At 33.6% G+C, this 54,254-nt stretch carries 46 protein-coding genes, 3 tRNA genes and 2 pseudogenes; 35 read left to right on the plus strand and 16 right to left on the minus strand.

The features are described 5' to 3' along the window. Nucleotides 1–368 precede the first annotated feature (368 nt). The 4 genes from dapA (at nucleotide 369) to BW926_RS10580 (ending at nucleotide 3,194) form a co-directional block, all read left to right on the plus strand. A complete protein-coding gene (dapA, locus tag BW926_RS10565; protein ID WP_076446936.1) occupies nucleotides 369–1,241 on the plus strand; it encodes a 4-hydroxy-tetrahydrodipicolinate synthase in 873 nt (290 codons plus the stop codon). A 140-nt stretch (nucleotides 1,242–1,381) separates the two neighbouring features. Continuing rightward, nucleotides 1,382–1,885, plus strand: a complete 504-nt coding sequence (locus BW926_RS10570; protein ID WP_076446937.1) for a GNAT family N-acetyltransferase — start codon at nucleotides 1,382–1,384, stop codon at nucleotides 1,883–1,885. Nucleotides 1,886–2,173: 288 nt separating this feature from the next. Continuing rightward, nucleotides 2,174–2,755, plus strand: a complete 582-nt coding sequence (locus BW926_RS10575) for a helix-turn-helix domain-containing protein (protein WP_076446939.1) — start codon at nucleotides 2,174–2,176, stop codon at nucleotides 2,753–2,755. Then, the gene (locus tag BW926_RS10580) at nucleotides 2,748–3,194 is read left to right on the plus strand and encodes a response regulator (RefSeq protein WP_076446940.1); all 447 of its coding nucleotides are present in this window, start codon (nucleotides 2,748–2,750) and stop codon (nucleotides 3,192–3,194) included. The genes BW926_RS10575 and BW926_RS10580 overlap by 8 nt, the downstream gene beginning before the upstream one ends. Nucleotides 3,195–3,775: 581 nt before the next feature. Here BW926_RS10580 and recG read toward each other — a convergent pair. The 5 genes from recG to BW926_RS10605 form a co-directional block, all read right to left on the minus strand. Then, nucleotides 3,776–5,860, minus strand: a complete 2,085-nt coding sequence (gene recG, locus BW926_RS10585; protein ID WP_076446942.1) for an ATP-dependent DNA helicase RecG — start codon at nucleotides 5,858–5,860, stop codon at nucleotides 3,776–3,778. Nucleotides 5,861–6,018: 158 nt separating this feature from the next. After that, on the minus strand, nucleotides 6,019–6,552 hold the full coding sequence (locus tag BW926_RS10590) for a thioredoxin family protein (protein WP_076446944.1): 534 nt from the start codon (nucleotides 6,550–6,552) through the stop codon (nucleotides 6,019–6,021). Nucleotides 6,553–6,594: 42 nt separating this feature from the next. Further along, the gene (locus BW926_RS10595) at nucleotides 6,595–8,106 is read right to left on the minus strand and encodes a peptide MFS transporter (RefSeq protein WP_076446946.1); all 1,512 of its coding nucleotides are present in this window, start codon (nucleotides 8,104–8,106) and stop codon (nucleotides 6,595–6,597) included. Nucleotides 8,107–8,251: 145 nt separating this feature from the next. Beyond that, a complete protein-coding gene (locus tag BW926_RS10600) occupies nucleotides 8,252–9,964 on the minus strand; it encodes a peptide MFS transporter (RefSeq protein ID WP_076446948.1) in 1,713 nt (570 codons plus the stop codon). A 133-nt stretch (nucleotides 9,965–10,097) separates the two neighbouring features. Next, nucleotides 10,098–11,753: a peptide MFS transporter gene (locus BW926_RS10605; RefSeq protein WP_076446950.1), complete on the minus strand. Its 1,656-nt coding sequence runs from the start codon at nucleotides 11,751–11,753 to the stop codon at nucleotides 10,098–10,100. An 87-nt stretch (nucleotides 11,754–11,840) separates the two neighbouring features. On the opposite strand from BW926_RS10605, the gene BW926_RS10610 reads away from it, so the two are divergent. After that, a complete protein-coding gene (locus BW926_RS10610; protein ID WP_179078008.1) occupies nucleotides 11,841–12,071 on the plus strand; it encodes a DUF2281 domain-containing protein in 231 nt (76 codons plus the stop codon). A gap of 102 nt (nucleotides 12,072–12,173) precedes the next feature. On the opposite strand, the gene BW926_RS10615 is transcribed toward BW926_RS10610, so the two are convergent. After that, nucleotides 12,174–14,303 (minus strand): S9 family peptidase, encoded by a 2,130-nt coding sequence (locus BW926_RS10615; RefSeq protein WP_076446954.1) that lies wholly within the window; start codon nucleotides 14,301–14,303, stop codon nucleotides 12,174–12,176. Between the two features lie 117 nt (nucleotides 14,304–14,420). On the opposite strand from BW926_RS10615, the gene BW926_RS10620 reads away from it, so the two are divergent. Both BW926_RS10620 and BW926_RS10625 read left to right on the plus strand, forming a co-directional pair. Next, nucleotides 14,421–14,894: a hypothetical protein gene (locus BW926_RS10620; protein ID WP_076446956.1), complete on the plus strand. Its 474-nt coding sequence runs from the start codon at nucleotides 14,421–14,423 to the stop codon at nucleotides 14,892–14,894. Between the two features lie 8 nt (nucleotides 14,895–14,902). After that, nucleotides 14,903–15,097 carry a DUF6496 domain-containing protein gene (locus BW926_RS10625; protein ID WP_228403437.1) on the plus strand — a complete coding sequence of 65 codons (195 nt, stop codon included), beginning with the start codon at nucleotides 14,903–14,905 and terminating at the stop codon, nucleotides 15,095–15,097. A 42-nt stretch (nucleotides 15,098–15,139) separates the two neighbouring features. On the opposite strand, the gene BW926_RS10630 is transcribed toward BW926_RS10625, so the two are convergent. Next, a complete protein-coding gene (locus BW926_RS10630) occupies nucleotides 15,140–15,904 on the minus strand; it encodes a hypothetical protein (protein ID WP_076446960.1) in 765 nt (254 codons plus the stop codon). Between the two features lie 58 nt (nucleotides 15,905–15,962). Between BW926_RS10630 and BW926_RS10635 the strand changes: the two genes are divergently transcribed. Beyond that, the gene (locus BW926_RS10635) at nucleotides 15,963–16,403 is read left to right on the plus strand and encodes an RNA-binding S4 domain-containing protein (protein ID WP_076446962.1); all 441 of its coding nucleotides are present in this window, start codon (nucleotides 15,963–15,965) and stop codon (nucleotides 16,401–16,403) included. Between the two features lie 76 nt (nucleotides 16,404–16,479). On the opposite strand, the gene BW926_RS10640 is transcribed toward BW926_RS10635, so the two are convergent. Further along, complete coding sequence (locus BW926_RS10640) at nucleotides 16,480–16,995, minus strand: shikimate kinase (protein ID WP_076446964.1); 516 nt, start codon at nucleotides 16,993–16,995, stop codon at nucleotides 16,480–16,482. A 114-nt stretch (nucleotides 16,996–17,109) separates the two neighbouring features. Here BW926_RS10640 and BW926_RS10645 point away from each other — a divergent pair. From BW926_RS10645 to BW926_RS10655, 3 genes are all read left to right on the plus strand, one after another. After that, nucleotides 17,110–17,182: transfer RNA gene (locus tag BW926_RS10645), tRNA-Lys, on the plus strand. A gap of 35 nt (nucleotides 17,183–17,217) precedes the next feature. After that, nucleotides 17,218–17,300 (plus strand) — tRNA-Leu (locus tag BW926_RS10650). A gap of 73 nt (nucleotides 17,301–17,373) precedes the next feature. Continuing rightward, nucleotides 17,374–17,446: transfer RNA gene (locus BW926_RS10655), tRNA-Lys, on the plus strand. A gap of 405 nt (nucleotides 17,447–17,851) precedes the next feature. Here the strand turns inward: BW926_RS10655 and panC are convergent. Further along, nucleotides 17,852–18,700 carry a pantoate--beta-alanine ligase gene (gene panC, locus BW926_RS10660; protein ID WP_076446966.1) on the minus strand — a complete coding sequence of 283 codons (849 nt, stop codon included), beginning with the start codon at nucleotides 18,698–18,700 and terminating at the stop codon, nucleotides 17,852–17,854. 180 nt (nucleotides 18,701–18,880) lie between these two features. On the opposite strand from panC, the gene BW926_RS10665 reads away from it, so the two are divergent. From BW926_RS10665 to BW926_RS10700, 8 genes are all read left to right on the plus strand, one after another. After that, nucleotides 18,881–19,651, plus strand: a complete 771-nt coding sequence (locus BW926_RS10665) for a glycogen/starch synthase (RefSeq protein ID WP_076446968.1) — start codon at nucleotides 18,881–18,883, stop codon at nucleotides 19,649–19,651. A 13-nt stretch (nucleotides 19,652–19,664) separates the two neighbouring features. After that, nucleotides 19,665–21,251 carry a DUF4270 family protein gene (locus tag BW926_RS10670; RefSeq protein ID WP_076446969.1) on the plus strand — a complete coding sequence of 529 codons (1,587 nt, stop codon included), beginning with the start codon at nucleotides 19,665–19,667 and terminating at the stop codon, nucleotides 21,249–21,251. Between the two features lie 19 nt (nucleotides 21,252–21,270). Continuing rightward, on the plus strand, nucleotides 21,271–23,124 hold the full coding sequence (gene glmS / locus BW926_RS10675) for a glutamine--fructose-6-phosphate transaminase (isomerizing) (protein ID WP_076446971.1): 1,854 nt from the start codon (nucleotides 21,271–21,273) through the stop codon (nucleotides 23,122–23,124). Between the two features lie 108 nt (nucleotides 23,125–23,232). Continuing rightward, on the plus strand, nucleotides 23,233–24,651 hold the full coding sequence (gene gldK / locus BW926_RS10680; protein ID WP_076446972.1) for a T9SS ring complex lipoprotein PorK/GldK: 1,419 nt from the start codon (nucleotides 23,233–23,235) through the stop codon (nucleotides 24,649–24,651). 61 nt (nucleotides 24,652–24,712) lie between these two features. After that, nucleotides 24,713–25,402 carry a type IX secretion system motor protein PorL/GldL gene (gene gldL, locus BW926_RS10685; RefSeq protein ID WP_076446974.1) on the plus strand — a complete coding sequence of 230 codons (690 nt, stop codon included), beginning with the start codon at nucleotides 24,713–24,715 and terminating at the stop codon, nucleotides 25,400–25,402. A gap of 52 nt (nucleotides 25,403–25,454) precedes the next feature. After that, nucleotides 25,455–27,047 carry a type IX secretion system motor protein PorM/GldM gene (locus BW926_RS10690; protein ID WP_076446975.1) on the plus strand — a complete coding sequence of 531 codons (1,593 nt, stop codon included), beginning with the start codon at nucleotides 25,455–25,457 and terminating at the stop codon, nucleotides 27,045–27,047. A gap of 16 nt (nucleotides 27,048–27,063) precedes the next feature. Next, nucleotides 27,064–28,002, plus strand: a complete 939-nt coding sequence (gldN, locus tag BW926_RS10695; protein ID WP_076446977.1) for a type IX secretion system ring subunit PorN/GldN — start codon at nucleotides 27,064–27,066, stop codon at nucleotides 28,000–28,002. A gap of 54 nt (nucleotides 28,003–28,056) precedes the next feature. Continuing rightward, nucleotides 28,057–29,091, plus strand: a complete 1,035-nt coding sequence (locus tag BW926_RS10700; protein ID WP_076446978.1) for an NAD(P)/FAD-dependent oxidoreductase — start codon at nucleotides 28,057–28,059, stop codon at nucleotides 29,089–29,091. Between the two features lie 1,119 nt (nucleotides 29,092–30,210). Here BW926_RS10700 and BW926_RS10705 read toward each other — a convergent pair. Beyond that, the gene (locus BW926_RS10705) at nucleotides 30,211–30,555 is read right to left on the minus strand and encodes a transposase (RefSeq protein WP_076446980.1); all 345 of its coding nucleotides are present in this window, start codon (nucleotides 30,553–30,555) and stop codon (nucleotides 30,211–30,213) included. A gap of 16 nt (nucleotides 30,556–30,571) precedes the next feature. Then, nucleotides 30,572–31,039, minus strand: coding sequence for a transposase (locus tag BW926_RS10710; RefSeq protein ID WP_076446982.1), 468 nt, complete (start codon nucleotides 31,037–31,039; stop codon nucleotides 30,572–30,574). A gap of 553 nt (nucleotides 31,040–31,592) precedes the next feature. Here BW926_RS10710 and BW926_RS10715 point away from each other — a divergent pair. Genes BW926_RS10715 through BW926_RS10725 form a run of 3 tightly spaced genes read left to right on the plus strand, consistent with a single transcriptional unit; the run spans nucleotide 31,593 to nucleotide 35,426 of the window. Then, nucleotides 31,593–33,299 carry a hypothetical protein gene (locus tag BW926_RS10715; RefSeq protein WP_076446984.1) on the plus strand — a complete coding sequence of 569 codons (1,707 nt, stop codon included), beginning with the start codon at nucleotides 31,593–31,595 and terminating at the stop codon, nucleotides 33,297–33,299. Between the two features lies 1 nt (nucleotide 33,300). Further along, entirely contained in the window at nucleotides 33,301–35,109 is a 1,809-nt protein-coding gene (locus BW926_RS10720) for a helix-turn-helix domain-containing protein (protein WP_083672306.1), read from the plus strand. 59 nt (nucleotides 35,110–35,168) lie between these two features. Continuing rightward, the gene (locus BW926_RS10725; protein WP_076446985.1) at nucleotides 35,169–35,426 is read left to right on the plus strand and encodes a SemiSWEET transporter; all 258 of its coding nucleotides are present in this window, start codon (nucleotides 35,169–35,171) and stop codon (nucleotides 35,424–35,426) included. A 205-nt stretch (nucleotides 35,427–35,631) separates the two neighbouring features. Here the strand turns inward: BW926_RS10725 and BW926_RS10730 are convergent, their stop codons facing one another. Continuing rightward, nucleotides 35,632–36,027: a hypothetical protein gene (locus BW926_RS10730; protein WP_076446987.1), complete on the minus strand. Its 396-nt coding sequence runs from the start codon at nucleotides 36,025–36,027 to the stop codon at nucleotides 35,632–35,634. 947 nt (nucleotides 36,028–36,974) lie between these two features. Here BW926_RS10730 and BW926_RS10740 point away from each other — a divergent pair. The 4 genes from BW926_RS10740 (at nucleotide 36,975) to BW926_RS10755 (ending at nucleotide 43,241) form a co-directional block, all read left to right on the plus strand. Beyond that, nucleotides 36,975–37,367 (plus strand): hypothetical protein, encoded by a 393-nt coding sequence (locus BW926_RS10740; protein ID WP_076446990.1) that lies wholly within the window; start codon nucleotides 36,975–36,977, stop codon nucleotides 37,365–37,367. A gap of 147 nt (nucleotides 37,368–37,514) precedes the next feature. After that, entirely contained in the window at nucleotides 37,515–38,594 is a 1,080-nt protein-coding gene (locus BW926_RS10745; RefSeq protein WP_076446991.1) for an efflux RND transporter periplasmic adaptor subunit, read from the plus strand. Nucleotides 38,595–38,617: 23 nt separating this feature from the next. Continuing rightward, entirely contained in the window at nucleotides 38,618–41,812 is a 3,195-nt protein-coding gene (locus BW926_RS10750; protein WP_076446993.1) for an efflux RND transporter permease subunit, read from the plus strand. Next, nucleotides 41,799–43,241, plus strand: coding sequence for a TolC family protein (locus tag BW926_RS10755; RefSeq protein WP_076447015.1), 1,443 nt, complete (start codon nucleotides 41,799–41,801; stop codon nucleotides 43,239–43,241). Before BW926_RS10750 ends, BW926_RS10755 begins: the two co-directional genes overlap by 14 nt. Before the next feature lie 186 nt (nucleotides 43,242–43,427). Here the strand turns inward: BW926_RS10755 and BW926_RS10760 are convergent, their stop codons facing one another. Continuing rightward, the gene (locus BW926_RS10760; protein ID WP_076446994.1) at nucleotides 43,428–45,284 is read right to left on the minus strand and encodes a hypothetical protein; all 1,857 of its coding nucleotides are present in this window, start codon (nucleotides 45,282–45,284) and stop codon (nucleotides 43,428–43,430) included. Nucleotides 45,285–46,132: 848 nt separating this feature from the next. Here BW926_RS10760 and BW926_RS10765 point away from each other — a divergent pair. The 4 genes from BW926_RS10765 to BW926_RS10785 all read left to right on the plus strand — a co-directional run bounded on the left by BW926_RS10765 (nucleotide 46,133) and on the right by BW926_RS10785 (nucleotide 48,357). Then, on the plus strand, nucleotides 46,133–46,591 hold the full coding sequence (locus BW926_RS10765; RefSeq protein WP_076446996.1) for a Panacea domain-containing protein: 459 nt from the start codon (nucleotides 46,133–46,135) through the stop codon (nucleotides 46,589–46,591). Continuing rightward, nucleotides 46,578–47,162 (plus strand): hypothetical protein, encoded by a 585-nt coding sequence (locus tag BW926_RS10770; protein ID WP_076446998.1) that lies wholly within the window; start codon nucleotides 46,578–46,580, stop codon nucleotides 47,160–47,162. The genes BW926_RS10765 and BW926_RS10770 overlap by 14 nt, the downstream gene beginning before the upstream one ends. Before the next feature lie 241 nt (nucleotides 47,163–47,403). After that, complete coding sequence (locus BW926_RS10775) at nucleotides 47,404–47,739, plus strand: hypothetical protein (protein ID WP_076446999.1); 336 nt, start codon at nucleotides 47,404–47,406, stop codon at nucleotides 47,737–47,739. 225 nt (nucleotides 47,740–47,964) lie between these two features. Further along, nucleotides 47,965–48,357 carry a hypothetical protein gene (locus BW926_RS10785; RefSeq protein ID WP_076447003.1) on the plus strand — a complete coding sequence of 131 codons (393 nt, stop codon included), beginning with the start codon at nucleotides 47,965–47,967 and terminating at the stop codon, nucleotides 48,355–48,357. 58 nt (nucleotides 48,358–48,415) lie between these two features. On the opposite strand, the gene BW926_RS10790 is transcribed toward BW926_RS10785, so the two are convergent. After that, a complete protein-coding gene (locus tag BW926_RS10790; protein WP_083672308.1) occupies nucleotides 48,416–48,835 on the minus strand; it encodes a S24 family peptidase in 420 nt (139 codons plus the stop codon). Between the two features lie 277 nt (nucleotides 48,836–49,112). Here BW926_RS10790 and BW926_RS10795 point away from each other — a divergent pair, with 277 nt between their 5' ends. From BW926_RS10795 to BW926_RS10810, 4 genes are read left to right on the plus strand one after another with little or no spacing between them, the layout of a single operon-like run. Beyond that, entirely contained in the window at nucleotides 49,113–50,321 is a 1,209-nt protein-coding gene (locus BW926_RS10795; RefSeq protein ID WP_076447006.1) for a hypothetical protein, read from the plus strand. A 3-nt stretch (nucleotides 50,322–50,324) separates the two neighbouring features. Beyond that, nucleotides 50,325–50,885 (plus strand): terminase small subunit, encoded by a 561-nt coding sequence (locus BW926_RS10800; RefSeq protein ID WP_076447007.1) that lies wholly within the window; start codon nucleotides 50,325–50,327, stop codon nucleotides 50,883–50,885. A 34-nt stretch (nucleotides 50,886–50,919) separates the two neighbouring features. Beyond that, nucleotides 50,920–51,252 (plus strand): hypothetical protein, encoded by a 333-nt coding sequence (locus BW926_RS10805; RefSeq protein ID WP_143756538.1) that lies wholly within the window; start codon nucleotides 50,920–50,922, stop codon nucleotides 51,250–51,252. Nucleotides 51,253–51,283: 31 nt separating this feature from the next. Continuing rightward, nucleotides 51,284–52,072, plus strand: coding sequence for a T9SS type A sorting domain-containing protein (locus BW926_RS10810; protein ID WP_076447010.1), 789 nt, complete (start codon nucleotides 51,284–51,286; stop codon nucleotides 52,070–52,072). A 71-nt stretch (nucleotides 52,073–52,143) separates the two neighbouring features. Here the strand turns inward: BW926_RS10810 and BW926_RS14750 are convergent. Beyond that, a pseudogene (locus tag BW926_RS14750) lies at nucleotides 52,144–52,389 on the minus strand (IS481 family transposase); the annotation flags it as partial. Between the two features lie 418 nt (nucleotides 52,390–52,807). Then, nucleotides 52,808–53,032, minus strand: coding sequence for a hypothetical protein (locus BW926_RS10820; protein WP_076447012.1), 225 nt, complete (start codon nucleotides 53,030–53,032; stop codon nucleotides 52,808–52,810). 648 nt (nucleotides 53,033–53,680) lie between these two features. Between BW926_RS10820 and BW926_RS10825 the strand changes: the two are divergent. Next, nucleotides 53,681–54,254: pseudogene (locus tag BW926_RS10825) on the plus strand (hypothetical protein); the annotation flags it as partial.

The raw sequence follows: 54,254 nt of genomic DNA on the forward strand, positions 1-54,254 counted from the left end.
TTAAAAGCTGGATCATAGATTTTTCGCCCTTGTTTCATACGTTAAAATTAAGGTTTTATGCTTAACTCTAACTGGAAGCTAAATTAGTATATCCAGAAGATTTATCTAATCTTTTAGACATAGATACAAAAAATGTATTTAATAATCAATCCAACGAAGGCAATGGCTATGTAGAAACTATAAATAATGATTATAGAGATTTAATCAAAGATATTAAGGAAACTTACGACAAGCTTATCCAATCTAAAGACGAACAAATTGCAATGCTGAAAGAGCAAATCACTTTTTTTAAAGAGAAAAACATATAATTTAATAAATTACTAATTCTCATCGTAAATTATTAAATTTGGCAAAAATAATTCTAACAGATGAGCATTTTAAAAGGAGTAGGTGTTGCATTGGTGACACCCTTTAATGAAGATTTATCCGTAGATTTCGACAGTTTAACAAAATTAGTTAATTACAACATCGAAAACGGAACCAATTATTTAGTTGTTTTGGGAACTACAGCGGAAGCTGCAACTCTTTCTGCCGAAGAGAAGAAACAGGTAATTGAGCATATCATTAAGGTTAACAATAAACGCGTTCCTTTGGTATTGGGAATTGGCGGAAATAATACTCTTGAAGTAAAGAAACAGATTGAAGAAGCGGATCTTTCTGAGTTTGAAGCGGTACTTTCTGTTTCTCCATATTATAATAAACCGAACCAGGAGGGGCTTTACCAGCATTATAAAGTGTTGGCTTCCACGGGGAAAAATATTATTATTTATAATGTTCCGTCTAGAACAGGACAGAATATTGAAGCGGAAACCACTTTACGCTTAGCAAAAGAATTTCCAAATTTATTCTTAATTAAAGAAGCTGCACCAAATATTTTACAGTATTTCGATATTTTAAGGAAAAAACCGGGCGGTTTCAATTTGGTTTCCGGTGATGATGAATATACACTTCCGGTAACGCTAGCCGGCGGAAACGGAGTGATTTCTGTAATTGCACAGGCTTATCCGAAACAGTTTTCAACGATGGTGCAGTTGGCTTTCGACAGAAAAGTGGATGAAGCATACGAAATTCACAATAAGTTAGTTGAAATCACAAGATTGATCTTTACAGAAGGTAATCCTTGCGGAATTAAAGTAATCCTTGCAGAGATGGGAATTATTAAAAATTATTTAAGACTTCCTTTAGTTCCGGCTTCAGAAGGGCTTCATGCTAAAATTAAAGCTGAAATGGCGAATATTTAAATGAAATGGCAATAGTCAGTTGTAAATTTTGCTATTAGAGGTAAAATGAGCACTTCAGATATGAAACAAAATTGGCCATCTACAAAATACAAGGGTGAAAGGCTTTCTGCTTTTCACTTTTTTTATCATAATTTTAAAGAATGGAATTAATAAAAGCAACAGAAAAGGAAATCCCATTGATCCAGGATTTGGCAAGAAGATCTTGGGAAAGTGCATATCTAGGGATAATTTCAAATGAGCAAATTGAATATATGCTGGGCGAAATGTATTCTACTAAAGAAATTTCCACCCATCTTCAAAATCCGAATTATCATTATTATCTGATTTTTGATGAATACAATGATTCTTTTGAGGGTTTTATAGGGTACGAGCATGGATATGAAAAGGGTACGACAAAGCTACACAGGATTTATCTTGTTCCGAAAAGTAAAGGAAAGGGCTTCGGAAAAGGAGCGCTAGATTTCTTGAAGAAAAAGCTTTCTGAAAGCAATGACAGAAGGATTATCTTGAATGTAAATAAAGAAAACAAAGCAAAAAAATTCTACGAATCTCAAGGTTTTAAAGTATATAATGAATTGGTTTTGGATATTGGAAATGGTTTCGTCATGGATGATTACCAAATGGAGTATATAATTCACTTGTGATTGACTTAAAATTGTATAATATTTTCTTGTAATTCTATAACAAGTGATATTTATTTTTGCTCATCTTTGTACCAGTCAAATCGCTATTAAATAATAACAATACATTTATATGCTTGATGTTAAGCTTGTTTTGCTTTTTATCAGGATATTTTTTTTCATCCTTAGTGTTTAATTCCTGTATTTCATAATGCAGGATTTTTTGTTTTCTAAATTTGAAATAAATGCACCTATTTCACTTTGTATTGAAATAAATTATTATATTTACATCCAATTTGACACACTACAAGGATGAGAATATACGTAAAATTTGATTTCAATGCTCTTTGCAAAAAGGTTTTGGACGAAAAACTTAAAGAACAAGGTCTGAAATACCGACTGCTGAATTTCGGTGAAGTAGAATTTTATGAAAATTTTACCCGGGAACAACATAAAAATTTTAAAAAACATTTGGAAGATTACGGAATAGAAATCATCGAAAGCCAGAAAACAACATTAGTACAGAAAATTAAGGATACAATTATAGAGATGGTATTTACTGATGAAAATATTCCTGTTAAAGCCTCTATTTATATTGCAGAAAAGTTGGACCATAGCTATGGCTATCTTTCGAATCTGTTTTCGGAAGCTACTTGCTGCTCAATTGAAAATTTCATTATTCTTCAGAAAATTGAGTATGCAAAAGAACTGATAATAAGTAAAAATCAAAGCCTTACGGATATTGCCCAAATGCTTAATTATTCCAGTGTGGCACATCTGAGTACTCAGTTTAAAAAGACTACCGGCATTACCCCATCACAATTTCAGAAAATCGTAGACAGGAGAAGAACGTATCAAAGTGTAATTAATAGAGCCATAATGCAATATGAATAAAGAATATCTTAATGTTATTCTGGTTGATAGCAACGAAGGAAACAGGTTTTTTTTTAAGAAAATATTTAAAGATCTAAAGATTGGGATAAAAATCCTGACCTTTGAAAATGGGGAAGAACTGATGAATTATCTGAATTGTCAACAGGTTTTGATTCCAGAAATTCTATTCATGGAAAAAGATATTCCGAAGAAGAGTAGTCTCGATTGTCTTGAAGAAATCAAAAGCGTCATTAGGTTTGATCAAATGGTAATTACTATTTATTCCAAATATTTATCTGCTGATGAGGAAGAAAATATTTTTGTAAAAGGTGCTAATATTATTATGGAAAAACCAGATAATTATGTAGATCTGAAAAAAGTGCTTTCAGAAATTATTACTATCAATTGGCAGTATCATACCTCAGGTTTAAACAAAAATAATTTTATCATGAAAGTGTGAAAAAAAAATGTAATTAATTGTTTTTATATTAAAATTTAATTTTTATCTTTGTCGGGCAATATTCACATAATAGTGATAATTGATTATTCAAGAATAAAATAAATAAAAGCTTAAAGTATAGAAAATTTATATTAAAAAATTGAAACACAAATTATTATATGGAAAGCGTCAATGATCATGAAAATAATTGTTTCATAATAAAAACTAAATTATATAAATCACAATGTTATTTAACAAAATGAATTATATCATTTCCAATTATAAAGCACAGAAGATCTTTAAACAAAACGGTACAATCATGAAAACTCAAGGAAGTAGTTAAAGGAATTCTTATTCGTTTCATTTTAAATCCTTTAACGAAAACAACAGTTAGTTTTTATAATAAACAAGTTGGAAACATAATTCATTTTGTTTTTTTTATTCAATGAACTGGATTATAAATATCTTTCATACCAAATACCAAATCACAAAATATTAATTATCAAAAATGAAAGTATTTATTATTGAAGTAAAGTAATTTCTTCAAAAAATAACAGTTTTATAAGAGGCCGCGTAGAGATTTTTTTCTTTCCGCGGTTTTTTTATGATATCTTACTCCACTTATTTTTTCCTTTATAATTTCTCAGATAATAATTTTTAATAATTTGATTATCAGGTCTTAAAAGAAGAGGGTCGGCTTGTAGTATTTTTTCGACCGTATTTTTTGTTATTTTAATAATTGTTGAATCATTTACAAGATCAAGCTTTTTGAAATCAACAACTCCGCTCTGCTGGGTGCCTAGAATATCTCCCGGCCCGCGAAGCTGCATATCCACTTCAGAAATTTTAAAGCCATCGTTCGTTTCAGTCATTGTCTTGATGCGGGTTCTGCTTTCACGGGATAGCTTGTCTGAAGTCATTAGGATACAATAGCTCTGTTCTGCACCTCGGCCGACACGTCCACGAAGTTGGTGGAGCTGTGATAATCCAAATCTTTCTGCGCTTTCAATCACCATTACAGAAGCATTAGGTACATTAACGCCTACTTCAATCACCGTGGTTGCCACCATAATTTCAGCTTTTCCAGAGGCAAAATAATTCATGGCTGCATCTTTTTCATCAGGCTTCATTTTCCCGTGAAGCATGGTTACATTGTATTTTGAAAAATTATCCATTACATTTTTCAAACCCTCCATTAGATTTTTATAATCCAATGTTTCAGACTCTTCAATTAAAGGATATACAAAATATATCTGTCTTCCTTTCTGGATTTCTTCACGACAGAAGTTGTAGACATAAGCCTTGTCTTTTTCCCGTCTGTGAGCTGTAATGATGGGCTTTCTTCCAACTGGCATTTCATCAATTACAGAAACATCAAGATCAGAATAAAAGCTCATGGCCAGCGTCCTTGGGATGGGAGTGGCGGTCATAACAAGAATATGCGGCGGGATTTTATTTTTTGCCCAAAGTTTGGCTCTCTGTGCCACCCCAAACCTATGCTGCTCATCAATTATGGCTAATCCCAGATTTTTAAATTTTACTTTATCTTCCAAAACGGCATGTGTTCCTACCAGGATAGAAAGTTCGCCATTTTCCAATTCCTGATGAATAATTTTCCGTTCGGACGCTTTGGTAGAGCCGGTCAGGAGGCGTACATTGACCGGGGTTTCTTTTAAAAGATCTTTAATGCCGTTGTAATGCTGCTGAGCAAGTATTTCAGTGGGTGCCATCATGCAGCTTTGAAAGCTATTGTCTAAGGTAATGAGCATTGTAAGCAAAGCAACCATTGTTTTTCCTGAACCTACATCACCCTGCAAAAGCCTGTTCATCTGGATTGGTTTTTTCATATCCTGACGAATTTCCTTTAAAACTCTTTTCTGTGCCCCTGTTAAATCAAACGGAAGATGATTTTCATAAAAATCATTAAAATAATCACCAACAATCGGGAAGGGATTTCCTATGGTATGGCTTTTATGATGAATTTTTTTTAAACAAAAACCAAGCTGGAAAAAGAATGATTCTTCAAATTTTAACCGGTAATCTGCCCTTTCGAAATGCTCCATATCTTTTGGGAAATGGATGTTAAGATAAGTATGTTGTCTCGATAAAAATTTAAAAGGCTTCATCAGGTAATCCGGAAAGTTTTCCTGTATTAAATTGGGAATTTCCTTGCAGATATTTCTTAGAATCGTTTGAAAAAATTTCTGATTTAATCCTCTTTTCGTTAATTTTTCAGAACTTGGATAAATGGGTCTTAGCCGGTTTTCCTTATCCTTTTTTTCTTCAACTTCTATTTCCGGGTGAGGCATGGAAAACTGATTGTTAAAAACATTTATCTTTCCGAAAATATAGATTTCTTTATTGATTGGCAGCTGCTCTTTCAGCCATTTTGAATACTGAAACCAAACAAGATCCATCGTTCCCGTATCATCATTGAATTTAGCTGAAAGCCGTTTTGTTTTTCCTGTCTGGATTTCCTGAACGCTGATAATTTTTCCCTTTAGCTGAACATCAGTTGAGATATTCTGCAGCTGGACTATTTTATGAACTTTACTTTTATCCAGATAACGGATGGGGAAGAAGTTCAGAAGATCCTCCACAGTAGAAATGCCCAGCACATTCCTGATGAGCCTGGCTTTTTCCGGACCGATTCCTTTTACATATTCTATGGAAGTTTCAAGATTCATTTTTGGATTTCAAGATACAAGTCTTGAGTTTTTATCCGGATTTTTAATGAAAATTAAAAGCCCGAATTTCGGTAAAATAAAAAAGACTTCCAAACAAATTGAAAGTCTCTCATATATTTTTAAGACTAAACCCGAACCGCACATCTCGAAATCTCAAATCAATCTTTTATTTTAGATTTAAATTTTTTCTGATAATCTTCCCATTGCTCTCTTGAACGAATTCTTTTGAACATATCTTTAGAAATGAAATCCAGATAAGGTTCCAGTTCTTTGGCAGATAATTCACCTTGTAGAATGGTGATCGGCCCACCTTTTTCGTCAAGAAATACAGTGCTCGGAACCGCCGCTACGTTCATATATTGTGTAAATTCGTGTAGCGAATTTCTTCCTTTTTTCTGTTCTGTATTAGAGTTTGTAAATGTTCTGCCGTAAATTTCAACAGCATTTTTTTCCTCGGCATCGAATTTTACAGGGTAATAGTTTTGATTCAAAATATCGGCAATTACCTGATGCCCATAGGTTTTTTTATCCATGATCTTGCAGGGCCCGCACCAGTCTGCATAGAAATCAATCAATATTTTTTTTGGATTTTCTTTCTGAGCTTTCAGTGCTTCATCAATGGTCATCCATTTTACCTGAGTAAAGTTGAATGTAATCCAAAATAGACATATTATGCTTATAAATTTCTTCATAATTTAATAATTAAGTAAAAATAAGCATAATTTCGCTTACTTCTATTTTACTTCCTGCATTAATTTTTTCACGTACGGTGATATCAAAATTAATACCACACCGGCAATTACAGCGTATAATCCCAATTGTTTATATCCATTGGTATAAGTGATAAAGGCTTCATAGTTTGAAGAACCTTCTTTGGCTGTTGCAAGCCCGGCACCGATTATTCCGGCTACATACTGCCCGTAAGCGGAGGCCAAGAACCACATACCCATCATCATCCCTTGGAGATTTTTGGTAGAAAGTTTGGTCATAATGGATAATCCGATTGGGGAGAGGCAAAGCTCACCCAAAGTAATGATTAATAAAGCAATCGTAAAGAAATTCAAGGAAGTAACTCCTGCTGCGTTTGCAAAAAGCTTTGTTGCAAACAATGCATAATATCCCAGCCCAAGGAAGATAAATCCTAAACCGAATTTGATAATGGTATTAGGCTCAATTTTCCTTTTATTCAACCAAATCCAAAGCAGCCCGATCAATGGGGCAAGGAAGATAATGAAGAATGCTCCTCCGGAATTATTCACCCCATTAGGGTCAAGTCCCAAAAGATCTTTATTTAAATTTTTAGCAGCAAAAATACTTAAAGAGCCTCCACTTTGCTCGTAAATTCCCCAAAATAAGATTGAAAACAAAATAAACACCAGAGCTGCCCAAAGTTTCTTGCGTTCGGAAAGGGTTACTTTTGTCATTTCGTAGAAAAGATAGACCAGCGTCAATGGTCCGATTGTCCACATGAAATAATCAGTATATTCGGTTTTTGCAACCATTATCATAATGATTGGGACGAAAATTAATGATAAAACATATACTCCATATTCCTTCCATTTTGGAATTGGTGCCGATTTTACCTCATTATCAGGATGTCCCGGCTGAAGACCGATTGTTCCTAATCTTCTTTGTGTAAATACAAAATTAATTAAACTGATAACCATTACAATCGCAGCCAAGCCGAAAGCGACATTCCATCTTAATCCTTCTGAAATTGTATTGGCTAAAATTTCACCCTTTCCGATTGCAATACAAAAATATCCTCCAAGTAAAGCACCAAGGTTGATTCCCGCGTAGAAAAGCGAAAAACCGGCATCCGCTCTGGAATCGTTCGGTTTATAAAGTTGCCCAACCATTGAAGAAATATTGGGTTTAAAGAAACCTGTTCCTACAACGGTAAATGCGATTCCTAAGAAGAAAAATTTGTGAGGATCTGTGGCAAGAATGATACTCCCAACAATCATTAAAAGTCCACCCCAAAAAAGAGACTTTCGGAATCCTAAGATTTTATCAGCAAAAAGGCCGCCAACAAAGGTAAAAGCATAAACGAATGCCTGTGTTGCTCCGTACTGAAGATTGGCTTCTTTTTCATGGAAATTAAGTTGGGAAATCATAAAGAATACCAACATTCCACGCATTCCGTAGAAACAGAAGCGTTCCCACATTTCAGAGAAGAAAAGGCTCCAGATTTGCCTTGGGTATTTTCCTTCGAAATTTTGTATTTCTTCTAGAGTTTTACTCATAATTGTGTATGATTAAGTTTTAATTAAGGTTTCTTTCAATTGTTGGCACATGGTCTCAAGAATTGAAAATTTAATAAAGAACACACGAAAATAAAAAAAACCTCCGACTTAGCAGAGGTTTTCGTTGTATTTTATTTGATGCGGATTAATTTACACCGTGCATCATTTTCTTTAAGATTGGTGAAATTAATGCTAAAATCACAGCAGCAATACCACAAAGAACTACAAATACCATGAAGAATTCGAATAGGTTGTGGATTTCAAATCCTGCAAAAGTTGGGTTTGCTAAAGGCAACTGAGCTTTTTCGAAAGCAGCAGCCTGATCAGCATTTAAAGTCACTTTTTTATCTAAAACATCCTGAAGATTTACTCCTATTTTCTGAGCAGCCTCGAATTTATCACCTGTTGCAGGTAAGATAGAACCTAATGTTCCGGCAAGTGCATATCCAGCCGCGTTCGCGATGAAGAATACTCCATATAATAATGAAGCAAATCTTTTTGGAGCTAATTTTCCAACCAATGATAATCCGATTGGAGATAAGCAAAGTTCACCGCAAGTTTGGATGAAATATAGTAAGATCAACCATTTTACAGCTAAAAGTCCATTATTTCCAAGATCTTTTACGTTGTGTGCAATAATGAAATAAGAAACTGCGATCAAAGCCAATCCCATTGCCTGTTTGAATGGAGATACAGGTTCTTTGCTTTTTGCTCTCAATTTATCCCAAAGAATACTGAACGGTACTGCTAAAGCAACAACGAAAATTCCGTTGAAGATTTGTACCATTGAAGGTGGCATGTTCCATCCGAAGAAATGTCTGTCTGTCTGGTTATCTGCGATGAATGTTAAAGATGAACCAGCCTGTTCAAATGCAGCCCAGAAGAAGATTACGAAAAATGAAACGATGTAGATTACCCAGATTCTGTCTCTTTCAATTTTAGTTAAAGAAGAATCGGACATAATTAAATAGGCCAATGAAATACCACTTGCGTAAACCAATGAGTAAATTACGTTTTGACCTAACGCAAAGTGAAATAAAGATCCAAGAATTACAAATAAAACAGCCGCAATTCCGACAGATGCACCAGAGAACTTTGCAGTTTGTGCTTCTCCTTCTTCAAAATCTTCTGAAGTATTGTGCTTTGGTAAGCCTCCGATTGGTCTTCCGGTCGGTGTTACAACATATTTGTTTTTAAGAATTAAGAATGTAATTGTTCCTACCATCATTGCAATAGAAGCCGCTAAAAATCCCCACTTGAAAGCGTGGATATCTCTGATACCGTCCGCGGATTTTACGTCTCCGATCAATGGACAAATCAACTGACCAAGGAAAGCTCCTAAGTTGATCCCCATGTAGAAAATCGTGAACGCAGAGTCTAGTTTTGATTTTTCCTGTTTTGGATAAAGGCTTCCAACCATTGAAGAGATGTTTGGCTTGAAAAATCCGTTACCGAAAATAATTACACCCAGAGCAGTCCACATAATCGTTGTAGCCGTTCCTATACTAGATCCGAATGTACTAGCACTAATGAACAGTAAAAACTGTCCAATCGCCATTAAAGTACCTCCAAGAAGAATACAATATCTGTTTCCTAAGAATCTGTCGGCGATAAAACCTCCCAACATCGGAGTAAGATAACAAAGAGCAAGGAAACCTCCATATACAATTGAAGCATCAGCCTCCTTCATCAAAAGCGAGTTTACCATAAATAAGGTAAGCAATGCTCTCATCCCATAAAAGTTGAAACGCTCCCACATTTCTGTTCCGAAAAGAACCCATAATCCTTTCGGATGCCTGGAATTGCTCTTCTCTACAAATTCATCCGGTTTCGGACTTAATGCTTCAGTATTATCCATTTTTATTGTTAATTTTTGTTAAGACTGACAAATATAGTTTTTTTTGTGTTTTCGGCAAGGTTTTAATTTTATAATTAAATAAAAAAGCCGTAGAAAGATTCTACAGCTTGATTTTCTTTATAATAAATGAGGATCAATGTCCTTTTTCTTTCATGATTTTGTTTAATCTTTTCAACATGGAAAGTCCTAAAAGTGTGGCAAATATCAACAAAGCGAAATTCACGAGGAAATAATTCATCTTGTTGTCGTAGCTATACCAAGTACTTGCTAAAATTCCCGAAAGCTTGTTTCCAACGGAGTTTGCAAGGAAGAAACCTCCCATCATTAAAGCTGTAATTCTCGCAGGAGAAAGTTTTGAAACGAATGATAATCCCATCGGTGATAAACAAAGTTCTCCAACTGTAATTACTCCATAACTTGCAACCAACCACCATGGTGAAACTTTTACAGCACCATTATCTCCGGCCCAAACTGCTAAAACCATTACTAAACACGATAATCCTGAAATGAAAAGTCCCAAAACGATTTTCGTTGGTGTTAAAGGCTCTTTTCCTTTTCGTCTTAATAATGCCCAAAATCCTACGACAATAGGTGTTAAAGCAATTACCCAAAACGGATTGATGGATTGGAATAATTCGGTATTGTATAAATAAGTTTTAGCTTTTGGATTTTTTTCTAATACTGCGCGTTGTTCAGGAGAAATATTTTTAAAATAAACATCTTTTCCCTGAACTTTTATGGTATTTCCGTCTTTATCTTTTTGAGACTGGAACTGATCGTCGTATACTGGAACTTCTTTATTTTCATAGCTTTTTCCGTCAACCATGTAGATACTTTCTAATGGTTTTTCCATGGATGCAGGAACACTTCTGTCCGTGTAATAATTTGCCCATCTTGTCAAAGCTGTTCCATTTTGTTTAAAGACCGCCCAAAAAAACATACTGATCATAAAAACTGATAATAAGGCACCAATAGATGATTTTTCTTCAGGTTTTGCTTTAAAATAAAGTGAAGCATAGAAGTAAATAACAGGAACGCAGGCAAAAATAAAAGCATCCGTATTGTCACTTCCAAAAATATTTCCGGGAATGATCCATCCGATTGCTCCAGCGATAATTGCAGGTAAGAAAACTTTAAGCATAATTTCAGAAAGCTTTGTATCTCCTTCCTGTTTTGGTTTCATCTGCGCTGCGTGGATATAATGTTTTCTACCGATTGTAAAAATCACCATACCAATCAACATTCCGACTCCGGCAGTAATGAACGCTTCGCCCCAACCGAATTTATTTCGCATAAACGCTGCGATAATGTTACAAATAAACGCTCCAATATTAATTCCCATGTAAAAAATATTGTACCCGGAATCTTTGTTCGCTTTATAAGGTTCTTCAGAATACAAATTACCCAGCAATGTAGAAATTGTTGGTTTAAAGAAACCGTTTCCGATGATAATTAATGCTAATGAACAGTAAAATAATGTAAGATCTTTGAAAACCCCCATTCCAATATATCCGGCTGCCATCAAAACTCCGCCCAAATAAATGGATTTAATATAACCTAAAACCCTGTCCGCCAAAAATCCACCGATAAAAGGTGTTAAATAAGTAAGGGCGATATAAGTTCCGAAAATGTCGTCTGCAGTTTTGTCAGGAAGCCCAAGACCACCTTTTAAACCTGTTGGTTCAATGACATACAAAACAAAAATTCCGAGAATCAGATAATACCCGAAACGTTCCCACATTTCCGTAAAGAAGAGGAAAGGCAATCCCTTAGGATGTTTAGTCTTCATAGTTTCAAATTTCAAATTTCACAAATATAGAATTTTAAAAATAATAATCGAATTTTATTAACTTTGACTTAAACAAAGATGAAAAACATGAAAATTACATTGCAAGATTTAGAACAAAATATAAAAACACTTCCGGAAAATTTTTATGGACAAGTGAACGATTTTATTGATTTTTTAAAGCATAAACATTTTAAAGAAAAACAATATAAAGTTTCTGAATGGGAAGATGAAGATACAAGAAGGATGAAGTATGCAAAAGATTATTCTCAAAGTCTTTCCGAATTTAATATTGATGATGATTTAGAAGTTGGAGATTAAATATATCCATTTTTTCGCTTTTTAAAATTCAGAATAATAGAAAATAAAAAATCCGAACCTAAAACAGATCCGGATTTTTTTATGTTTAAATTTTTCTTGAAATTACAAATTCTCCAAAATAAAATCAGTCATTTTCTGATACAGCTGCGGTCTTGTCTGTCCGCCGTAAATTCCGTGGTTTTTATCAGGATAAGCCATGAAATCAAACTGTTTTTTGTTTTGAATCAAAGCTTCCGAGAATTCCATGGAATTTTGGAAATGTACGTTATCATCGGCCGTTCCATGAATTAAAAGGAATTTCCCTTTCAATAAATTCGCATATTCAGTAGGAGAGTTTTTATCGTATCCATCAGGATTCTCCTGCGGTGTTCTCATAAATCTTTCTGTATAAACTGAGTCATAATATCTCCAGTTTGTAACCGGTGCAACAGCGATTCCCATTTTGAAAACATCAGCGCCTTTTGTCATTGCCAGACTCGTCATATATCCTCCGAAACTCCATCCGAACATTCCGATTCTTGATTTATCAATATATGATTGATTTCCAAACCATTTTGCAGCTGCAATCTGATCTTCAATTTCATATTTTCCTAAATTCATGTACGTAACTTTCTTGAATTTAGCACCTTTGTAACCCGTTCCACGTCCGTCAACACAAGCTACAATGTATCCTTTTTGAGCCAGCATTTCAAACCAGATTCCGTTTCCGTTATCCCAGGAGTTGGCAACTTGCTGAGAACCAGGACCGGAATATTGGAACATGAACAGTGGATATTTTTTGTTTTTATCAAAGTTTTTAGGCTTGATAATCCAGGCATTCATCTGATCTCCTGCTTCGTTTGGAATCGTGATGAATTCTTTTTCGGTGAAATTATCAGCTTTTAATTTTTGAAGCTGAGCATCATTATTTTGAAGTTCTTTTACCACTTTACCGTTTCCGTCTTTTAAAACATAAGTGTAAGGTTTTGTAGCTGTAGAAGATGTTTCAATGAAATAATTATAGTTTTTGCTGAAATTTGCAGAATTATTTCCTTCCGAGTTTGATATCAACTGAGATTTTCCGTTTTCAATATTTACTTTAGAAACCACTTTATTAATGCTTCCTTTTTCAGTAGTCTGAACGTAAATTTCTTTTGATTTTGGATTAAATCCATAATAATCAGTTACTTCCCAGTTTCCTTTGGTAACCTGTTTTTTCAGTTTTCCGTCTTTGTCATACCAGTATAAATGACGGTTTCCATCTCTTTCAGAACTCCAAAGGAAAGAATTATCCTCTAAAAACTCCAAAGTCGGACTGTCTGTATCGATCCATTTATCGTCTGTTTCGGTGAATAATTTCTGAACAGCTCCCGTTTTTGTATTTACTTTTAGAACATCAGAAGCATTTTGAATTCGGTCTGAAGTAATCAAAACAATTTCGTCTGCTTTTGCCGTCTGAATAACGTTTGGAATATAATAATGTTTAAAACCATCTAAATTCACTTTCGTTTTTTTGCCATCGCTCAACTGATAAATATGAGCCGAAGCCACAGAGTTTTTTTCTCCCGCTTTCGGATATTTGTAACGCATCTCACTTGGATAAAGCGTTTTTCCGTAGATCGGAATATAAATTTCCGGAACTTCCGTTTCGTCCAGTTTTACAAAAAGAATTGCATCGGAATTTTTCGTCCATTCGTACAATCTTGCGTGTCCGAATTCTTCTTCGTAAACCCAGTCTGCAAGACCATTCAAGATTTTATTTTTTACACCATGTTCCGTAACCTGCGTAATTTTTCCTGAATTTAAATCCTGATAAAAAATATTATTATCAACAATGAAAGCTACTTTTGTTGCATCGGGAGAAAATCTTGGCTCCTGAACAGGTTTTCCTTCATTTAAACTTACTGTTTTTCCGGATTTCAGATCTTTTACATCAAAAACTCCTAAAAAAGAATGTCTGTAAATTGGCTGACTTTGCTTTTGCAAAAGGATTTTCGATTCATCATCAGAAAACTCATAGCTTTCGAATTGTCCGTCCACAAGATTTCCTTCTTTTTGAGAAGTTTTGTAAGAGTATTTGGAAATTCCGCCCTGTTCTATAACTAAATAATTTTCACCGTTTTTCATGGAAGTAATTCCGGCAATGCCCTTTCCACGGTAATATCCTGAATATATTTTATCTAAAGTGATCTCCTGTGCAGCTAAACTTTGATATGTTGTAGCAATTGTAAGCGCTAGTAAGAATTTTTTCATTGCTAATTTTAAAATTTCAAATATAATAATTTATTAATGCATAAAAAAGCTTTTTGAAACGAAGCATTTGGCAAAAAAATTGAATGTTTATATAAATAATCAAATCAAATAATAATTATGGAAACGAATGCCTTTAACCAGAAACTAAACCGCTACATTCTAGATAATCAGATTATTTATACAGGTTTTTCCAGCTTTAAAGATGCTGAAGAATGCGCCTCTAAAAAAGGAGGTGAACTTGTGGAAGTAGCTTTCAAAGATGGAAATGACAATCCCGATATTACTAATGAAGCTGGTTTGCTAGAAAAAAAACTGCATTTTTATGTAGACGCAGGTGATGAATATAAATTTATCCATTCATCAGACCCGGGTTTCAGAAAATATGCTGATGAATTGCAAAAAATTAAAGCAAAGCTGCAGCAATCACAACTTGATGAAAGATATCTGGCCAATTTTGAAATAGAAAATGCGGAGGACCCAATTGTGGTAATTAAAAATGATCATTTTGAATCGGTAACTTCAAGAGAACGTTCAAAATATTTGAAGCATGCTAAAGTTTATGAAATAGGAGTATCCTTACCAAAATCTTAAAAATTTTTATGATGACTAAGACAAAATATTCAGAAAAAGCGCAAGACAAAGTAGGAAAAGTAATGCACGAATTCAAAGAAGGGAAGTTGAAATCTTCCTCCGGGGAGAAAGTGACAAGCAGAAAACAGGCCGTAGCCATCGGTATTTCTGAAGCAAGAGAGAAAGGTTTGAAAGTACCTAAACAAAAAAAGAAAAAAGATTAATTTTTGGAAAATAAAAAGCGCTTCAGTTGAGGCGCTTTTATCTTATTTTTTTTCCTGTTCAACAGGTCTTGTCTGTGCGTTGTAAATTTCGAAGTTGAATACAAAACATCTGTTCTGAAGAGAATATCCATTATAGTTATAATGAGGGTCTCTTGCAAATGCCACTTTCGAAGGTACAATAATCACCCCCTGTAAGTTGTAAGGATCACCGTCTGGTTTATTATCATAGCCAGTGAAATATTTCAATCCTTCCTGAAGACCTTCTATCTCATAATAGCTTCTCTTTTTTGCGACGTCCGAATTATTGGGGTTATTAAGCACAGAATTTCTAACATAATAGAACATTGGGTCTGTAAGAGGAGATCCTAATCCGTCAATCGTATTCAAAAGAGATCCTGTGTATGCAGAACCGAAAGCAACGTTTCCGTCAGTATCAGTAGCAAGATAATAATTGGCCCTTATCATGGTTCTGATCTGCGTTTTTCCATCATCGGTAATGGGCTTTCCGGGATTTGGTTGCGCTCCGTCTCTTTTAATATAGATCACTCCAGATGGAAGCTTTACCGGATTAAGCTGGGATAACTTCTTATAATTGTCATCAGCTGTATCTGTAGTGCTAAATGCTTTTATATTTCCTTGTGTGTCTAGGTAGTTTTCATCCATAAATTTCTGAATTGCCTGCTCATCATAAGAATTCCTTGTTGCAATATCTTCAGGCTCTGTAAACGCAGCCACATCATCACCATCCTTTTTACATGCCGTGAAACAAAGAGATCCAGCAAGGATATATAAAAATATTTTTTTCATTTTTTCAAAAAAGTTTAATTACTTTACAAATAATATAACGACAAAAGTATAAAAAATTATGAGAATAGATAAATTTTTATGGAGTATTCGTTTTTACAAGACCAGAAGCGTTGCTGCTGAGGAGATTAAGAAAAACAGAGTGTTCATAGGAGAGTCTACCGTAAAATCATCAAAAGAGGTAAAGGAGGGGGATGTTATTAAAATCAGAAAAAATCAGATCGACTATAAAATTAAGGTTATCCAGATTCCTAAAAGCAGGATCGGTGCAAAGCTGGTGCCGCTTCACATCAAAGATGTTACCGACAAAGAACAATATGAATTATTGAAAATGCGCAAAATGTCCCAGGATTATTACAGGATCAAAGGAGAAGGAAGGCCAACCAAAAAAGATCGACGTGATATGGATGAATATGTAGAAAATGATATTACATCAGATTTTACAAACTGGGATGACTTTTTTGGAGAAACCGGTGATGATTCTGAAGAAAACAAGGATTAGTTATTTTAAAGATTCCCGCAGAGTTCAGATTATATAGATGTTTGCTTAATCCATGAAACCTATGGGGCATTATTCATTACATGTACAATCTCTCTATGATCTCATTTACAATTTCTTCTGGCTCGCGGTTGTCAGTATTTACACTGAACTGAGCTTTATTATAAAACTGATTTCTCTCAAAAAGATGTTTAGCAATGAATTCCGGGAGGTTTTCTTCGGAAATATTTGCTATTAAAGGTCTTTTTTCCTTTTGTTTTGAAAGTCTTTCCGATAAAGTTCCCACAGAAGCCCGCAGGAGAACACTCTTTGAATTATGGTTGATAATTTCCATATTATTATAGTAAACGGGAGTTCCTCCGCCCAGGCTGAGGACTAGGTTTTCTTCTGTGGCCAGGATTTCTTCCAATGTCTCTCTTTCCTGCTTTCTAAAGTAGATTTCGCCCTTTTTCTCGAAGATTTCGGGAATAGTTAATTTATTTCTTCGGGAAATCTCTTTATCGAGGTCAACTAGTTTAAAATTGAGTTTTTCGCTTAATATTTTGGAAATGTGAGATTTGCCGCTTCCCATGTATCCGACCAGTGAAATTATCATGATTTTTTTTAAACAAATTTGCAAAAAAGTTTTGAGATAATGAAAAAAGTCCTATCTTTGCACCACTTAAAACGAGGGACATTACTTAAATGAAAACTTGGTAATAAAGTAGCCGACTCGGTAGCTCAGCTGGTAGAGCAATACACTTTTAATGTATGGGTCCTGGGTTCGAATCCCAGCCGAGTCACGAGCAATAAATTACTAGATTTTTGTAATTTAATTGCCTGCGTGGTGAAATTGGTAGACACGCCATCTTGAGGGGGTGGTTTCCTAAGGATGTGCTGGTTCGAGTCCAGTCGCAGGCACACTGCAGAAAATTGAAATAATTAATACGACAGATAAAATTTAATTTTATATTTATCGTTATTAATTGTAGCCGACCTGGTAGCTCAGCTGGTAGAGCAATACACTTTTAATGTATGGGTCCTGGGTTCGAATCCCAGCCAGGTCACAAGTTTACTGAAAAGTAAATTTTTTTCATATTAATATTTTGTGATTTGGTGTTTCAAAGGCTTCGTAAGAAGCCTTTGATTTTATATATATTCATATTCATTTCATATTCTTGTTTCTTAAATCAATTTTGGCTTTTTATAAATACAACTATAGATCCTTCGACTGCTTCGCGCTCGGGATGATACTGCAGAAAATATACCTTTTGAGATATGTGTAGTAATAAAATATAGTATTAGCGGTATCATCCCGAGCGCGAAGCAGTCGAAGGATCTCAGATCTCTGCATTAAATAAATACTTTAAATTAAAAAACAAAAAGCGCTACTCAAAAGCAACGCCATATATTATATTAACTGTAGATAGAATATTTTCAAAGATAAGCCTCAGTTTCACCCTATCTTAACCTTAGTCCAAATGCATATTATCAATCAATCTCACTCCATCCACTACTACTACGATAAAGGCTCTGAAATTTCTGTCTTTATAGAAAAAATCCGTTTCTTTTAAAGTATCTTCATCCGCAATTAAAAAATACTCCAACTGCATGCCTTTTTGATTGTCAAAAATATCATTAACCCTTTTTTTGATTTCAGGAATTGTAATAATGCGAAACCAGTCATTGACCTTTTTTAAAGTTTCATAAATAACTTTGGATGCTTCTCTACGATCTTCATGAAGCCTTTGATTTCTTGAGCTTAAAGCTAACCCGTTTTCTGCCCTGAAAATAGGAACTCCCTTTATTTTTACCGGAAGTTTTTTCTTTTCAACCATTTTTTTGATGATGGCTAGTTGCTGAAAGTCTTTTTCTCCAAAATAAGCATTATCCGGCTTTACCTGATTAAAAAGCTCCTCCACCACCGTTCCTACACCGTCAAAATGTCCCGGGCGTGATTTGCCTTCCATTTCATCTTCCAGCCCATCAAAATCATAATGCCGGCTTTCAGTTTTTTCAGGATAAATATCGGTTATCTTAGGGATGTAGACGGCATCCACTAAACCAGAATTTTCAAGGATCAGAATATCTCGGTTAATGTCTCTCGGGTATTTTTCAAGGTCCTCAGGATTGTTAAATTGAGTAGGATTAACAAAAATTGATGATACAACCAGATCATTTTCTTCTCTTGCCTTTTCGTACAATGATAAATGTCCTTTATGAAGGGCTCCCATTGTAGGAGCAAAACCGATTTTTTTGCCTATTTCCTTCTGTCTTTCAATGAAATCCTGAAGAACTTTTTTACTTTTTAAAACTTCCATAGTTTATTTTAATAGTATTTCAAAAATACTAAAAATATCATATAATTATTATAGAATAAGGACTACTTTTAATAATTTAGAAAGGGAATTATCGTAAAAAAATGTTAATTAAAATAATGTTGGATGTTTTTTTGTAATTTTGCGCATCAAAGCATTTTTATAAAAATTAGATAGAAGTTTATGCCGAATCAAAAAATACTGTACATTACTACGGAAATGTATCCATATCAGGAAGACACAAATATGGCTACAGTGGTAAATAAAATGGCGCTTAAAATGCACAATGAAGGCAATGATGTAAGAGTTTTTATGCCAAGATTTGGACAAATAAGTGAAAGGAAGTTCCAGCTTCATGAGGTGATTCGCCTTTCCGGGATGAATATTATTATTAATGATCTGGATCAGCCTCTAATTATTAAAGTAGCGTCTCTTCCGGGGGAAAGGCTTCAGGTCTACTTTATTGATAATGAAGAATATTTCAAAAGAAAACAATATTATTTCGATGATGAAGGAAATCCTTTCGATGATAATGATGAAAGAGCGATCTTCTTCGCAAGAGGTGTAATTGAAACTATCAAAAAACTCAATTGGGTTCCGGATGTAATTCATCTGAATGGATGGATGTCTTCCTTCGTTCCTATTTATTTGAAAACGTATTACGAATCTGATACATATTTTAAAGACGCTAAAATTGTCCTTTCTTTATACAATGAAAAGGATGCGCTGCTTGCTCAGAATATTGATGAAAAACTTAAATTTGATAATATTTCAGGGTTAAAAGCGTTAGATAATCCAAGTGTTAAAACTTTTGTAATCGAAAGCATGAACTACGTAGATATGGTGGTAAAGGGTGATGAATTTCTTGATGAAGACTTAGATAAAGCCTTCAATGAAACAACAACTCCGAAATCAGAATATCTTGATGTAGATTCTATAAATCAACTTTATTAAAAAACACATTTTAATGATCTATACTATTAAAAAAGCGATCACCGTTATGTCTCTGGTGGTTTTTGGAAGTGTATTGCTTTATAATTGCGAACCGGATGTAGATTCTTTGGGAGAGCAATTGTTCTTAGACGGAGCTGCACAGGGTAATGAAAAATCTTTTGAAGTAGTTGCCTTTAATATTAATAATAACGACAGTATCAGAAGCGATGCTTCCAAGCTTGGATCCGCAGTGCTTGGAGCTTTTGATGAGTCTCAGTTTGGGAGACAGAAAGCTTCTTATCTTACGCAGCTGAGATTATCTACCTATGATCCTGATTTTGGGACAAATGCCGTGGTAGACTCTGTGGTTTTGGTAATGAAACCTACTTATGCGAGCGATTCTATTACAACTACAACAGACGAAAATTTTGTTTATGCAGGAGTAGACGGAAATGTGGATGCAAAAAAAGTAGTCAATACATATCCTGTTTTAAAATATGGAAAAGCGAAAAGAACATTCAATATCAGAGTTCATGAGGTAAATGATTTCTTAAAAGGATCTTCAGACAGTGTGAAGTCTAACCAGGTGTTTGCTTATGGTACTGATTTAGGTTCGAAAGAATTTAAAGGAAAAATCAGCACTGTAGCTATTACAAAAGATTCTGACGGAAGTGCTTTGTTTACAACAACAACTCCGGGTATTAGAATTCAGCTGGATAAAACATTCTTCCAGAATAAAATTATAGCTAAAAAAGATCAGCCCGAGCTTCAGGATGCCTCAAACTTTATTAGATACTTTAAAGGACTTAGAATTTCTGTGGATGAAAATGACGGGTATTTATTCCAGTTTTCTCCAAACGATATGGAGCTGATCATGTACTATAAATATGATAAAGTTGATGGAAGTACTACAACAAGGCCGCAAACGACATATTCATTTGCTTTAGGTTCTACCAATACGCATATTGGGCAATATGAGTACAACAGAATGGGATCTGCATTAGGAAGCACTTCGATTGGAAATGATGTTGCCGGGGATCCAAAATTATATTTGCAGGGTATGGGGGGGCCTTCCATTGGGGTAAAAATTCCTCAATCTACAATAGATCAGCTTAAGCAGGAATATAATAATAAAAAAGCTGCAATTATCAGTGCAAAAATCAGAATTTACACAGATAAGGATTCTTGGGATAATACCTATTCAAAACCTACGGCATTTACTTTCTTTCAAAAGTATAAAGACCCTAAAAAACCTAATAGTCTTACAGGTCAACCTTCAACAGTTACAAACTTTACTGCAGATTGGTTAAATTTATCCTCACTTCCAGGATTTACATTCTACAAAGCATACGATTTAGACAAAAACCCTTCATACTATGAATTTGTAGTTACAAAATCAATAAAAGACTTTATAGAATCTACGGATGCTGATACAATTGAATATAATAAAACCAGATATTTTAGAATTGACATGGGAACATTCCTAAGCAATACTGATGGTACGCTGGCGGGATATAAATTCACTTCCAGAGCTTATAATACAAACAGAGCAGTATTTGTAGGATCAGACCTAGCTAATGCAAACAGGGTACAGCTGAAAATAATTTATGGTACAAAATAAATAAAACACTTAATAATATATGTGCGGAATAGTTGGATATACAGGTTTTCAAGACGCTTACGATATTGTAATTAATGGTCTTAGAAGATTAGAATACAGAGGGTATGATAGTGCTGGAATTGTTTTGGAAGACACAAACAATAAGTTTGAGGTTGAAAAAACAAAAGGAAAAGTAGATGATCTTGTGAATATCTCTGGAAAGTTGAAGGGAGTTGCTAAAATCGGGATGGGACACACCCGTTGGGCAACTCATGGGATTCCGAGTGACAGGAATTCTCACCCGCATTTATCAAACAATAATAAAATTGCCCTAGTTCATAATGGTATCATTGAAAATTATGATACCATTAAGAAAATGCTTACAGGCAAAGGATTTACATTTAAATCTGAAACGGATACAGAAGTTCTGGTAAATCTAATCCAATATTTTATGGATTTGAATCCAGAGACGGATTTCCCGACATCAGTAAGATTTGCCCTGAATGAGGTATATGGAGCTTATGCCATTACGGTAATGCATGAAGATTATCCGGGTGTATTGGTTGTGGGAAGATTAGGTTCTCCCTTGGCTATCGGAATTGGTGATAAAGAATATTTTATAGCTTCAGATGCATCTCCTTTCGTAGAATTTACAAAAGAAGCTATTTATCTTGAAGAAGGCCATATGGCTACTATTTCATTGGAAAATGGAGTAGACATCAGAACAATTAATAATAATTCCAAGATTGAGCCTGAGATTCAGGAGCTTAAGTTGAGCTTGGAACAGATCGAAAAAGGAGGCTACGAGCATTTCATGCTAAAAGAAATTTTCGAACAGCCAAAATCCGTTCACGATACCATGAGAGGAAGATTGCTTGTAGATGAAGGAGTGATCAAAATGGCAGGGATATGGGATCATATCGAGAGATTCAAAAATGCGAACAGAATCATTATCATTGCCTGCGGAACTTCTTGGCATGCAGGTCTTATCGGGGAATATCTTATCGAAGAATATGCAAGAATTCCTGTAGAAGTAGAATATGCATCAGAATTCAGATACAGAAATCCTATTATTACGGATAAAGATGTGGTGATTGCCATTTCCCAGTCTGGAGAAACGGCTGATACAATGGCAGCATTAAAGCTGGCTAAAGAAAAAGGAGCGTTTATCTATGGTATTTGTAACGTGGTTGATTCTTCCATTGCAAGAATCACAGATGCAGGATCATATACTCACGCAGGTCCTGAAATTGGGGTAGCTTCTACAAAAGCTTTCACTGCACAGCTTACTATTCTTACTTTGATTGCTTTCAAATTAGGTAAGCACAATGGTAATCTAGGAAATGCAGACTTCATGAGCCTTATCGCGGAATTAGATGCTATTCCTAAAAAAATTGAAGATGTATTAAGCTCTACACACGAATTAGTGCAGAATATTGCAAAAGATTTCGTGACTGCTACCAACTTCCTTTATTTAGGAAGGGGATACAATTATCCGGCAGCTCTGGAAGGTGCATTAAAATTGAAGGAAATCTCATATATTCATGCTGAAGGATACCCGGCTGCAGAAATGAAGCATGGCCCGATTGCATTAATTGACGAAAATATGCCGATCGTAATTATTGCTCCTAAAAAAGGACATTATGATAAGATTGTAAGCAACGTTCAGGAAATTAAAGCCAGAAAGGGGAAAATTATTGCTGTTGTAAATAAAGGAGATACTCAGGTAAGTGCGATGGCAGACTATGTGATCGAGATTCCTGAAACGGCAGAATGTTTCTCGCCAATCGTTGCATCAGTGCCTTTACAGCTTTTGGCATATTATATTGCTGTGTACAGAGGAGCTAATGTAGACCAACCAAGAAACCTTGCAAAGTCGGTAACTGTAGAATAAAAATTTGTTGTAAATAAAATAAATTTAGATTTCTTCCGTTATTTCAAAAAAAATCTTAAAAGTTTCTTAAAAAAATTATATATTTACGGCTTAATTATAAAAATTAACATGAAAAGGATATTTCTTTTATTATTGTCTGCGTCGGTAGCATCGGTATCTTGTTCAGGTGGGGGATCTTCTTCAGTAGGAAAACCCGGAACAAAAGGAGAATTGATACCAAGAGAAAAAACAAAATCGTTTGTAGCGGAGAGACCATACGGAATGGTTGCAATTCCTGCAGGATCATTTGTTGCTGGTCTTGCTGATCAGGATCCTACAAATACTCCTGAAAAAGCAAACCTTAAAACTGTTACTGTTTCTTCTTTCTTCATGGATGAAGCGGAAACTACTAATGCAGAATACAGAGTATTCATTAATTATGTAAGAGACTCTATTGCCAGAACTCTTCTAGCTGAAGCTGCCGGAGAAGGTGGTGAAGGAAAAGGTAAAGGTACAAGCATCGGAGATTACGCTTATCTAGCTCAAAAAGAAGAAAATTTGACACCATATCAAGAATATTTAGAGGGACAAGGAGGAGGAGGAGAAGGAACCTATGATCCAACTAAAAGATTAGATTGGAAAGTTCCTTTGAACTGGAATACTTCCAAATATCCTGATGTAGAATACGCTGAGGTTTTAGAATCTATGTATTTGCCAGCTTCTTCCAGAATTGGTAATGAGAGAATCCTTGATGTTAGTAAGCTTAAATATACTTACAGATGGGGAGATATGGATGTTGCTTTAGCTGAAAAAGAAAGAGGTGTAAACTACCTTAGAAGCGAAAGCATTGCCATCTATCCTGATACAACTGTTTGGGTAAAAGATTTCCATTTTGCATACAACGAGCCATTGTTTGAGCAGTATTTCTGGCACAAGGCTTACAAAGATTATCCTGTTGTAGGGGTGACTTGGGATCAGGCGAGAGCTTATTGTAACTTCAGATCAAAATTAAAATCTGATTACAACGAAAGCTTAAAAAGAAGAAAACAAAGACCAATGAAGTTCAGACTTCCTACGGAAATCGAATGGGAATATGCTGCAAGAGGTGGAATGGAAAATGCTACTTATCCTTGGGGTGGCCCATATCTAATGGATGACCGAGGTTGCTACCTTGCCAACTTCAAACCTAAGAGAGGTAACTACATGGAAGACGATAAGAAAGGAACTTATACATATACAGCTCCAGTAAAGAAGTTTAAGAAAAATGGATTTGGATTATTTGATATGGCAGGAAACGTTTCTGAATGGACAGAGTCTGGATATAACAACTCTACTTACGGATTTGCATCTACACTAAACCCAACTATTAAGGATAAAACTGATACCAGAAAATCTGTAAGAGGCGGTTCTTGGAAAGACGTTGGCTATATGCTAATGACAGGTGCTAGAGATTGGGAAAGAAAAGATTCAGCAAGAAGCTATATCGGATTTAGAACTGTACAGGATATCCCTGAAGCTGCTGTTAAGCCAAGAAGAGTTAACAGATAATTCAATCAAACTATTATTTTTTCAATAACAATTTTATTTTAACATTAAAAAACTAACTTATATGTTTAAGACTAAAGATGCTTGGATGAATTTCTTTTATTCATTCGGTGCTGCAATTGTAATTCTTGGAGCTTGGCTTAAAATTACTCACATTAATATCGGGCCTATTACAGGTAACGTAGCTCTTACCGTGGGACTTATCACAGAAGCGATCATCTTCATCATCTTCGCTTTTGACCCTCCAAAAACTGAAGAGTCTTATGCCTGGGAAAATGTTTATCCGGAACTATTAGATAAACATGCAAACCCAAACCCATTACATTCTAATGTATCTTCTAAAAATATCGATCATTTTGCTGAACTAGAAAATTCTCTTTCAGGAAAATTAGATAAAATGCTTCAGGATGCTAAACTTGATGTTCAGTTATTTGAAAGACTAAGAACAGGAATTGATAAATTCTCTAGCTCAGTTGATCAAATTAATCAAACTGTCGACGTTTCTGCTTCTACTCATAAATATAATGAGCAGCTAAACAGAGCTGCACAGCACATGGAAAGCATGAATGCTTTATATTCAATGCAGTTAGAAAACGGACAAAGACAGTCTGATTTTGCTAAGAAGTATGTTGAAGATATGCAAAAATCTGTTGAACACTCAGAAAAATTCAATCAAGAATTACAAGGTTTAACATCAAACTTAAACAACCTAAACAGAGTTTATGGTAGTATGTTGACTGCTATGAAGTCTTAATTCCCTAACCATTTCTAATTTAACAACTTAATCAAAAAACAAAGAAAAGAGAATGGCACAAGGAAAACAGACACCTCGTCAGAAGATGATCAACTTGATGTATTTGGTGTTCATTGCTATGATGGCCCTAAATATTGATGCGGAAATCATTAGATCATATTATGACTCTACAGTTGCTTTAAAAGAGACTCGATTATTAACTGAAAGAAAAAATGAAGATATTTTCGAGAAAACTCTTGAAGCTAAGGCACAGCAGGTACCGGATACGTACTCTCAGCCTTGGGCTCAATACAAGCAGTTAAAAGAAAAGATTAACGATCTGGTAGCACACGCCGATCAGATCAAAGCTAAATTAAAGAAAGAATCTGAATTTGTAGATAAAAATCCCAAAACAGGAAAACTTGTTGATGTAAGCGAGAATTTCTCGGCGCTTAACAATAATGAAGCTACTACAAAATATTTCTTTAAAGATGGAGATGAAAACTCTGCATCAAAAGGAGCTACAGATTTGAAAACTAAAATTGATGATGTAAGAAACTTTATTAATACTACTTTCGGGAGCAATCCTCAATTGAAAGATTTAGTTGATAGAGCAAACAAATCATTAATTGCTGAATATGCAAAAGGACAATCTCCAAATAATAAGACTTGGTTACAGAATAAATTCTACCATCAGCCTTTAATAGCTGCATTGTCTAATCTTGAAATTATTCAGAATGACGCGAGAAATGTACAGTCTGATGCACTAGCATTATTGTTACAAGAGAAAGTTGACGCAAGTATCAAATTCTCAAGCTACGAAGCAATTGTATCTGCTCCTGTAGACGTTGTTGCTGGTAAACCTGCTGAAGCTGTGATAATGTTAGGAAACTATTCTACAAGTAATAAGATTAATATTTCTGGTGTAAGCAGACAAGAAAATGGTAAAGGTTATGCAACACTTAATACAAGCGGAATAGGTGAACATACATTGAGTGGAAATATTACATTGACAGATGCTTCTGGTAAGGCCCAAAGCTTCCCATTCACGCATACTTATAATGTAATTGCAGGCCCTCAGGAAGTAAAGCTTCAAAAAGGATTATTACTTTCTGCTGATAAGATGAATGTAATGTATAGAGGTCTTGATAACCCGGTTTCAGGTTCTATTTTAGGGGCTGATAACTCTAAACTTTCATTATCTGCTCCTGGAGCAGCAGTGAAGAGTACAGGTCCTGGTAAGTGGAATATTAAGCCAGGTGCAGGAACAACCCTTAAGATTACTCTATCTGGAACTGACCCTTATGGTAAGTCTTTATCTCAGGTGTTTGAATACAGAATCAAGAATGTACCGCCGCCACAAGGACAAATCAGAGGTAAAAATATTTTACCAATGCCGGCTTCATCTGTTGAGAACCAGTCATTATCAGCTGTGATTCCTGACTTTGATTTTCCGGTATCTTTCCAAGTTACTTCTTTCATGGTAAGAGTACCTGGTAGAGCGGCATTACAAATTCAAGGAAATTCCCTGAGTGCAGCGGCTGGAATGTTCAGAAACCTAAGGCCTGGAGATGGGGTGTACATATTTGATATTAAAGCTACCGCTACTGGTTTAGGAGATCAGAGGATTGGAAATATTTCACCTGTTTTAATTAATATCCAATAAAACTAATTAGAATATTATGAAAAAATATATTAGCAGTTTTTTAGTGTTGGTTTCGGGATTCATATTTTCCCAAACTATCCTGAATGCTTCTTCTCCGGAGGAATTCAGAAAAATGAGAGCTGAAAACAAAATGAAAGTAGGGGATACTATTATCGATAAAAAAGTAAAGCCTTTGGAATACGGATTTGTTGATGAAAAAGATATCCTTAAGAGTATGTTCGTTTGGGAGGTTATTGATATGAATGACAAGATCAACCAACCTTTCTATTATAACAATCCTGACGGTTTATTGTCTTCGGAGACTAAATCTCTATACAAGCTTTTATTAGATGGAGCTTTAAGCGGTGAGATCAAAGAAGTTTATGACGATGAGAATTTTGTTACAAGACTTACTCCTCAGCAGATTAAGGATAGATTAGTAAGTGTACGTGTTGATGATGAAGCAGTAAATATCCTGAATAGCGGGCGTCAATTGACTGAGCAGGAGAAAAAAGAGCTTACCGACGTTTACGAAACGACTACAGATAAAGTAAGAGTTCTTAAAGTATTCGGTATGTGGTTCATCGACAAGAGAGACGGAGCTATGAAGTACAGACCTTTAGGTATTGCAGCAATGGGCCCAGATCCACAGATGATCGGTAGAGTAGGTCCTGATGGGCAGCCGATTGAAGGAGCTAGTGATTTGATCGACTTATTCTGGGTATATTATCCGAATGCAAGAGATATTTTGGCTAACAACTTCGTATACAACAGAAAGAATACCTCTGCAGATCTATCTTTCGACGATTTAATCAATGCAAGAAGATTCTCTTCTGTAATCTTCAAATCTTCAACAGGATTAGGAGATGGAGTTATCAAAGACTACATCCCAAGAGATGCTGATGAACAACTTGAAGAAAGTGACAGAATCAAAGGTGAGATCCTTCAAATGGAAAATGATATGTGGAATTACTAAATTTCACTTGATAGTTATAGAAAACCTGAGTATTTTTACTCAGGTTTTTTTATTATGGAAAATGTAGATTATATGATCGTAGGAGATGGATATGCGGCACTGTTTTTCGCACATCAGCTTATTAAAAATAATAAATCTTTTGTCATTTTTTCTGAAGGCAGGAAAAGCGCCTCTCAGGTTTCTGCGGGAATCATTAATCCTGTTGTGCTGAAAAAATTTACTACTTTCTGGCAAGCTCAGGAGCAGATAGATTTTCTAAAATCTTCAGTACAGGAAATAGAATCCTATACTGGGAAAAATTATTTAATTGAAGCCCCAATTCATAGGATTTTTCATGATGAGAACGAGCAAAAGCTTTGGTTAAAAAAAAGTGATAATGATGAATTAACCCATTTTTTAGACAAAAATTTTGTTCATTTAAATGTAGTAAAAAACGATTTTAATTCAGGAAAGGTAAATCAGTCAGCCAGACTAGATGTTAATGGATTTTTTAATGGGTTATTCGATTTTTTAATTAATAAAGGACTGCTTATTAACGAAAAATTCGATTATGCCGAAATAAGTACTGCAGATTCCACGTATAAAAATTTTATCTTCAAATATATTGTATTTTGTGAAGGTATGGGTGTAAAAGAGAATCCCTATTTCTCTTATATTCCTGTAAATGCAAATAAAGGACATCATATTAAAGTAAAACTTTCTAAAACATTGCCGGCAAATATTACAATTAAAAAGAAGCATTTTCTTTTTCCAACTAATGAAGGTTTGTATTTCTATGGTGGAACTTATGACAGAGAACAGATTCACAGCCATATTGATGATTCTGCTGTAGAGCAACTGGTCAATGGGCTGTCAGAGTTTTATTCTTATGATTTTGATGTGAAAGAAGTAGATTTTGGATTCAGGCCTACAGTAAAAGACAGACGACCCATCATTGGAAGGCACCCGGAAGTTTGCAATCTGTACGTTTTTAATGGTCTGGGAGCAAGGGGAATTCTTAATGGATGTTTTTTTTCTAAAAGCTTATACGATTTTATAGAAAAGGGGATTCCTTTGCGTGAGGAAGTTTCTCTGGAGAGGTTTAAATAAAGGAAAGCAGACTGTAAAAAATTTTTAAGAGTGTCTCTTGTCAGAAAAAATTACAAACTCATCGGATTTAAAATATGGAGTTGTTAAACAATAGTCTTTTCTTTTTAAAAGAAGTATGATTTAAGCACTGAAACATTACTTTAACCTTTTTTTGGAAAATTTTTTTATTCCTTAAAAAGAGGAACCAAATATTAATACAAAAAGGGATGAGTCTTTACATTAAATATTTGCTTTCCTACTTCTACTTCCAAGCTTAGACAGTTCTGCAAAAGCCATATTAAGCTTGCTTTTAAGCTCATTGATTTCGTACATTGTTTCAATAATTATTTTTTGAGAAATTTTAAAATAATTAATAAAGGTAGTGGTGAATATAACTAAAAAGTTTCTGCATTTGCAGAAACTTAATAGGGCAATAAAACAAAAACACAACAAAAAGAATGAGTTTATTAACTTTGATAATGAATCTATTGCCAGGAGTAAACAAAATTGACAGTGTAATGAAAGTTCTAACTTTCTTTTTAAAAATAGGAAGCAAATAAACTATGATTTGCTTTCCTATTTCCACTTACTTAATACTATGAAGATATATGAATGATTTGGTTTCTGATAAAAACAGGCTGCAAACATGCTTTTTATGTTCAGTGTTTGCAGTCCTGTAAACACACTTTACTTATTATGAGATTTATTTTAATTAATTTTTAAAAGAATAGGAAGGAAGTGTTTAGGATGCACATTTTAACTTCCTATCCTATTCATGCACTATATAAAAAACTTATGAGAAACTTCTAATTTATAATAGGTGCAAATAGCCAATATTAGATTGGGATGAACTTCTACAATTGGCTATTTTGCTAATCCTATTCCACGTATATACTGTATGAACGCTGTTCTTTTAAAGGCATTTACATCCAATAAGGCTTGCTAATACTATATTATTGGGCAATAATTCCAGATTTTCAAACTGCATTGTCTATTTGGGAACTATTTCGTATTCAGGAAAAATTATAGATAATTTTCAGAATGGCTAATCATTTCGAGCCAGTCAAAATATCTTAAAAACCAATAATCTTATGAATGTTGAAACTATATTAACTGTGTTTTTTTATTGTTTTTTTAACCTTAAGCGGAATGTAAATGCCGATTTTTAAAGTGTTTTTTCCATTTCGTTACGGTATTTCTGCTGAGCTTGAAATGATTAGCCAGCTGAGTATTATTCAAATTATTTTTTAGCTGATAATCAAGAATTTCAATGATCGTACTCTCATCGTAAGATCTGTGCTTCTGATTAAACGTCTGGGTTTCTTTATCTTTAATCCCGAAAATGATTAGATTAAGCCTTATTACATCCAGAATTGAAATGACTTCCTTATTAAGGATAGGGCTGCATTCTTCCTTTTTTCCAGGGCACTTAATATTGATGATATCGTTATAAATAAGTCTGTAGTTTGGTTGTTTGCGTTGCATAACAATGAATTTATAGTTAATGATTTGATGTTATATATTCTTTATGTAGCCTTTTATCATGATTGTTGTATTTTACAATCCATCTGTGAAGTGTTGTTTTTGGGATACAATATTTTTCTACAACCTGACCGATATTTTTTTCTCCGGAGATGATGAGCCCTGTAATAAAATCTATAACTTCTTTTGTATAAATATTTTTTCTAAATTGCGGTAGGTTGCTGGACTTCTCTTTATTACTGCTGTAAGCATTGCTTTGAGGCGAGAATAATATTAAGTGCTGAGAATAAACTCTGAAAAAATCATACTCTAATAATTTACTCCACTTTAATAAAATATCAGTATCCAGACTTTTTGATTCAAACATTTTTTCAATTTCATCTTCTGAGCAATTAAAAAAATTACATACTCTAGAGATTTCCATTTCGGACTCTTCAAATCTTAGCTTTATTAAAGCTCCTGCATTTATGTTTTTAAAAGATTTCATAACAATTTTTTTTAGAGTTAGAATAAACTTTCGCGAAATTGTTTAAGCAAATCTAATGGGTGTGAAACTGAGATCGAAATTTTTTGGTGTTAATTGGTGTTAATGTATTGGTCTTTTCGCGCAATTAAGTGTTAATTGTTGGAGTGTTATATTTTTGAAAATCAATTGTTTAATTTTTAATATGTGTTAATTTTAAATACTTTTAAAATTTATCTAAAAAAAGTAAAGATTAAAGGATGTAATTTTTTTAATCATGTTTAACTTGTTTTTTTAATCTGTTTTTAATTGATTTGTTAAGCACTTTTTTTGAATAAAAAATCATTTATCCATCACTTCATCTTCTCTTAATTTAGAAAAATAAGACCTTATTTTTAATCTTTTCCTTCAAAACTGCCTGATTGAATCTTCCTAAAAATAAAGTAATATTAGTAATGATATTTATTTTTTTAATTTGATTGTTTGTTTATTGTTGATTATTTTGAACAGATATGAAAATTTGTTTAATGTTAAACGGTGATCTTTCTTTCGATGCTTTTTTTTTCTAAATTGGAATATGATTCGCGCATTAATTTTTCTGCTGATTTCATTATTTCTGCTTAATTCTTGTCATTCCGAAAATGACAATGAATATTTCCGTGATATTGATAAAGAAGTAACGGCCGTGAATCAGGATATGACCAAAGTTTCAGCCATTTATAAAAAAGAACTTAAAAAATATCATACAACCGGCAATATTAAATACCTTTTAAGCAGTAAGTATGTTGAATCTTCATTGTATAAAGAAAACGAACCTAAAAAAATATCTGTTATTTATGAGCTTTTAAGGATAAATGATGATCAGAATGATTTTATTACTGTGGCATGTAACTTTTTTCTTGCCCTGGAAATAGAAGATAGCTCACCAAAACTCTCTCTCCAGTTTCTGAATGAAGCTATAAAACTTGATGAAAAAAAAGAAAACCATTATTATCTTCCTCATCTGTATCATGCAAAGGGAAGGTGGTATTTTGAGCATCAAAACTATTCTCAAGCGCAGATTTATTTTAAAAAATCAGTGAGTGTTTTCAAAAAAGCGGATAAATTATATGTAGCTTCCATGTATAATAATTTTGGGATGTGCAAAGCCAAAATGAAAGATTATGACGGAAGTATTAAAATGGTCCAATATGGGATTAATCTTCTCCGCAGTAAAAAAAAGCTCAATGAATACGAAGATTTTTTTCTTCATGTAATGATCGGAAATCTTGGATGGTATTATTTCCAAAAGAAAGATTATGATAAAGCGGAAAAATATTTTGCTGAACAGATTGATTTCCAGATTAAAACAAAAAAGTTCCAATATAATATTGTTCGTAATTCTGATGAGCTTTTTAAGCTGTACCTCATCACAAACCAGCCTGATAAAGAGAGATACCTTGCTGATTTGATCATTAAAATTGTACCCAATCTTACGGATACGAAGAATAAAATACTGGCTTACAGGCTTCTGCAGAAGTATTTTGCAAAGACTAACAATATTAAAGAGCTTAAAAAATATTCCGATGAACTTGTAAAACTGAATATCAAATACAATATAGAAATCACCAAAGAGCTTGATAATGTCTCTGATGTACTGAATGGTTACATCATCAAAAACATTAATCAAAAATATGATTTTGCAATAAAAGACCAAAAAAGGAAAGGAGTATTTCTTATGATTTTCGTTCTCATAATAATTATTATTTTCTTTAATATTATTATTAAAATAAGGGAAAAAAATACACAGGAAAAGGAAAATCTAGAGCAGATGAATTTACTCCTTGAAAGCAATAGAGAGATTCTGGAGAAGGATATATTACTGCAGAGAGGCAAAATAAAAAATCTTCATATGAATCTCAATCTGAAGATAGAAACAGAAAAAGCCTTTCTCGAAAATCTTAAAAAAATAAAAAAATCTAAAAATATTGATGCAGAAGAAACCGTAAAAGATCTCTTTTTTAAAATCAATAATCTTCTGCAGATTGACGAAAAAAATACAGTGAACGAAAGTTCAGCGGAGAATAAAGAATTTATGGAAAAGCTTTCGGGGATTTTTCCTTTTCTTTCCGAGCAGGATCTCAAGCTTTGTGCTTATTTCAGACTGAATTTGTCGTCAAAAGAAATTTCACTTTTAGAAAACATTACACCTGGAAGCGTAAGGGTTTATAAAACTAAAATAAAAGCTAAGCTTGGTCTTGGTAAAGAAGAAGATCTTGTCGTTTTTCTTAATACAATAAAATAAAATGAATTATAAAAGACATATTTTTTCCACCAGAGTAAGTTGGGATACGGTTTCAAGAGTTATTATTCTAGGCCCGGTGTGTTTGTTATTCATCTTTTTCTCTTGCAATAAAAATAAAGATGACAGCATTTATTTTGTGAAAATAGATAAAGAGCTTTCTAATGCTAAAACTCCAGATCAGATTAAAAAAATTAATCAGAGAGAATTACAGAAATATAAAAAATCTAACGATCAAAAGTTTCTTATAAGCAGTAAGTATGCAGAAACTTTCCTGTATCAGGATGATGACCTTAAAAATATTGCTATTATATATGAACTATTAAAGCTAAATGACGGCCACTATAAGTATGTTACAGTGGCTGGAAATTATTTTCTCGGGCTTAAAATAGAAAACTCTTCCCCGAAACTCGCCATAGATTTTTTTGACGATGCTATAAAAATTGAAGAAAAAACAAAAACGGATTATTTTTTACCTCATGTCTATCATGCAAAGGGTAGTGTTTATCATGAAAGAGGAAGTTTTTCTAATGCTTATAATAAGAATTTTAAGGATTCTAAAAAAGATTTTGACTCAGCAAGAAAATATTTTATTAAAGCACTAAATACATTTAAAAAAACGGATACTCTGCACATTGCATCTATGTATAATAACTTGGGAATGTGTGATGAAGGAACACAAGATTACGAACGAGGAATCAGCAATATTCAATATGCCATTAATTTTCTTGGGCAACAAAAAAGGCTTAATGATGAAGAATTGCATTTTCTTTATGTGATGAAAGGAAACTTAGGGGTCTTGTATTTTGATAAGAAAAATTACCCGCTGGCAGAAAAATATTTTATTGAGAAATTTAATTTTGATGTGCAGTCAAAGGATCGTACCGGGAGAATTGTCGGAAGTCTTCGGGATCTTCTGGACGTGTATAAGATTACCAATGCTAAGGAAAAAGAGAATGAAATTATGAATTTTCTGCTTCTTATAAAAGAAGATGTAAAGGGAATAAAAACAAAAATAATTGTCAATAGGATACTGCAAAAATATTATTCCGAGAAAAATGATCTTGAGAAAATGAAATTATATTCCAGCCGACTGAATGCGCTCGATCAGGATTATAATAAAGAAATCAGCACAAAGATTGATTATATTTCCGATGTCCTAAACGGATATATTATTAAGAACATTAATGAAAAATATAATTTTAAAGTAAAAGACGAAAAAAGGAAAAATATATTTTTATCTATTATAACATTGCTTGTAGCATCGGCTTTTGTGAATATTATTTTTAAAATTAAAAAAAGAAACCTCAGAGAAAAAATAAAGCTTCAATATCAGAATGCCATTCTTGAAAACAGTAGGACAAATCTTGAGCATGATATTGAACAGCAAAAGGATAAGATCAAAGATCTTCACATGAACCTCAATCTGAAAATAGAAGCCGAAAAAGCTTTTCTTGAAAATCTAAAAAAAGTTAAAAAAAACAATAATGCCAATTCTCATGAAACGATAAAGGATCTTCTTTTTAAAGTGAGCAGCCTGTTGTTTATAGATGATAAAAATTATAAACCCACAAATGAAATTACAACAGAAAATGAGCAGTTTATAGAATATTTATCAGAAAAATATCCATCTTTATCAGAAAGTGAGCTCAAGCTTTGTATTTACTTCAGGATGAGTCTTAATTCTAAAGAGATTTCCCTTCTGGAAAATATCACTCCTGGAAGCGTAAGGGTATACAAGACTAAAATAAAAACAAAAATAGGTCTTGAAAAAGATCAGGATCTGAATTCGTTTTTAAATACAATAAAATAGATGGCTCATTCTGCCCGTAATAATGCAGAATTTCTTATCTTCATGTAAGAATAAGTAGTATGAACGAAAACCTGTTAGGCATCATTGCCGGAATCCTTACTTCAATTTCCATGATACCACAGGTGGTAAAAGTGATCAAGGAAAAAGATGCTGAGAATCTTTCTTTGGTTATGCTTTTTGTACTTATCACGGGTTTGTCGTTGTGGATTTGGTACGGTTTTCTGAAAGATGAATTACCGATTATTTTATCCAATGCTATTGCTGTTCTTGTCAATATTACGCTCCTGATCTGTTTTTTTATTTTTAAAAAGTCTTAAGAAGATTCTTCCTTTCGCTTTTTTACGTGTAATAAATAAAAAAGCGCTTTCACAAAAAGTAAAAGCGCTTGCATTTATGTTGATGTGTTTCTTAAAAAACCGGAACATATTGACTTATACATGGACCTATTAGAATAATCATAAATAATTAGGTGAAGTAGGTCAGTAATTTTTCATAGTCTTTTGTTTTGGTGTTTGATTCTCTTTAATAAGAAGCCATTTTGGTGTTTGGTGAAGAAGTTTTTTCTTTATGATGAAAAAGTACCATATTGTAATCTTTTTTGAGGAAAGTAATATCTCCTCTAATATTAGAATACTGGTATTCTGCATCCCCGGCGGTATATTCCGGCATTTCTTCGTTTTTTTTCAGTTCATATGTTTTTCCGTTCAGTCGTATTATTGTTGTATTTTGAGTTTTGTTTATAGTTACTTCCAATTGGTCTCCATACTCATCTGTATAGATATTTTTTGTGATTTTATCAGTATTGTTATGCTCTATTGCTATGTTCTGCAATGCAATTTCTTCTTTCCCCTGATGCTTACACGCTGTTAAACAGGCCAATATGACAGTGAAAATGCTGAGGTGGAATAATTTTTTCATAGTGATAAGTGATTTTAAAGTGTTTCATGAATTTTTATATTAATATTTTATAAAAGTACAAATATTTTTAATTATGTTATGTTAATTTTGGATAAATTAAACAAAAATCTCTATAATTTTAAAAAAGTAATCGGCTATATGCTCCGAAAAATCATGAAAATAGTTTGAGTTATATTTTATTTTTGATGCAGTAATGAGATATTTCAAATTTTTTAGGAATAAATTGCCCAATATCGACCTGTTCAATTTTAAACCTTCCTTTATATTTTTTCATCTTTTAAATTTTCGGCAAAAGTACTGAAAATTCTTTTTTATAAAAATAGCTAATAGTGAATGTGTTAAAATTATAAATTTAAAGGAATAGCAAAATTTATATTATATTGTTATTCTGCTTTTTTTTAAGGAAAAAATTAGTTTAATTTATGAGAAAAGAGAGTAATTATTCCCTTACTATATTGACATGTTTTTAGATTCTTACGGAGCCATTATCTAATCTATTCAAAATACTATAGAAGATGAATCTTATTTTAAGGAAACACATTTTAGAATATCTATTTTGGAAACTATTCTTAACATCACCATTTTTTATATTTGCAAAGCAATTAAGCTGAATGGTTATGTCAACCTTAATTATTACTTGAACACATACAGGGTAAGTAATGTTAAAAAAATGACCAAGGAAAATGATCTGAATAAAATCACATTAATGTATATTTATACAGCTTCGGGATTTTCAAAATAATCAACTTTCAATAGGGTTTTCAAACAAATTGAGGGCGTTACGTTTTCTGAATATATCCAAAATCTTAATTTTGATGTGTTGTAAAATACCTAATTAAAACTTTTCAGCTTATTTAAAGGAGCGTTAAATATTGTTAATATATATAATTTAGTATGAAATTGTTTAGAAATGTATTCAAACTAAAACCTACATTTGCAATTGCAAAATGAGAAATTATATAGTATATTTTTTAACAAGCCTTTTTCTTCTATTCGTAGTGGAAAGCAAAATCAGTGTTAAAACATTAAGAAACGATTATACCAGTCATAATTCTCATAATTTACCTAAAAGGGCAAACCGACTTAATCAAACCTACGAAAAGCTATCCATACAACAGTCTTCTGATGACTTGGGAAATGCCTACTCATTAGAGTTTACCGAAGATGATTTTCACTTGTCGGATACCTTGCAAATAATTGTGGTTTTTGCAAGTGTTTTCTCATTAGTATATATTTTTGGGCTAAAAAGTTTTAAAAAATTAAAGCCAACTATTCATGGCTTTCTATCCAAATTTTCTACTGTTAAAAGATTCATTCTGATTTGTTCTATCAGAATATAGAAAATTTCTTTCTGATATGTTTTTCTGCTGATTATTTGGCGGGAAAGCTGCTGCGTTGTGGCTGTAGGTAATCATCACGTCGTAACCATTTTCTATTACCATTTTTTCAATTAAAACATTAACGATTTATATAAACTCTAGATTATGATGAAAAGAGTTGTCGCAAGCATTGCGCTAAGCAGCCTTTTATTGTTCAGCTGTAACAAGAAAAAAGAAGAAAAAGAAGAAGCTGCAGTTTATCCGGTTACCACTCCAGTAGTGATGGATACAGTAATTAATAAAGAATATGTAGCACAGATCAGATCTGTAAAGAACATCGAAGTTCGTGCACAGGAGAAAGGTTTTCTTGAGAAAATCTATGTAGACGAAGGTCAGTACGTTCATCAAGGGCAGGTGTTGTTCCAAATTATGCCCAAACTTTATCAGGCAGAATTACTAAAAGCACAAGCTGAAGTAGCACAAGCTACAATCGAATTGAAAAATGCAAGTACATTAGCCAACAATAACATCGTTTCTAAAAACGAAAAAGCAATGGCTAAAGCTAAATTAGATGCAGCTAATGCAGAAGCAAATCTGGCTCAGACGCATTTATCATTTACAAACATCAGAGCTCCCTTTTCAGGAATCATCAACAGATTACCATTGAAATTAGGAAGTTTGGTTGATGAAGGAGACCTTTTGACGTCACTTTCTGATAACAACGATGTTTACACTTATTTCAACGTTTCCGAGCCGGAATATCTATCCTATCAGACAAATGCGGCATCAAGGGGAAGCAATCAGGTTTCTTTGGTGATGGCAAACGGAGATCTTTTCCCTCAAAAAGGAGAGGTTCAGACTATTGAAGGTGAATTCGACAGCGAAACGGGAAATATAGCCTTCAGAGCTAAGTTCCCGAATCCCGCAAAATTATTAAGAAACGGAGAAACCGGAAAAGTAAAAATGACTTTACCTTTGAAGAATGCTTTAATTATTCCTCAAAAAGCAACGTACGAAATTCAGGATCAGAAATATGTTTTCGTAGTTGGAAATAACGGAGTGGTAAAATCCAGAAATATTAAAGTGGCTTATGAGCTTCCGGATGTTTATGTGGTAGGTTCAGGATTAGCAACCGGTGACAAAATCTTGTTAGAAGGAGTTCAGAAAGTGAAAGACGATCAAAAAGTTCAAGTTAAAGCTCAAGATCCGAAAAAAGTTCTTCAATCATTAAAATTAAAAGCAGAGTAGGACTCTATAAATGAAGCCGTATTATGTTTAAGAAATTTATTCGCAGACCTGTTCTGTCTATCGTAATCTCTTTGATTATCGTATTTATGGGAATTTTGTCTTTGGTAAAACTTCCAATTACACAGTTTCCGTCTATTTCACCGCCAAAAGTAAATATCACCGCAGAATATCCGGGCGCTAACAACGAATTGTTGATTAAATCCGTGGTTATTCCGTTGGAAAGAGGTTTAAATGGTGTCCCAGGAATGAAATATATGACTTCCAATGCCGGAAACGACGGGGAAGCTTCTATTCAGGTGGTTTTCGACTTGGGAACCGATCCGAATGTAGCAGCTGTAAACGTACAAAACCGTGTATCTTCGGTTGTAAATAAATTACCTCCTTTGGTAGTTCGTGAAGGGGTGAAAATCACCCGTGAAGAACCAAACATGTTGATGTACATCAACTTGTATAGTGATGATCCTAAAGCCGATCAGAAATTCCTTTTCAACTATGCAGATATCAACGTGATGTCGGAATTGAGAAGGGTAAGCGGAGTTGGTTTCGCTGATATCCTTGGAACAAGAGAATATGCAATGCGTATTTGGCTAAAACCAGATAGATTAACGGCTTACAGCATTTCAGCAGATGAAGTAATGGAAGCATTAAACCAACAAAGTTTGGAAGCATCTCCAGGTAAAACCGGGGAAAGTTCGGGTAAAAGATCTCAGTCATTTGAATATATTTTAAAATATCCGGGTCGTTTTAATAATGAAAAAGATTACGGAAATATTATCCTTAAAGCAAAGCCGGACGGAGAATTTATCAGATTAAAAGATGTGGCAGATATAGAATTCGGTTCCTCAATGTATGATATTTATTCTACACTGAATGGTAAACCTTCTGCGGCGATCACAGTAAAACAATCATATGGTTCCAACGCAAGTGACGTTATCAAGAATGTAAAATCTTTGATGGCTGAATTGCAGAAAACTACTTTCCCGAAAGGAATGCATTACGATATCAGTTATGACGTATCAAGATTCTTGGATGCCTCAATTGAAAAAGTAGTTCACACCCTATTTGAAGCCTTTATTTTGGTGGCAATTGTGGTATACTTATTCCTGGGAGACTGGCGTTCAACATTAATTCCGGCTTTAGCGGTTCCGGTTTCGTTGGTAGGAACTTTTGCCGTCATGTCCGCATTTGGAATTACATTAAACATGATCTCGCTTTTTGCACTCGTAATGGCAATTGGGGTTGTGGTCGATGACGCGATTGTGGTAATTGAAGCGGTTCACGCCAAGATGGAAGAGAAACATTTATCTCCGTTAAAGGCAACAGAAGAGGCGATGCACGAAATCAGCGGAGCGATTATCGCAATTACTTTGGTAATGGCATCCGTATTTATTCCGATTGCGTTCATGTCTGGTCCGGTTGGGGTTTTCTATCGTCAGTTCTCTATTACAATGGCTTCTGCGATTATCCTTTCAGGGGTTGTAGCTTTGACATTGACTCCGGCTTTATGTGCTTTAATTTTAAAAAATAACCACGGAAAACCTAAGAAAAGAACTCCAATCACCATATTCTTGGATAAATTCAACAATTTATTTACGAAAGGAGCTGGGAAGTATGAAAGAATGTTGACTAAAACTGTTAAAAAGAAAACATTTACTCTTCCTTTATTATTGGCATTCTGTGCTTGTACATTCTTCCTGAGTAACTCACTCCCTTCAGGATTTATTCCTGCTGAAGATCAGGGGATGATTTATGCGATTATCCAAACGCCGCCGGGTTCAACTTTGGAAAGAACAAATCAGATTGCAAAAGAATTACTACGAGAATCTGAAGGTATCGACGGAGTACAGTCTGTTTCTTCATTGGCAGGATACGAAATTCTTTCTGAAGGTACAGGATCAAACTCCGGGACATGTCTTATCAACCTTAAAAGCTGGGAAGACCGTAAAGAATCTGCAGCGGAAATTATAGAAAAGCTTGAAGAAAAAGCCAAAAATATTCCTGGAGCGAATATTGAATTCTTTCAGCCTCCTTCTGTTCCGGGATATGGCGCAGCAGGAGGTTTTGAACTTCGTTTGCTGGATAAAGCCGGAAGCGGAGATTACCACAAAATGGAGCAGGTGAGCAACGACTTTGTGAAAGAACTTAAAAAGCGTCCAGAGCTAGGTTCTGCATTCACCTTCTATTCTGCAAGTTTCCCTCAATATATGCTGAAAATAGATAATGATCTTGCCGAACAAAAAGGTGTGACAATCGAAAATGCAATGGATAATTTATCTACTTTAATTGGTTCGAATTATGAGACGAGCTTCATTCGTTTCGACAGACCATATAAGGTAATTGTTCAGGCAGGACCTCAATATCGTGCTTTGCCAACAGATCTATTGAAATTGTATGTTAAAAATGATAAAGATCAGATGGTTCCGTATTCAGATTTCATGCATCTTGAAAAAGTATACGGTCTTTCAGAGATGACCCGACATAATATGTACAATTCAGCACAGGTAAGTGGAACTCCTGCACCGGGCTATAGTTCCGGACAGGCTATTGAAGCTATTAAAGAAGTGGCAGACAAAACACTTCCGAGAGGTTTCGGTATCGACTGGGCAGGTATTTCCAAAGATGAGGTAAGCCGTGGAAATGAAGCAATTTTCATTTTCTTAGTGTGTTTAGGATTTGTTTATTTAATTCTTTCTGCACAGTATGAAAGTTTCATTCTTCCGTTGCCGGTAATTTTATCGTTGCCGACGGGTATTTTCGGAGCTTTCTTATGTTTAAAATTATTAGGATTAGAAAACAACATTTATGCTCAGGTAGCAATGGTCATGTTGATTGGTCTTTTGGGTAAAAATGCTGTATTGATTGTGGAATTTGCTGTTCAGAAAAAGGCTGAAGAAGGAATTCCTGTAGCTCAGGCTGCCATTGAAGGAGCTGCAATCCGTTTCCGTCCGATCTTGATGACATCTTTTGCATTCATCGCAGGTTTGATTCCATTGGTAATGGCAACCGGACCGGGTGCGGTTGGTAACCGAACAATCGGTACAGCAGCAGCAGGAGGTATGTTGATCGGAACCATTTTCGGATTAATGATTATCCCTGGATTGTACTACATCTTCGGAACGATCGCCGACAAATCAAGATTAGCAAGATATGAAGAGGAAAATCCTTTAACAGAACAAACAGAACCGTATCAACACGATGACAAATATGAAGATTTATAATAAATATATATCAGCCATCACCTTATCGCTTGTTTTAGCAAGCTGTAAGGCGCCAATGGCAACCGTGGTAAAAGATGAGGTAAAAGAAAATATTCCTCAAAACTTTAACCAGGAAGATCAGGGTGGCATAAACAATAACAGTGGAACAACACCTTGGAGGCAATTTTTTACAGATCCTAATTTGGTTTCTTTAATTGAAACTGCATTAAAAAATAATCAAGAGCTGATGATCACTTTGCAGGAAATTGAAATAGCAAAAAGTGGAGTATTAGCCAAAAAAGGAAGATTAACACCAACGGTTTCTGCAGGACTTGGGGCAGGAGTAAAAAAAGCCGGACGTTATACCAGTGAAGGAGCAGGAGACGCTTCTACAGAAATTGAACCCGGAAAAGAGATGCCGGATCCACTGGGAAATTTCGGAGGTGGATTGATGGCAAACTGGGAGATCGACATCTGGAAAAAATTAAGAACAGAAAAAGAATCTGCAGTTGCTCATTATCTTTCAACAGTGGAGGGGAAGAATTTTGTGCTTTCCAATTTAATTGAAGAAGTTGCGGATAATTATTATGAATTGCTAGCCCTGGATAATCAGCTGGATATTATTCAGCAATATATCAAGCTTCAGCAAAAAGCTTTGGAAATTTCAAAAATTCAGAAAGAAGCTGCGGCAGCAACTGAGCTGGCTGTGAAAAAATTTGAAGCTGAATTAGCAAAATCTAAAGCTACAGAATATACTATCCGTCAGGAAATTACTGAAAAAGAGAACGAAATAAATGCTCTTTGCGGACGTTTTCCACAACCGATTGTAAGAACTAAAGAAGATTTTATGACAACCATTCCACAAACGGTATATACAGGAATTCCTTCACAGTTGTTGGCAAACCGTCCTGATATCAAACAAGCCGAACTGGAATTAAAATCATCAAAATTAGATGTAGAAGCAGCCAGAAAAGAGTTTTATCCTTCATTGGAAATCTCTGCAACATTAGGATTGGAAGCTTTCAAGCCTTCTTACCTGGTGAAAATGCCGGAATCTATTGCTTCAAGCCTTATGGGAGAGCTTGCTGGCCCGCTTATTAACAAAAGTGCAATTAAAGCCAATTTCCAAACAGCGGATGCAAGACAGATCCAAGCATTATATGAATATGACAAAACAATTTTGAATGCGTATCTGGATGTTGCTAATTTGATGTCTAAAGTAAAAAACCTTGATCAGTATTATAAACTAAAGTCTGAGGAGACACAGGCTTTGGAGAAATCAATCGATATTGCGAATCAACTATTTAAAAATTCAAGGGCAGATTATCTGGAAGTTCTTCTGAACCAAAGAGATGCATTGGATGCAAAAATGGAACTGGTAGAAGCTAAACAAAAACAGCTGAGTACAGTTGTGGATATTTATAAGAGCTTAGGCGGTGGCTGGAAGTGATTATAAATCTTTAATGTTTTAAAGAAAAGAGGCTGCCTGAAAGGGAACAGTCTCTTTTCGATTATAATAACTGAGAATTTTTCAAATAAAAAAAGGTAGTGTCTCATTAACTGTGTAGGTTAAAAAGTTAGCGAGATACTACCTTTTTTAATACAAAGAGTTCCTGACTAATTCATTCTAGTCTCTTTATAGAATTACCCAAGCTGAACCTGTACTTTGTACCATAATACCTTTATGTAAGTCGGAATTATCCAACTCATAATAAGATAAATTACTTCCATTTATTCTAAAAGTACCTGAAATATTAATGTTTCCTGAAGTATCATTGATGATATGATAGATACGTCCCCTATTACTAGAAGTAGGATCCGGCAAAGAGATGCTTGCCGTAGCCAACACAGTATAATCATCGTCGGCTATAGTGCCAGAATTGAGTGTACGGATGTTAGCAGCAACTGAACCTGCTATTTCCAATGTACTATTGGGTGTTGTAGATGTTGGCACATTACCTATAATGGCTTTGTTTTTTATATGTACGGCGTCTTCTAATACATTGAGCCAAGACGAATTGCCTAAATTATCCGTACAATAAAGAGCCGCACCAAATCCTGAATTGGCAATCACTTCTATATGTCGAGTATTGTCTCCATTATTTACGACCATACTCATCCCTTCTTCTGGATTCATATTAAACATATCATTTCCAAAATTATCAGGGCTAGTATCTTGTATGAAGAAATTAATACTGTCATAACTGGTGTTGTCTTGTAAAAGGGTTACTTTATTCGTACCATAATTTCCTCCTATGGTAAGTCTTCCTATAGGTGAATTGGTATTGATACCCACTAACCCTGTTTGTCCTACATTGGCATTGAATATATCGTTGGTATTTCCGTCACTGGTAATTTTGAACGATTCACTTGATCCATTATTTAAAGCAAATAAACTTTTCCCAGCCACTTCTAAACCATTTCCATTACTCGCATTGAGATAAAAATATGGAGTGGTCCAGTTCATAGCACTGTTATTAAAGTTGAGAGAACTATTGCCATTTTGTATATTAAAACCTTCTTCCGGATTGGCAAATACCCTGAGATCTGCATTAAACTCACCCTTGTCTAGGAACATATTGAAGCCTCCAATAAGTGTAGGATTACTAGGATAAGCTCCAAATTGCATGTAACTATTGCCTGAAGGATTATATACCTGAAAGTTGGAAAAGTTAGCATTGTTTGTTCCTTTCACTAATACATCCCCACCTACTTGTAGTTGCGCTGCAGGCTCTGAAGTTCCTGTATTGATGCCTATATAGCCTGTGTTTTGATTGATGCGAATCTTTGCACCATATTGTCCAGAACCATTGGTTACAAAACCATACGAAAAGGTGGGATTGTTGGTACCATTACCCACGGGATCAGTTCCAGCAATTAGATTATCACCTTCATACATACCAAATTCTTGGTCTTGTATACCCTGCCTCAAGTTGGCTTTACCAAAGTCAGTAGCATTTCCTCCAAAGTATATACCCCCACGTACGTCTAGTTTCTCTACAGGGTTATTTGCTGTACCTATGGCTATATTACCATTATCCTTGATGCTAAATTCTGTACCAGAAGGTCTTGTTGTGTTTCCGTCTGATAAAGTCCCTAGTGTAACTTGTGCATTAGTATTGTCATTTACAAAAGCATCATTAGTAGTATCAACCGAAGGAATTGCTGGAGTAAGTGCTTTCCAGATGCTATTGGCTGCATCATAGTAATAGTACCCTGGGGCAGTAATATTGATGGTCTTGGAAGATGGTGTGGAATCGGCTTCTGTGGCGTAGAGTAATGCACTGTTTTGGTCGATACCCATTTGTGAATCCATCAATCGTATTTCATAGCCTTTTAGTCTAGGTATTAGCATACCTTCTGCGGTAGTACCATTACTATTCTTGGCTGATATATCTAGAGTAGTTTTAGGTGTAGCAGTGTTGATGCCTATTTGAGCCTTTGCTATTGATAGCACGAGAAAAAACACGAAAAAAATAATAGATTTGTTCATAGAAATTAGTTTTGACTATAAATCTATTATAATTTTATCACAAAACCAAGCTTAAACTATAATTTAAGCTAACAATTATATGAGTTTCTAAATAACGTAAAAAATAAATTTCCTTCTTACGTTGGGGATTTGCAATTCTTTTATTGGAAATCGCAACAGACTATGGAGGTTCTAATGCAATGATGAATGATATTGAATTGAAAGAGTTGAAAATTAAGCGCAGAAGCAAACATCCTTAAAAGCAAATACAAAGGTAGGTGATTTCCTTAACAATCTTATTAAAAAACCACTAATTTGAAAGGCCCGGAGCGGGTTTGTGTCTTTCTATTTTTCAAGATGAATAAAAGCCGGATTATTGATTTATTCGGAGGTTTGTGATCAATTAAAAATGGCCTTCTTGGAAAGTTTATTTTATGTATGTATTTTATTTGTAAAATTAGCCTATTTTATGCCTATTTTGTTTCGATAAACTATGAAAATTTTCAATATTTTTCAAAAGAAGAAACTATTAGAATAAAAAAGTACTGAAAATCAGTACCTTAATATGCAGAAAGGAAGGGATTCGAACCCTCGATACAGTTACCCGTATACTACCTTTCCAGGGAAATAAAATGTAAATATAAGAATCTTATTATCAATATTTTATTATTGTGTTTTAGTTTTTGGTATGTAAATAGTTGGCAAAATATGCGTTTTTTGTGTAAGAAAATGTTTCTTGCGACGAGTTTTGTCGTGTTACGGAGTGATATTTGTGGAAAATTAAAAAAGTAGATTAAAAATAGATTTAATATCTTTGCAAACTTTTTTTTCAAAAAAAATTGTAACTTACAACCATAAAAAATACAAAAATGTACACCTGCTTTGATATTGCAAAACAATTTTTAAAGTTAGCTAGAGAAGATGGGGAGGTTGTTGAACCTATGAAACTTCTTAAATTAACATACATTGCACATGGATGGTATCTTGGATTTTTTGATAAACCTTTAATTAAAAATACTGTACAAGCATGGAAATATGGTCCGGTAATACCGGAACTATATCATGTTATTAAAAGGTTTGGATTTGGTAATGTTGAAATCGAAATTATAGATTTATATTCGGAAAATAAATTATCAAATACTGATAAATCATTTATAAAAACTATTTGGAATACATATAAAGGATTTACAGGCCTTCAGCTTTCCACAAAAACTCATATGAAAAATACACCGTGGGATGAAGCATATGATCCTAAAATTTATCATAAAACAATTAGCAATGAACTGATCAAAGAACATTACAAAAAACTAATTGATGAACGTAGATAATATATCTCCAAATAACAAGGATGACCCAAATCATGATCAAGTAAATGAATTCTTTGATGATTTCAATGTTGCAGAGGAAGAGCAAGAAGAATTAAGCATTACTGAAGAATCCGGAGAAATTGTTTTAGAGGAATTAGCCGAAAGTGCAAGTTCTTTGCAGGATTTTAAGAACTTTCAGAAACACGAAGAATTTAGGTTGAAGGTTTTAGAATTCAAGCTAAGAAAGAAAACTCAACTAAAAGAAAGTCATTCTAAATTTAAAGATAAGAAGAATGAGCGTAGATTACGAAAAGAAAATGCTAAAAAAGCTTTTTGGTTTTCAAGTATCTGGGCTGTATTTATTGCTTTTTTTATTCTATTACATGGTTTTAAAGAAATAAAGGTACCTATGTTTCTTAGTATTATTGAGATAAAGTTTAGTATAACCGAAACGGAATTCATGTTTGTATGTGGAACTTTAACAGCATCAATATTAATTTTCTACCTAACTGTAATAAAAAATTTGTTTCCAAATAAGCTTGAAGAAAAATCATCTTCTAAAAATACAGAAAATCAATCCTCCCCCAATTAGGAGGATTGATTGTCATTTTTTTACGTTAAGTTTTGAAATTATGGTCTTTATTTTGCATTATAGAAAATATAGTTTTAATTGATATATTTTAAGTTGCATTATTTGATATTAAGTTATTTTATTTACTTTTGTTGAAAAAATACAGTTGCAAGTTTTGTATTTATTTATGAGTTTTAATCCAAAATTTGATTAACTTTTTGTAACTTGTATAAAAATATTCATATATAAAAAGAAAAACATCATGGAATTTAAAGAAGCAACAATCGAAATTCATCGGAAAGCAGGATTGTTAAAATCTGTTTCTGTAGCCATGCCTACATGGGATAAAGATGAAAATGATGGTTCTATTTCTGTAAATATTCCGCTTTTCGGTTTAAAGGCTTTTGTGTTTGATGATATGGATCAGGATGTAGTTGTTAATGACGTAATAAAGTCATTTTGCATAAGTGCGGAAAAGTTTGGAACAGGATTAGAATCTGAACTAAGTGTACTTGGATGGGAATATTGTGAAGAAAATGAAAACAAAATCACAATGTCTTATCTTGTTCATAGCAAGGATTTTGTTATATTACAATAATGTGATATTTTTGCAAAAAAAATACATTACAAATATGAAAACAATAACTCCAAAAAATGCATTAAATGAAAGGATGCTATATTTAATCGATAGCAATCATTTTGCCTTGAAGGTTGACAACAATCCTAGTAGAGATAAAATTGAAAGGATAAAGCAATCAATCATTAGAAAGCAACAATTGTTTGAGAGAACAATTCAACATTACAAAAAAGAAAGATCTTTGTAATGCAAAAAGTTAGTAAAGATCTGGTATACGGAATACATGTCTATACATTACCAACTAAGAATAAAATCCCTTATCAGTTAACATTCGAGAGGGATTTATTTTTTGATAGAATTAATGTTAACCTCTTACCTCTAATTGATCCTGAGAAAAACCATTGCCTTGACCTGAGAGAATTGGTTTGTAATAGTTTTGTTGATTATTTCAAAAATAATAGCAGCGAAACGGTTTATTTTGAAGTCGATTTAACGACCAGGTCGGGATTATTAAAGATGATAAAATTTTTAAAATGGTTTATACCATATAAAGAAGAATATGTTATTTCTTTTGAGCAAACTATTACTAAAGGAATATCTTATATGGAAGTTTATATAAAAATGAAATCTCAAAATTGATATTAGTACTATAACAAATATTTATGTTTTCTTATCCCCCTAGTTGGGGGATTTTTTATTATCTGCTACGTCTTTTAGCTTTCCCGCTTCGTCTGTGTTCGACAACATTAAAGAGGTATGTTATTTCTCCGAGATTGAGTATAAAATCAGCATGATCTGCATTGAGAGAGTGGCAAGTAATTTCCCCGGTTTCTACGTTATGATCTGTAATTTCTTTTAGCATGATCCCCTTTGTTCCGTGCGCAATGACAAAATCCCACTCTTTATAATGTAATTTATATTGCCATAGATCTCGTTTGACTTCACGGCATATCACGATGTCCCCGGCAAAGTATTCCGGCTCCATGCTGTCCCCGTCAACTTCAAACGCCAGATAATTGCCTTTGTGTTCTTTATCGGCTTCAACAAGAACCGTAGGCATATCTTTGAGGTATTCCTCGGAATAATAGCTGTATGCAAATTGGCATATAAAATACATATGTGATAAGCTTCAGCAGAAAGTTTTTTCTCTTTTAAAAGTACAAGCCTTTGAAGAGCTTTTATATTCTAACATTCCAGATCTTGAAAGAATTAAAGAAAGAATCCCGGAAGATATAATAAACGAAGTTTTATCACAAAAAGAGAATACACCCTTTAACGAACTTTTGGACTCGGAAGGCTTTATTAAAACTAAATATGAAGAGCTTCTATTCGAATGCCGACATATCAATTTAAATATTTCGCCCGGAACTACAAAATCAACAATTATATCGAGAATGTTTTCCGCTTGGTGTTTTGTGATAGATCCTACCCTTTTTATCTTGGTAACTACCAGAGCATCAAAGAATGCTGAAGCTTTTGCAGACAAGACCAATGATATACTACGTTCAGAATCTTTCATTAAAATATACGGAAATATTTTAGCAAAAGACAGTACCAGAACTGTTATAAAAACAAATAAAGGAGGCCAAAGACATACTTATACAACCCTGTCAAAGGAAAACACGGGAAAGCACTTTAATATTATCATATTCGACGATATACAGGCATTCACTGATTTGGTAAACTTGGGAGAGTTAAAAGCTACAAACTCAGGAATAGATGCGTATTTAACGCGTGTAAAATCAAAAACATCTTACATACTTATCAACTGTATGCAACGTTTAGGGATGGCAGATGCTACCGATTACCTATTTCACGGAAAGTATTATGAAGAACCTAAATTCTCGGAGAATCAATATGAAGATATTATACTCCCCGCTCAGCTCACTGAAGATGTAAGACCAAAAGAGCTTGCAGAATTCTATGTAAATGATCTTTTTGATCCAATTAGAATGAGTTCAGCAGTTTTAGTAAATGAAAAAAGAAAAGCTGGAAATAAATTTGATCCTCAGTTTCTGCAAAAGGCGGTCGCATCACAAGATGAGATAATGTACTATGATGGCGTTACAATGACAAGTGAGTTAAATGATAACTACGAAGCTACTTTCTCATTTACTGACCTTAAAGACACGGGTGAGGATTCTTACGCCTCTTTGATTTTAGGAATAAAACAAGGTAAAGCATATGTTATTGATGTAGTGTACAACAAAAATAGCTTACATGATAACGAAAGTAAATTGGTCCAAAAAACAAAAGATTACAAAACTTCTCAAAACTACGTAGAAAGCAATAGCAATCAATCATACATCGACAATGATTTAACCTATAAAATCTTTAACTTAAAACCTCGTTATCAGTCAAATAATAAGCTGGAAAGAATAAAATCAGTAAGGCACATATTTAAGTTTCTGCATTGGTTTGAGAACCACCCGAACCCAGAGTATCAGGAAGCGATAGCGCATATTAAACAGTTTCCATTTTCCCCGCACAAAAATTATGACGATGGTATTGAGGACGTTGCGACATACGCATTAGACTTTTTACAAGGGCATTACCCTTTTATTGTCACAGATGTAAGTTTTAATGTTGGAAATAAAAATTAAAAAATGAAGAATGAAAAGAATTTGGAAGGTAGAGAACCAGACGGGAAATTCGCAGAAGGTAATCCATTTGGTCGCCCCGCAAAATATGAAGATGAAAATTCTCTAGCAATAAAACTTTTAGAGTACTTTGAATGGATTCAAGGCGAATATATTATAGAGCGTAAAATCACTAGTAAAACAACAGGTAAAGGCAAAGATGCAGTTACAACTACCGAGGATGAACCTGTAAAAATCTGGGTTCGATACCCTGAAAAACCTACCGTTACAGGCGTAGCTATTTTCTTAGGTTTTGAAAGTCGCCAATCACTTTATGACTATGCTAAAAAAGCCCCGTTTTCTTACGTCGTAAAAAAAGCTTTGCTAATCGTTGAGAATAACTACGAAAAAGGATTATGGAGCGACAAGGTCGCAGGTGTTATTTTCGCACTTAAAAATATGGGTTGGGCAGACAAGATAGAATTAGAAGATAAGGGAACTGAATCACAAATAGACTACTCCAAACTATCCGATGAAGAACTTGAAACCTTGAAAAATTTAACCGAAAAAGCAAAGAAAAATGATTAAATATTATCATAAGTTTACAAATTTACAGAATAAAATGAATTCAGTTTTTGCACTAAAGAAGATTATTTTTGAAGATTTAAGTGCATTTACATATGAAGAACTTAAAGAATTTCATAATGGTCTGATTAAGAAGCTAAAAAGTTTAAAAGGAGACAAAAAGGTAGATGAGTTTCTAAACGATCTCATCAAAAACCACGAATTTGAAAGGCAGCCGGACGGCTTGTATTTATCAATTTTCAAGATCAAAAAAAATGGATTTCTGATTTATCCTGAAGTATGTGATCAATTAAAAAACGGCATGGGTAAGCCGTTGACTATGGTAAAGATGTATTTGAAATATAAAAATAGTTGTAGGAAAAAAAATTAAATTATATTTGCATTAAATAACAAAAAAACTTATGAAAAAGAATTTTACTTCAAAGCTATTGGCATTAATGGCTTTACCTTCATTTTTTATCTTGAATGCACAATGTAATCCTGTGAATGTTCCTTATCTTGAAGATTTTAATAGTACTCCATTTGATAGTATTCCAACATGTACTTCCCAAGATGCTGGAGGTAATTTTACAGTAGCTGATTTTGATTCTCCAGGTCTTTTGGGAGAAATAACAGAGAGTAATACTAACGCTTGGTTTTTTACAAAAGCAATTAATCTGCAAGCTGGTACTTCTTATACTGTATCATTCAAACATATAGAAGCAGATTTAAATGCAACTTTGAAAATAGCATACGGAAATTCAGCTTCACCAAGTTCTATGATAAACGCTACTTCCATAACGCCTAATACAACAGATGTAGGTTTGTTACCTGCTACATATACCTTTACTCCAGCATCTTCGGGTGTTTATTATGTGGGATTTGATTTACTAGCTACTAATGCTACCGATAATGATCCTAGTCTGGTGGTAATTGATGATATTTCTGTAACACAAAATGTATTATCAACTTCAGAAGTAATTGAAAAAAGAGATGTGAGCATTTATCCTAATCCAGCTACAGATTATCTTATAGTACAATCAAAGCGGAAGATCTCAGGAGCTGAAATATTTGACATATCCGGAAGAAAAGTAATGTCATCTGATAAAGCTGATAAAATCAATGTTTCTGCATTAATAAAAGGTTCTTATATTTTGAATGTAAAAAATACAGACGGTACTTCAACCTCTCATAAATTTATCAAAAAGTAATAAGATTATAAAGAATAACTTGTAATAGCCACGACTTAATCTGACAGTTAGGGGTTAAAAATAATTGTCAGTTATCCAACATTTTCCTTACTTCCAAAAGTAAGGATTTTTTGTTCCTCAGCAAGAGTTTCCAATAATTTCTCTTTTGCTATAGTTTTACTATCCAAAAACGTCTGCATCGGTGTTTTACCGTAACAATGTTTTCCTGTATGCGTTCTTTCGTTGTTGTAATACGACAACCAGCTGTTTAAGTCTAATTGCAGTTCTTCAATGCTTCTGTAAATTTTCTTTCTGAAAGCTATGGCATAAAACTCGTCCTGTAAATATCTTCTTTCCCATTTTAATTGCTCTTTTAGAGTATGCCAATAATTAACATTATCAAGAATATCTATATTAAAATCGACTAATTCTTCTGAATTTTGTATATGAGTATCAATATTTCCAATGACATAATTCATTATTCTATTTCCAATGGCAATATCACTAAACAGATTCCAATTTCCCTGTATTTTTGAAATTAATCGCTCTCCATCAGTTTTTATTTGGAATTTATCGAACAATTCCTTGAAAAAATCAAATAATTCTTCAAGATTAATGGTTTCAATATCTTTTTTCTTACAAAACCCACATCCATTATTATGTCCAGATGAAATTATAAATCTCTTTAATTCATTATCTGAAAAACAATCTTTACAAACTAGCATTACAATGAATTTAGAAAGTTGCTAATAACAATTAAATGATTTTTATAGATATTTTTTTTACTGTTCCTAGTCCTGGGTATCTACCAATACTCCCATTTTCATTTTCAAAAGTTAAATTACCTTTGTTTTTTTCTATTAAATTATATCTTTCTAGTTTTATATCTATTGATTTGAAATCTTCTTTAAGCCATCTTTTAACTTCTTTCCTTGTGAAAAGAGATGAAAAGTCACGGAGTTGATTTATATGATATAGCATTAGATATTTTTGTGTAAAAGTATAAACAATTTTTTAACTGATGATAAAGGTATTCTCATCATTAGTCATTTTTAAGTATAATAAATTTTGAATAATGCAATATGAACTCGCAACTATTTTTGAGACGAAATAATTATTTTAACTACATTATGTAATAAAAAAACTACAATTAATTAAGGTGATTTGTTACAAATATCACTATTAAAAGAAATTTACATAGAATATAAAAACTATACGCCTAATTAAAACGTCTCAAAAAGACCATTTCAAGGTCACTTTATTGTGAATTTAGTGAAATATATATGGCACTATTTCAATATTAAAGGAATTATTTTTTTTTAAAAAAATAAATAACATAAAAAACATATATTACTGAAAAACAAATAATTAATATTTTCAAGTAATAATTACCAAATTAATTTTTATTTGACCTAATCAATCATTAGATATACAAATTTCGCATAATATGTAGTATTAGTTTTACAAATAGTAATTATTTATCTAAAACCATTCATCTATTTCTATTCTAATTTTGTAAAATAATCAAAATTTGAGCTTTATTATTTAATTAATATTTGATTATAAGAAACTTAGAATTCAGAGCTTATGTATAATGGTTTGATTATAAATTATAAAAATTTTAACGCTATGAGAAAAAAAATTTTATTACTTCTATTTTCGCCTGCTATTTATTATTCCCAAGTAGGCATAAATACATCTAATCCCCAAGCTTCTTTCCATGTAGATGGGGCCAAAGACAATGCTTTGACTGGAACTCCCACCATAGTGCAACAATCTAATGATTTTGCAGTATCAAACCTAGGCAGAGTAGGTATTGGGATTACAAATCCTGCAGCAAGACTCCATTTATATAATCATATTGCCGGATCAGAAATTAATGATGATTATCTTTTTGATGATGAAAGCCCAATCTCGAATACGCAAGTATTGATGCTGCGTCGCTCTAATGCCGGAGTAAATTTATTAAATGACAATGTTATTGGCTCAGTATTATTTAATGCCAAGGTTAATGGAGGCTTTTCTTATGGTGGAGCAGGTATCATGGGCATCCATAGAGGAAACGGAACAATTCAAAATAACGCATTGGCTTTTCTTATTAATAGCAATAGTGAAGCTGGGCGTTTTGATGAATTTGGAAATTTAGGAATTGGTGTAGCAGCACCTAAAAATTTACTTCATTTAGGAGGTGCAGTAGGAAGCA

It is taken from the genome of Chryseobacterium sp. RU37D, from assembly GCF_900156075.1.
Taxonomy (GTDB): domain Bacteria; phylum Bacteroidota; class Bacteroidia; order Flavobacteriales; family Weeksellaceae; genus Chryseobacterium.

What these genes read in the sequence shown, in the direction of transcription:
- dapA (WP_076446936.1), top strand. Translation starts at nt 369, where the DNA reads ATGAGCATTTTAAAAGGAGTAGGTGTTGCATTGGTGACACCCTTTAAT.
- BW926_RS10570 (WP_076446937.1), top strand. Translation starts at nt 1,382, where the DNA reads ATGGAATTAATAAAAGCAACAGAAAAGGAAATCCCATTGATCCAGGAT.
- BW926_RS10575 (WP_076446939.1), top strand. Translation starts at nt 2,174, where the DNA reads ATGAGAATATACGTAAAATTTGATTTCAATGCTCTTTGCAAAAAGGTT.
- BW926_RS10580 (WP_076446940.1), top strand. Translation starts at nt 2,748, where the DNA reads ATGAATAAAGAATATCTTAATGTTATTCTGGTTGATAGCAACGAAGGA.
- recG (WP_076446942.1), bottom strand. Translation starts at nt 5,860, where the DNA reads ATGAATCTTGAAACTTCCATAGAATATGTAAAAGGAATCGGTCCGGAA.
- BW926_RS10590 (WP_076446944.1), bottom strand. Translation starts at nt 6,552, where the DNA reads ATGAAGAAATTTATAAGCATAATATGTCTATTTTGGATTACATTCAAC.
- BW926_RS10595 (WP_076446946.1), bottom strand. Translation starts at nt 8,106, where the DNA reads ATGAGTAAAACTCTAGAAGAAATACAAAATTTCGAAGGAAAATACCCA.
- BW926_RS10600 (WP_076446948.1), bottom strand. Translation starts at nt 9,964, where the DNA reads ATGGATAATACTGAAGCATTAAGTCCGAAACCGGATGAATTTGTAGAG.
- BW926_RS10605 (WP_076446950.1), bottom strand. Translation starts at nt 11,753, where the DNA reads ATGAAGACTAAACATCCTAAGGGATTGCCTTTCCTCTTCTTTACGGAA.
- BW926_RS10610 (WP_179078008.1), top strand. Translation starts at nt 11,841, where the DNA reads ATGAAAATTACATTGCAAGATTTAGAACAAAATATAAAAACACTTCCG.
- BW926_RS10615 (WP_076446954.1), bottom strand. Translation starts at nt 14,303, where the DNA reads ATGAAAAAATTCTTACTAGCGCTTACAATTGCTACAACATATCAAAGT.
- BW926_RS10620 (WP_076446956.1), top strand. Translation starts at nt 14,421, where the DNA reads ATGGAAACGAATGCCTTTAACCAGAAACTAAACCGCTACATTCTAGAT.
- BW926_RS10625 (WP_228403437.1), top strand. Translation starts at nt 14,903, where the DNA reads ATGATGACTAAGACAAAATATTCAGAAAAAGCGCAAGACAAAGTAGGA.
- BW926_RS10630 (WP_076446960.1), bottom strand. Translation starts at nt 15,904, where the DNA reads ATGAAAAAAATATTTTTATATATCCTTGCTGGATCTCTTTGTTTCACG.
- BW926_RS10635 (WP_076446962.1), top strand. Translation starts at nt 15,963, where the DNA reads ATGAGAATAGATAAATTTTTATGGAGTATTCGTTTTTACAAGACCAGA.
- BW926_RS10640 (WP_076446964.1), bottom strand. Translation starts at nt 16,995, where the DNA reads ATGATAATTTCACTGGTCGGATACATGGGAAGCGGCAAATCTCACATT.
- panC (WP_076446966.1), bottom strand. Translation starts at nt 18,700, where the DNA reads ATGGAAGTTTTAAAAAGTAAAAAAGTTCTTCAGGATTTCATTGAAAGA.
- BW926_RS10665 (WP_076446968.1), top strand. Translation starts at nt 18,881, where the DNA reads ATGCCGAATCAAAAAATACTGTACATTACTACGGAAATGTATCCATAT.
- BW926_RS10670 (WP_076446969.1), top strand. Translation starts at nt 19,665, where the DNA reads ATGATCTATACTATTAAAAAAGCGATCACCGTTATGTCTCTGGTGGTT.
- glmS (WP_076446971.1), top strand. Translation starts at nt 21,271, where the DNA reads ATGTGCGGAATAGTTGGATATACAGGTTTTCAAGACGCTTACGATATT.
- gldK (WP_076446972.1), top strand. Translation starts at nt 23,233, where the DNA reads ATGAAAAGGATATTTCTTTTATTATTGTCTGCGTCGGTAGCATCGGTA.
- gldL (WP_076446974.1), top strand. Translation starts at nt 24,713, where the DNA reads ATGTTTAAGACTAAAGATGCTTGGATGAATTTCTTTTATTCATTCGGT.
- BW926_RS10690 (WP_076446975.1), top strand. Translation starts at nt 25,455, where the DNA reads ATGGCACAAGGAAAACAGACACCTCGTCAGAAGATGATCAACTTGATG.
- gldN (WP_076446977.1), top strand. Translation starts at nt 27,064, where the DNA reads ATGAAAAAATATATTAGCAGTTTTTTAGTGTTGGTTTCGGGATTCATA.
- BW926_RS10700 (WP_076446978.1), top strand. Translation starts at nt 28,057, where the DNA reads ATGGAAAATGTAGATTATATGATCGTAGGAGATGGATATGCGGCACTG.
- BW926_RS10705 (WP_076446980.1), bottom strand. Translation starts at nt 30,555, where the DNA reads ATGCAACGCAAACAACCAAACTACAGACTTATTTATAACGATATCATC.
- BW926_RS10710 (WP_076446982.1), bottom strand. Translation starts at nt 31,039, where the DNA reads ATGAAATCTTTTAAAAACATAAATGCAGGAGCTTTAATAAAGCTAAGA.
- BW926_RS10715 (WP_076446984.1), top strand. Translation starts at nt 31,593, where the DNA reads ATGATTCGCGCATTAATTTTTCTGCTGATTTCATTATTTCTGCTTAAT.
- BW926_RS10720 (WP_083672306.1), top strand. Translation starts at nt 33,301, where the DNA reads ATGAATTATAAAAGACATATTTTTTCCACCAGAGTAAGTTGGGATACG.
- BW926_RS10725 (WP_076446985.1), top strand. Translation starts at nt 35,169, where the DNA reads ATGAACGAAAACCTGTTAGGCATCATTGCCGGAATCCTTACTTCAATT.
- BW926_RS10730 (WP_076446987.1), bottom strand. Translation starts at nt 36,027, where the DNA reads ATGAAAAAATTATTCCACCTCAGCATTTTCACTGTCATATTGGCCTGT.
- BW926_RS10740 (WP_076446990.1), top strand. Translation starts at nt 36,975, where the DNA reads ATGAGAAATTATATAGTATATTTTTTAACAAGCCTTTTTCTTCTATTC.
- BW926_RS10745 (WP_076446991.1), top strand. Translation starts at nt 37,515, where the DNA reads ATGAAAAGAGTTGTCGCAAGCATTGCGCTAAGCAGCCTTTTATTGTTC.
- BW926_RS10750 (WP_076446993.1), top strand. Translation starts at nt 38,618, where the DNA reads ATGTTTAAGAAATTTATTCGCAGACCTGTTCTGTCTATCGTAATCTCT.
- BW926_RS10755 (WP_076447015.1), top strand. Translation starts at nt 41,799, where the DNA reads ATGAAGATTTATAATAAATATATATCAGCCATCACCTTATCGCTTGTT.
- BW926_RS10760 (WP_076446994.1), bottom strand. Translation starts at nt 45,284, where the DNA reads ATGAACAAATCTATTATTTTTTTCGTGTTTTTTCTCGTGCTATCAATA.
- BW926_RS10765 (WP_076446996.1), top strand. Translation starts at nt 46,133, where the DNA reads ATGTACACCTGCTTTGATATTGCAAAACAATTTTTAAAGTTAGCTAGA.
- BW926_RS10770 (WP_076446998.1), top strand. Translation starts at nt 46,578, where the DNA reads ATGAACGTAGATAATATATCTCCAAATAACAAGGATGACCCAAATCAT.
- BW926_RS10775 (WP_076446999.1), top strand. Translation starts at nt 47,404, where the DNA reads ATGGAATTTAAAGAAGCAACAATCGAAATTCATCGGAAAGCAGGATTG.
- BW926_RS10785 (WP_076447003.1), top strand. Translation starts at nt 47,965, where the DNA reads ATGCAAAAAGTTAGTAAAGATCTGGTATACGGAATACATGTCTATACA.
- BW926_RS10790 (WP_083672308.1), bottom strand. Translation starts at nt 48,835, where the DNA reads ATGTATTTTATATGCCAATTTGCATACAGCTATTATTCCGAGGAATAC.
- BW926_RS10795 (WP_076447006.1), top strand. Translation starts at nt 49,113, where the DNA reads ATGTTTTCCGCTTGGTGTTTTGTGATAGATCCTACCCTTTTTATCTTG.
- BW926_RS10800 (WP_076447007.1), top strand. Translation starts at nt 50,325, where the DNA reads ATGAAGAATGAAAAGAATTTGGAAGGTAGAGAACCAGACGGGAAATTC.
- BW926_RS10805 (WP_143756538.1), top strand. Translation starts at nt 50,920, where the DNA reads ATGAATTCAGTTTTTGCACTAAAGAAGATTATTTTTGAAGATTTAAGT.
- BW926_RS10810 (WP_076447010.1), top strand. Translation starts at nt 51,284, where the DNA reads ATGAAAAAGAATTTTACTTCAAAGCTATTGGCATTAATGGCTTTACCT.
- BW926_RS10820 (WP_076447012.1), bottom strand. Translation starts at nt 53,032, where the DNA reads ATGCTATATCATATAAATCAACTCCGTGACTTTTCATCTCTTTTCACA.